48 protein-coding genes (2 of these 48 running past the window's edge) are annotated in these 57,671 nt (G+C 68.9%); 20 read left to right on the top strand and 28 right to left on the bottom strand.

Annotated elements, in window-relative coordinates:
• From ACIBZJ_RS27605 to ACIBZJ_RS27575, 7 genes are all read right to left on the bottom strand, one after another.
• A protein-coding gene (locus tag ACIBZJ_RS27605) for an acyl-CoA dehydrogenase family protein (RefSeq protein WP_395934526.1) crosses the window boundary here: on the bottom strand, positions 1-832 show its 5' portion. Its footprint begins 308 nt before the window's first position; only the first 832 of its 1,140 coding nucleotides appear in the window; the start codon lies at positions 830-832; the stop codon falls past the left edge of the window.
• Entirely contained in the window at positions 813-2,084 is a 1,272-nt protein-coding gene (locus ACIBZJ_RS27600) for an acyl-CoA dehydrogenase family protein (RefSeq protein ID WP_395934524.1), read from the bottom strand. The genes ACIBZJ_RS27605 and ACIBZJ_RS27600 overlap by 20 nt, the downstream gene beginning before the upstream one ends.
• A gap of 88 nt (positions 2,085-2,172) precedes the next feature.
• On the bottom strand, positions 2,173-3,390 hold the full coding sequence (locus ACIBZJ_RS27595) for an amidohydrolase family protein (RefSeq protein ID WP_395934522.1): 1,218 nt from the start codon (positions 3,388-3,390) through the stop codon (positions 2,173-2,175).
• 135 nt (positions 3,391-3,525) lie between these two features.
• A complete protein-coding gene (locus tag ACIBZJ_RS27590) occupies positions 3,526-4,365 on the bottom strand; it encodes an SDR family NAD(P)-dependent oxidoreductase (protein ID WP_395934520.1) in 840 nt (279 codons plus the stop codon).
• Positions 4,366-4,410: 45 nt separating this feature from the next.
• Positions 4,411-4,851, bottom strand: a complete 441-nt coding sequence (locus ACIBZJ_RS27585; protein WP_395934518.1) for a hypothetical protein — start codon at positions 4,849-4,851, stop codon at positions 4,411-4,413.
• On the bottom strand, positions 4,844-6,199 hold the full coding sequence (locus ACIBZJ_RS27580) for an amidohydrolase family protein (protein WP_395934516.1): 1,356 nt from the start codon (positions 6,197-6,199) through the stop codon (positions 4,844-4,846). Before ACIBZJ_RS27580 ends, ACIBZJ_RS27585 begins: the two co-directional genes overlap by 8 nt.
• Before the next feature lie 37 nt (positions 6,200-6,236).
• Positions 6,237-6,695 (bottom strand): cupin domain-containing protein, encoded by a 459-nt coding sequence (locus ACIBZJ_RS27575; protein ID WP_395934514.1) that lies wholly within the window; start codon positions 6,693-6,695, stop codon positions 6,237-6,239.
• Positions 6,696-6,978: 283 nt separating this feature from the next.
• Between ACIBZJ_RS27575 and ACIBZJ_RS27570 the strand changes: the two genes are divergently transcribed.
• On the top strand, positions 6,979-7,953 hold the full coding sequence (locus ACIBZJ_RS27570; RefSeq protein WP_395934512.1) for an alpha/beta fold hydrolase: 975 nt from the start codon (positions 6,979-6,981) through the stop codon (positions 7,951-7,953).
• 40 nt (positions 7,954-7,993) lie between these two features.
• Positions 7,994-8,911, top strand: coding sequence for an SDR family NAD(P)-dependent oxidoreductase (locus ACIBZJ_RS27565; RefSeq protein ID WP_395934510.1), 918 nt, complete (start codon positions 7,994-7,996; stop codon positions 8,909-8,911).
• Between the two features lie 49 nt (positions 8,912-8,960).
• Here the strand turns inward: ACIBZJ_RS27565 and ACIBZJ_RS27560 are convergent, their stop codons facing one another.
• The 7 genes from ACIBZJ_RS27560 to ACIBZJ_RS27530 form a co-directional block, all read right to left on the bottom strand.
• A complete protein-coding gene (locus tag ACIBZJ_RS27560) occupies positions 8,961-10,130 on the bottom strand; it encodes an LLM class flavin-dependent oxidoreductase (RefSeq protein WP_395934508.1) in 1,170 nt (389 codons plus the stop codon).
• 31 nt (positions 10,131-10,161) lie between these two features.
• Positions 10,162-11,049: an SDR family NAD(P)-dependent oxidoreductase gene (locus ACIBZJ_RS27555; RefSeq protein WP_395934506.1), complete on the bottom strand. Its 888-nt coding sequence runs from the start codon at positions 11,047-11,049 to the stop codon at positions 10,162-10,164.
• A gap of 10 nt (positions 11,050-11,059) precedes the next feature.
• Positions 11,060-11,887: an alpha/beta hydrolase gene (locus tag ACIBZJ_RS27550; RefSeq protein WP_395934504.1), complete on the bottom strand. Its 828-nt coding sequence runs from the start codon at positions 11,885-11,887 to the stop codon at positions 11,060-11,062.
• A gap of 91 nt (positions 11,888-11,978) precedes the next feature.
• On the bottom strand, positions 11,979-12,827 hold the full coding sequence (locus tag ACIBZJ_RS27545) for a MaoC/PaaZ C-terminal domain-containing protein (protein ID WP_395934502.1): 849 nt from the start codon (positions 12,825-12,827) through the stop codon (positions 11,979-11,981).
• Positions 12,828-12,904: 77 nt separating this feature from the next.
• On the bottom strand, positions 12,905-13,807 hold the full coding sequence (locus tag ACIBZJ_RS27540) for an SDR family NAD(P)-dependent oxidoreductase (protein ID WP_395934500.1): 903 nt from the start codon (positions 13,805-13,807) through the stop codon (positions 12,905-12,907).
• Between the two features lie 42 nt (positions 13,808-13,849).
• Positions 13,850-14,995 (bottom strand): thiolase C-terminal domain-containing protein, encoded by a 1,146-nt coding sequence (locus ACIBZJ_RS27535; RefSeq protein WP_395934498.1) that lies wholly within the window; start codon positions 14,993-14,995, stop codon positions 13,850-13,852.
• Positions 14,992-15,402 carry a Zn-ribbon domain-containing OB-fold protein gene (locus tag ACIBZJ_RS27530; RefSeq protein WP_395934496.1) on the bottom strand — a complete coding sequence of 137 codons (411 nt, stop codon included), beginning with the start codon at positions 15,400-15,402 and terminating at the stop codon, positions 14,992-14,994. Before ACIBZJ_RS27530 ends, ACIBZJ_RS27535 begins: the two co-directional genes overlap by 4 nt.
• Positions 15,403-15,607: 205 nt before the next feature.
• Here ACIBZJ_RS27530 and ACIBZJ_RS27525 point away from each other — a divergent pair, with 205 nt between their 5' ends.
• Positions 15,608-17,158 carry an acyl-CoA synthetase gene (locus tag ACIBZJ_RS27525; RefSeq protein WP_395934494.1) on the top strand — a complete coding sequence of 517 codons (1,551 nt, stop codon included), beginning with the start codon at positions 15,608-15,610 and terminating at the stop codon, positions 17,156-17,158.
• Between the two features lie 63 nt (positions 17,159-17,221).
• Here the strand turns inward: ACIBZJ_RS27525 and ACIBZJ_RS27520 are convergent, their stop codons facing one another.
• The 6 genes from ACIBZJ_RS27520 to ACIBZJ_RS27495 all read right to left on the bottom strand — a co-directional run bounded on the left by ACIBZJ_RS27520 (position 17,222) and on the right by ACIBZJ_RS27495 (position 27,391).
• The gene (locus ACIBZJ_RS27520; protein WP_395934492.1) at positions 17,222-18,043 is read right to left on the bottom strand and encodes an enoyl-CoA hydratase/isomerase family protein; all 822 of its coding nucleotides are present in this window, start codon (positions 18,041-18,043) and stop codon (positions 17,222-17,224) included.
• The gene (locus ACIBZJ_RS27515; RefSeq protein ID WP_395934490.1) at positions 18,040-20,013 is read right to left on the bottom strand and encodes a flavin-containing monooxygenase; all 1,974 of its coding nucleotides are present in this window, start codon (positions 20,011-20,013) and stop codon (positions 18,040-18,042) included. The genes ACIBZJ_RS27520 and ACIBZJ_RS27515 overlap by 4 nt, the downstream gene beginning before the upstream one ends.
• Positions 20,010-21,209, bottom strand: a complete 1,200-nt coding sequence (locus ACIBZJ_RS27510; protein ID WP_395934488.1) for a CaiB/BaiF CoA transferase family protein — start codon at positions 21,207-21,209, stop codon at positions 20,010-20,012. Before ACIBZJ_RS27510 ends, ACIBZJ_RS27515 begins: the two co-directional genes overlap by 4 nt.
• 79 nt (positions 21,210-21,288) lie before the next feature.
• Entirely contained in the window at positions 21,289-23,985 is a 2,697-nt protein-coding gene (locus ACIBZJ_RS27505; protein WP_395934486.1) for an ATP-binding cassette domain-containing protein, read from the bottom strand.
• A gap of 19 nt (positions 23,986-24,004) precedes the next feature.
• Positions 24,005-25,261, bottom strand: a complete 1,257-nt coding sequence (locus ACIBZJ_RS27500) for an ABC transporter substrate-binding protein (protein WP_395934484.1) — start codon at positions 25,259-25,261, stop codon at positions 24,005-24,007.
• 174 nt (positions 25,262-25,435) lie between these two features.
• Positions 25,436-27,391 carry an acetoacetate--CoA ligase gene (locus ACIBZJ_RS27495; RefSeq protein ID WP_395934482.1) on the bottom strand — a complete coding sequence of 652 codons (1,956 nt, stop codon included), beginning with the start codon at positions 27,389-27,391 and terminating at the stop codon, positions 25,436-25,438.
• Between the two features lie 92 nt (positions 27,392-27,483).
• Between ACIBZJ_RS27495 and ACIBZJ_RS27490 the strand changes: the two genes are divergently transcribed.
• Positions 27,484-28,233, top strand: a complete 750-nt coding sequence (locus ACIBZJ_RS27490; RefSeq protein WP_395934480.1) for an ABC transporter ATP-binding protein — start codon at positions 27,484-27,486, stop codon at positions 28,231-28,233.
• Positions 28,220-29,020, top strand: a complete 801-nt coding sequence (locus tag ACIBZJ_RS27485) for an enoyl-CoA hydratase/isomerase family protein (RefSeq protein ID WP_395934478.1) — start codon at positions 28,220-28,222, stop codon at positions 29,018-29,020. The genes ACIBZJ_RS27490 and ACIBZJ_RS27485 overlap by 14 nt, the downstream gene beginning before the upstream one ends.
• 24 nt (positions 29,021-29,044) lie before the next feature.
• On the opposite strand, the gene ACIBZJ_RS27480 is transcribed toward ACIBZJ_RS27485, so the two are convergent.
• Both ACIBZJ_RS27480 and ACIBZJ_RS27475 read right to left on the bottom strand, forming a co-directional pair.
• Positions 29,045-29,824, bottom strand: coding sequence for a TetR/AcrR family transcriptional regulator (locus ACIBZJ_RS27480; protein ID WP_395934476.1), 780 nt, complete (start codon positions 29,822-29,824; stop codon positions 29,045-29,047).
• A 114-nt stretch (positions 29,825-29,938) separates the two neighbouring features.
• Complete coding sequence (locus ACIBZJ_RS27475) at positions 29,939-30,745, bottom strand: enoyl-CoA hydratase-related protein (RefSeq protein WP_395934474.1); 807 nt, start codon at positions 30,743-30,745, stop codon at positions 29,939-29,941.
• A 126-nt stretch (positions 30,746-30,871) separates the two neighbouring features.
• On the opposite strand from ACIBZJ_RS27475, the gene ACIBZJ_RS27470 reads away from it, so the two are divergent.
• The 3 genes from ACIBZJ_RS27470 (at position 30,872) to ACIBZJ_RS27460 (ending at position 35,650) form a co-directional block, all read left to right on the top strand.
• On the top strand, positions 30,872-32,875 hold the full coding sequence (locus tag ACIBZJ_RS27470) for a molybdopterin-dependent oxidoreductase (protein WP_395934472.1): 2,004 nt from the start codon (positions 30,872-30,874) through the stop codon (positions 32,873-32,875).
• 149 nt (positions 32,876-33,024) lie between these two features.
• A complete protein-coding gene (locus tag ACIBZJ_RS27465; RefSeq protein WP_395934470.1) occupies positions 33,025-33,624 on the top strand; it encodes a VanZ family protein in 600 nt (199 codons plus the stop codon).
• A gap of 46 nt (positions 33,625-33,670) precedes the next feature.
• Complete coding sequence (locus tag ACIBZJ_RS27460) at positions 33,671-35,650, top strand: right-handed parallel beta-helix repeat-containing protein (RefSeq protein WP_395934468.1); 1,980 nt, start codon at positions 33,671-33,673, stop codon at positions 35,648-35,650.
• 12 nt (positions 35,651-35,662) lie between these two features.
• Here ACIBZJ_RS27460 and ACIBZJ_RS27455 read toward each other — a convergent pair whose 3' ends face one another.
• Positions 35,663-36,151, bottom strand: a complete 489-nt coding sequence (locus ACIBZJ_RS27455; RefSeq protein ID WP_395934465.1) for a Tautomerase enzyme — start codon at positions 36,149-36,151, stop codon at positions 35,663-35,665.
• Between the two features lie 88 nt (positions 36,152-36,239).
• Here ACIBZJ_RS27455 and ACIBZJ_RS27450 point away from each other — a divergent pair, with 88 nt between their 5' ends.
• The 3 genes from ACIBZJ_RS27450 (at position 36,240) to ACIBZJ_RS27440 (ending at position 40,448) form a co-directional block, all read left to right on the top strand.
• Positions 36,240-36,713: a winged helix-turn-helix transcriptional regulator gene (locus tag ACIBZJ_RS27450; RefSeq protein WP_395934463.1), complete on the top strand. Its 474-nt coding sequence runs from the start codon at positions 36,240-36,242 to the stop codon at positions 36,711-36,713.
• Positions 36,714-37,575: 862 nt separating this feature from the next.
• Positions 37,576-38,523 carry a hypothetical protein gene (locus ACIBZJ_RS27445; RefSeq protein WP_395934461.1) on the top strand — a complete coding sequence of 316 codons (948 nt, stop codon included), beginning with the start codon at positions 37,576-37,578 and terminating at the stop codon, positions 38,521-38,523.
• The gene (locus ACIBZJ_RS27440; protein ID WP_395934459.1) at positions 38,520-40,448 is read left to right on the top strand and encodes a TIR domain-containing protein; all 1,929 of its coding nucleotides are present in this window, start codon (positions 38,520-38,522) and stop codon (positions 40,446-40,448) included. Before ACIBZJ_RS27445 ends, ACIBZJ_RS27440 begins: the two co-directional genes overlap by 4 nt.
• Before the next feature lie 81 nt (positions 40,449-40,529).
• Here the strand turns inward: ACIBZJ_RS27440 and ACIBZJ_RS27435 are convergent, their stop codons facing one another.
• Complete coding sequence (locus ACIBZJ_RS27435; RefSeq protein WP_395934457.1) at positions 40,530-41,492, bottom strand: sugar-binding transcriptional regulator; 963 nt, start codon at positions 41,490-41,492, stop codon at positions 40,530-40,532.
• A gap of 176 nt (positions 41,493-41,668) precedes the next feature.
• Here ACIBZJ_RS27435 and ACIBZJ_RS27430 point away from each other — a divergent pair, with 176 nt between their 5' ends.
• The 9 genes from ACIBZJ_RS27430 to ACIBZJ_RS27390 are packed head-to-tail and all read left to right on the top strand — an operon-like array spanning position 41,669 to position 51,839.
• Positions 41,669-42,754, top strand: coding sequence for an alcohol dehydrogenase catalytic domain-containing protein (locus tag ACIBZJ_RS27430; protein ID WP_395934455.1), 1,086 nt, complete (start codon positions 41,669-41,671; stop codon positions 42,752-42,754).
• 11 nt (positions 42,755-42,765) lie between these two features.
• On the top strand, positions 42,766-44,160 hold the full coding sequence (locus ACIBZJ_RS27425; protein ID WP_395934453.1) for an ABC transporter substrate-binding protein: 1,395 nt from the start codon (positions 42,766-42,768) through the stop codon (positions 44,158-44,160).
• Positions 44,157-45,092: a carbohydrate ABC transporter permease gene (locus ACIBZJ_RS27420; protein WP_395934452.1), complete on the top strand. Its 936-nt coding sequence runs from the start codon at positions 44,157-44,159 to the stop codon at positions 45,090-45,092. The genes ACIBZJ_RS27425 and ACIBZJ_RS27420 overlap by 4 nt, the downstream gene beginning before the upstream one ends.
• A gap of 1 nt (position 45,093) precedes the next feature.
• The gene (locus ACIBZJ_RS27415) at positions 45,094-45,942 is read left to right on the top strand and encodes a carbohydrate ABC transporter permease (protein ID WP_395934451.1); all 849 of its coding nucleotides are present in this window, start codon (positions 45,094-45,096) and stop codon (positions 45,940-45,942) included.
• Positions 45,942-47,024, top strand: coding sequence for an ABC transporter ATP-binding protein (locus ACIBZJ_RS27410; RefSeq protein WP_395934450.1), 1,083 nt, complete (start codon positions 45,942-45,944; stop codon positions 47,022-47,024). Before ACIBZJ_RS27415 ends, ACIBZJ_RS27410 begins: the two co-directional genes overlap by 1 nt.
• A complete protein-coding gene (locus tag ACIBZJ_RS27405) occupies positions 47,021-48,139 on the top strand; it encodes an ABC transporter ATP-binding protein (protein ID WP_395934449.1) in 1,119 nt (372 codons plus the stop codon). The genes ACIBZJ_RS27410 and ACIBZJ_RS27405 overlap by 4 nt, the downstream gene beginning before the upstream one ends.
• Complete coding sequence (locus ACIBZJ_RS27400) at positions 48,136-49,830, top strand: dihydroxyacetone kinase family protein (RefSeq protein ID WP_395934447.1); 1,695 nt, start codon at positions 48,136-48,138, stop codon at positions 49,828-49,830. The genes ACIBZJ_RS27405 and ACIBZJ_RS27400 overlap by 4 nt, the downstream gene beginning before the upstream one ends.
• Positions 49,827-50,291 (top strand): ribose-5-phosphate isomerase, encoded by a 465-nt coding sequence (locus ACIBZJ_RS27395; RefSeq protein ID WP_395934445.1) that lies wholly within the window; start codon positions 49,827-49,829, stop codon positions 50,289-50,291. Before ACIBZJ_RS27400 ends, ACIBZJ_RS27395 begins: the two co-directional genes overlap by 4 nt.
• A gap of 57 nt (positions 50,292-50,348) precedes the next feature.
• On the top strand, positions 50,349-51,839 hold the full coding sequence (locus ACIBZJ_RS27390) for an FGGY-family carbohydrate kinase (RefSeq protein ID WP_395934443.1): 1,491 nt from the start codon (positions 50,349-50,351) through the stop codon (positions 51,837-51,839).
• Between the two features lie 12 nt (positions 51,840-51,851).
• On the opposite strand, the gene ACIBZJ_RS27385 is transcribed toward ACIBZJ_RS27390, so the two are convergent.
• From ACIBZJ_RS27385 to ACIBZJ_RS27370, 4 genes are all read right to left on the bottom strand, one after another.
• The gene (locus tag ACIBZJ_RS27385) at positions 51,852-53,453 is read right to left on the bottom strand and encodes a methyl-accepting chemotaxis protein (RefSeq protein ID WP_395934441.1); all 1,602 of its coding nucleotides are present in this window, start codon (positions 53,451-53,453) and stop codon (positions 51,852-51,854) included.
• A gap of 171 nt (positions 53,454-53,624) precedes the next feature.
• Positions 53,625-54,344 (bottom strand): carbonic anhydrase, encoded by a 720-nt coding sequence (locus tag ACIBZJ_RS27380; protein ID WP_395934439.1) that lies wholly within the window; start codon positions 54,342-54,344, stop codon positions 53,625-53,627.
• Positions 54,345-54,362: 18 nt separating this feature from the next.
• Positions 54,363-54,680: a hypothetical protein gene (locus tag ACIBZJ_RS27375; protein ID WP_395934437.1), complete on the bottom strand. Its 318-nt coding sequence runs from the start codon at positions 54,678-54,680 to the stop codon at positions 54,363-54,365.
• 50 nt (positions 54,681-54,730) lie between these two features.
• Positions 54,731-57,671 carry the 3' portion of a PAS domain S-box protein gene (locus tag ACIBZJ_RS27370; protein ID WP_395934435.1) on the bottom strand. 86 nt of this gene lie beyond the right edge of the window, so 2,941 of the gene's 3,027 nt are visible here — the last part of the coding sequence; the start codon falls outside the window, past its right edge — the gene reads right to left on this strand; its stop codon occupies positions 54,731-54,733.

Genomic DNA, 57,671 nt, shown 5'->3' with positions numbered 1-57,671 from the left:
ACGACCCGATCGCGACACCGAACTGCCGCCGCTCGGTGGCGTAGGCCACCGTCCGGTCCAGCACGGCCTCGATCCCACCCAGGATCTCCATGGTGCGCAGGACGCGAACGCAATCGTCGACCCCGCGGTCGTCGGCCTCGAGCCCGGAGCCGGCGTCACCCGGCCCGAGCAGGGCGTCGTCCGGGACCACGACGCCGTCGAGGACGACCTCGTGGAGCGCGTCCTCCCCGAACGTCAGGTAGGGGTCGACGTGCACGCCGGCAGAGCCCCGCGGCACCGCCAGCAGGGCGAGCCGTGAGCCGGTCAGGTTGGCAGGCACCCGCGCCAGGACCAGCAGCACGTCTGCCCGTTCCGCGTTGGGGACGTACGCCTTGGTGCCGCTGATCGACCAACCCGAGGTGACCCGTCTCGCGGCGGTCCTGGTCAGGCCGAGGTTCTCGACGACACCGGGTTCGGCCAGCGCGACCGCGGCGACCAGCAGACCGTCGCACAGCGACGGGAGCCACCGGCGCTTCTGGACGGCGGTGCCGAGCCGGTCGAGGTAGAGCCCGGCAGCGACCGTGCTGGACAAGGTCGAGGGGACGAGTGCTCGGCCGGCCTCGCGGAAGGCAAGGCCCAGATCGAACACACTCGCTCCGGCCCCGCCCCATTCGGGATCGAACGGGATGCCCAGCCATCCGGCGCCCGCTACGGCCCGCCAGACCTCGTCCGAGTGGCCCGTGCCGTGCGGGGTCGACGCGGCCCGCACGACCTCGGTGGGGCAGACCCGCTCGAGCATGCGCCGGGACTCCGCGACGAAGGCCTTCCGTTCGTCATCCAGCGTGAGATCCACTGGAGGCCACCTCCTTGACGACCGGCCGGGGAGTGGGTGTGCCCGTCCCGGCGGACGGTGCCCGGCGCGCGGACCGCGGCAGCCCGAGCCCTCGCTGCGCCACGATGTCGCGCATCACCTCGTTCGTGCCGCCCGCGAACCGCAGCCGCGGCGTCCGCCGGTACAGGAACTCCCCGAGGCCCTTCATGGGCGCGCGGGCATCGCCGCGTCGGACGAGCCCGGCCAGGCCGTAGGTGCTCATCGCGAAGTCCGCGAGCCGGGCCCGGAGCTCGGACGACAGCACCTTCTGCGCCGTGGCGGAGACCGTCGGCGACTCCCCCCGGTCGAGCGACTCGGCGATCTCCCAGCTGAGGAGGTTCACCAGGTCGACCTCGACCATGAACTGCGCGAGCTGCCGGCGCACCTCCGGACGGTCGAGCAGGACCGTGCCGTCCACGGCCGTGCGCGCGCAGTACCGCCGAAGGTCCTCGACGAAGGTCACGAGGTGCTGGGAGAACCCGACCTTGATCCGGTGCAGGTCCAGGGCCGCAGTGAGGTACGTCCAGCCCTGGTTCACCTCACCGACGAGGTAGCTCCTCGGCACCCGCACGTCATCGAAGAACGTCTGGTTCGTCCGGATCTCGCCCCAGGTCCTCACCTCGCCGTAGGAGACACCCTCGGCGTCCATCGGCACGATCATCAACGACAGCCCGCCGTGCCGCGCTCGCTCGGACGAGGTCCGCACCAACATCCACTCGTGCGTCGCCAGGTGTGCCTCGGTGTTCCAGAGCTTGGTCCCGTTGATCACCCACTCGTCACCGTCGAGTTCCGCGCGGGTGGACAGGCTGGCGAGGTCCGTGCCGGCATCGGGCTCGGAGTAGCCGATGGCGAACTTGATCTCTCTCGACGCGATCCTGGGCAACCAGTGCTGCCGGTTGTCCTCGGTGCCGTGGTGGATGAGGATCGCCGCGATCTCGGTGACGTCCAGGTCGAGGTGCGGCGCACCCGCGCGGTCCAGCTCCTGCATGAAGATCAGTTCCTGGCGGGCGGTGAGCCCCATGCCGCCGTACTCGCGCGGCCAGGTGACCGTGAGCCAGCCCTGTTCCCCGAGCCGCCTGGTGAAGTCCGCCGCGACCGGATCGCCACCCACCTGGTCGCCGAGCGGGATCCCCTCGAAGATCCTGTCGTTGTGCGACCGGTCCCAGTGCTCCTCGAGGAAGGACCGGACCTTCTGCTGCCAGCGCTGCTCCTCGACGGAGAGATCGAAATCCATCTCTAATCCTCCCACTCGTCGCTGGCATCTCGACCGGTCGGGATGCCAGCCGAGGCAGTCCAAGTCCACGGATGTTCCAGCACCCGGCCTACTCGGCGAGCCCGATGTCCGCGAGCTTGAGCCCGTAGTAGCGCATGGCGTTCTTGTACAAGACGTTCTCGGTCTGCTCGGGGGTGAGGCCCGCGAGCTTCACCTCGAGCACCTCCCGGATGTCGTCGCCGACCAGACACGTCGGATGCGGGTAGTCGGTCTCGAACATCACGTTGTCGAGGAGGTCGCCCGCGACCTCGGCGAGCTGCTCGAACCAGACGTTGATGTACACCTGACGCCGGAACAGATCGCTCGGCAGCACGTCCGGGCTCATCTCCGGGTGCTGCTCCCAGGGCTTGTACCGCTTGTAGTGGACGTCGATCGCCTCCAAGGCGAAGGGCGCCCATCCCGCACCGGTCTCGATGATCCCGAAGTTGAGGTTCGGGTAGCGCGCAAGGATCCCTGAGGTGAGGAGGTCCACTGCACTGATGGTGTTCTGGAACAGCATGGAGACGGTCGAGTAGATCTGCATCGACGGAGTGCCGGTGATCCGCTGCCGGTTCTCGTTGTGGAAGTTCTCGAAACCGCCCGCACCGGCGTGGAAGCTGACGGAGAGCCCCGTGGCCTGCGCCGCGGCCCACATCCGGTCGTACTGCGGATCGGGCAGGATCGGACAGCCGTGGATGTCCGGCCGGCCGGACATGACGAGCCCCTTCATCCCCATCTCGGCGCAGCGCTCGATCTCCTTGACCGCGCCCTCGACGTCCCAGTACGGGATGCACGCCAGCGGGATGAAGCGGCCCGGTTGCTGCTGCGGCCAGGTCATGATCCAGTCGTTGTACGCAGAGACGACCTTCAGGCCGAAGTCGAGGTCCGCACTCGGGGACTCCCGGAAGATGTCCGGGCCCAGGATCGTGAGGTTGGGGAAGGTCGTCGCCGCCTGGATGCCGAACTGGTCCATGACCTTGACCCGCTCGTTGGGGTCGTACGACGACGGGTGGACCTCGGCCAGGGTGCGCGGCAGGTGCGCCCACTCGTCACCGTCGTTTCCCGTCGGTGCGTTCTCCCGGTTCTCCACCGGGTCGTCCTTGCCGCCCTTGATGACGCTGAAGACGGCGCCGTGGACCGCGGTGTCCCCGACGTACCACATCTCGCGACCGGTCGACGGGTCGACTTTCACGTGCGGCACGTTCTGCGCGTCCTTGGCCGGGAAGCGGCTCGTGAAGATGTCGGGCGTTTCCATGACATGGGCATCGGCGTCGATGATCGGTATCACGTCGTTCCTTCCGTTTCGATGAGTACTTGACTCCTGGCGTCGGGTCACCTGACACCTCCGACCGCGAGGCTAGCATTGGTACCGACCGGTCGGAATGCTGTGCGGGCAGGCGTCTAGGGAACGGCGAGACGGCGTTCAGGCCTTCGGGCCCGCGGTCAGCGTGCGGATCCCCTCAGCGACCCACTTCCAGTAGCCTCCGGCGGAGAGCCCCTGGTCCACCGTGACGGCGGAGCCGTTCATGTGACGCGAATCCTCGCCGGCGAGGTACTCGATCGTCGCGGCGAGGTACTCGCCCGTGATCCGGCCCGTGTCGCGCTCGTCGAAGGGTGCCGGTTCGTAGCCGTCCCCGAGCCGCTCCTTGCCCCGTTGGTCCTCGACGTGGTAAGCCGCGTCGCCCTCGGCCGCACCGAGCACGACCGCGTTGACCCGGATCCCCCGTTCGGCGTACTCCTGCGAGAGCGTCTTGGTGAGGGCGATGACCCCCGCCTTGGAGGCGACGTAGGCGGACATCCTCGGCGGCCCGTACCCCTGCCCGTGGGCCGACGCGATGTTGACGATGTTCCCCGACCGCTGCCCGACCATCGCCCTGAGCGCGTGGGCGGACATGTAGAACGTCCCCTTCAGGTTCGTGTCCATGACCTGGTCGTAGTTCTCCTCGACCAGGTCGTGGGTGTCGATGAAGGGCGGCCAGGTCAGCGTCGCGGCGTTGTTGACCAGCAGGTCGACGCGCCCGTAGCTCCGGACCGTCGCCTCGACGATCTGCTCGCAGTCCTCCACCCTGCTCACGTCACCCTGGACGAACAAGACGTCCGCGCCCTCGCCCGTGAGGGCCTTTTCGAACTCGAGTCCACGGTCCTTGCGCCGGCCCGTGCCGACGACGCTCCAGCCCCGTAGCGCGAGTCCCCGCGCGATCCCGCGCCCGAACTTGCCCGTGACCCCCGTGACGACGGCCACCCTGCCGTTCTTCTCGATCATTGCTCTCCACTCCTCGGTGCCCGCGCCGGCGGCACGGGACGATCGTCAGTCCTGGTAGTCGATTTCCCCGAAGAAGAGGGAGGTGTTGGCGAACGGGCCGACGGCTTGCTCCCGCAGGCGGGTGATCCGCTTCCACAGCTGGTCGGTCGCCGGCGCGCCGGCGACCCGGTCACCGACGGGCCAGCCGAGCTCCTTCGCGCGGGCCGCGGCCACCTCCAGATCCGGCACGCGGTGCACGACGGCGAAGATGCCCTCGCCCTTCCGGGCCAGGAACCCACGCACGGCGTCACCAGCCGGACCCTCGCCGTTGCCGGGTGCGGCCACCTCGAAACCGCTGTCCCAGGAGACGAACACACGGAGCCCGGGCACACCGGTGAACTCCTCGAACTCCGTGTCGAGCAGCTGCGCGAGACGCTCCGCGTAGCCGGTCAGGTTGTCGGGCTCGACCGCCCAGACGACGTGGTCGATCCGATTGTGGTCACGCATTGCTCGTCGCCGCCAGGTCGTCGACGAAGAGGGAGGACACCTCGTCGGAATCGATCTTCTCGTAGGATTTGCGGTAGCCCGCGCGCTTCGCGAAGTGATCGACGATCCGCGGGTCCACGTCGGACTCCAGCTTCAGGTCCTGCGACCGCGGACCGATCCGGTCGGCCACCTTCTGCAGCGCCTCGCGATCCAAGCCGTAGCACCGGATCGCGTTGTCGCCCACGATGGCGCGGACCTCGTCGACCGGGAGCCCGGTGAATGCTTCACGGAACCAGTCGAAGGTGTTCGGCCAGGTCGACTCCGGATGCGGGTAGTCCCGCCCGAACATGATCCGGTCCACACCGATCTCGTGCCGCAGCCGAACCTCGGAGGCCTTGATCGAGGACGCACCGGCCCAGCAATGGCCGTGCCAGTACTCGCTCGGGCTCTTCTTCAGCGGGGTGTCGCCCCGGCGGTACCGCTCGTCGAGCAGGGCCATCATCGCCGGCACCCAGTCGGAACGGCACTCGGTCAACGCGAGCTGGAGGTTCGGGTACCGGTCGAAGACCCCGCCGAGCATGAGCGACCACGTGACCCGCGCCGGGATGTAGTCGAGGTCGAGCGGGCCACCCTTGGTGTTGAGGAGGGCCTGCAGCATCTCGCGGCCGTCCTTCTCGTCGTCCGCGCCGAAGATCTGCTCGAGGAAGCCGAACCACTTGCCCTGCGGATGACCGTGGCCGGCGTGCACGGAGAGAACCAGGCCGAGGTCGGCGCACGTCTCCCAGAACGAGTCGTAGTGCTCGTCCCAGAGCGGGGGAAGGTCGTCGTCGAGAATGACGCCGGGGACGGCGACCGACCGGAAGCCGTGCTCGGCGGCCCACCGCAGCTCGCGTACCGACTCCTCGATGTCGTGAGCCGGCCCGGGGTTGGCTACCCCGATCAATCGGCCTCCGGACTTCGCCAGGACGTCGCCGAACCACCGGTGGTAAGCGCGGGCACCGGCCGCGCGCACGTCGGCCGGGTAGGGCCGGTTGGTCGCGCCGAAGAACGGGGTGGTGGCGGTCTGCGCGCCCACGAGTACCAACTCGGCCGCGATGCCCTCCCGGTCCATCTCCGTGAGCCGGCGCTCCAGGACGAAGTTCTCGTCCACACCGCCCGACCTGATCGCCCCCTCGGTGTCGATCAGGTCCAGCTCCTCCTCCGGGAAGGCACCGAGCTTCCCGGTCCAACCGAGGAACTGCTCGTTCTCGCTTTCCAGCTCGTCCAGCCGGTCCAGGTACTCCTTCTCCAGGTAGGGACGGAAGGACGCCGGAGGTGGAGCCACGTGGCTGTCCGCCGAGACCAACAGGAAACGCTCCGCTTGTGTCATGACTTTTCCTTCGCTCGTCGGTACCCGCACCGTGCGTCTACGGCTCGTGGACGAGTCGCGCCGGGTTGCGCTCGGTCACATCGGTCGTCACGGTCCGCACACTCCCCTCTCGGAATTCGACGTACCGGCAGCCCTCGGGCCCGGCGACGAAGCCGTACGCCGTCCCGGCCGGCGTGAAGTAGCCGTCCCCGGGGTTCAGGACGTGGCTCCCCTGCCGCATGCTGCCCTCGACGATCAAGATGAGCTGGCCCGTGTTGTGCTTGTGCGCCAGCACGTGAGTGCCCGGCGCGACGTCGGACTCGACCAGTGAGACACCCTCGTCGCCCTGGTCGAAGAGGATCCTGTTGCGGAGCCGACCTTTGAGGAACTCGCGGTAGGTGTCCTCGGCGATCGAGTCGGGCATCTTCATCTGGCCCGTCATCTGGCTGTCCCCGAACACCACGACCTCGTTGTCGGTGTGGTGGAAGAACACGGTCTTGGACTTGGCCGCCGTCATACCTTCGATCCCCTCAGCGTTGATGGGCGTCTTCTCCAGCTCGATCGTCCGAGCAATCCGACTGGTCGGTATGCTAGCGCCGTGTGACTCACATCGCAACGAGTTCCGGATCATCGGGTCCGCATTCCCGCGCTCCAGTGACGTTCCTCTTGACGACACCCCACGGCGCAACGAAGCTGAGCAAACCGACCGGTCAGTACTTTGGCGCGGTCGGACGTCACCGCCGACGAGGGAAGGACTGATTCCGATCAGCGCGAACAATCCCGCCGGGATCCACACCGAGATGATCCCCACCAACGGGCTGCACCTGCACGCGGCACACGAAGGCGAGGGCGAGCTCGTCGTCCTGATCCACGGCTTCCCCCAGTCGTGGTACGTGTGGCGGCACCAGGTCCGCCCGCTGGTCGGAGCGGGCTACCGGGTCATCGCCCCCGACCAGCGGGGCTACGGCTTCAGCGACTGCCCGCCAGGCGTCGAGGACTACGACATCCTGAAGGTCTCGGCCGACATCGTCGGTCTCGCCGACGAGGTCGGTGCCGACACGTTCACCGTCATCGGCCAGGACTGGGGCAGCATCACGGCCTGGCACGTGGCGCTGCTGTACCCGAACCGCGTCCGTGGGGTGCTGGGCTTCTCGGCCCCCTACGTCCCGAAGATCCTGCGCAACTGGGCAGCACCCTCCCAGTACGCCGACTCGTTCTGGTACACCCGCTATTTTCTGCAGCCGGGTGTCGCGGAGGCCGAGCTGGACGCCAACCTCGAGCGCTACCTCATGTGGATGTGGCACGCCGCCAGCGCGGACAACGACGTGAACGTCCTGGACATCATCTGTGGCGGCCCGAAGGACCGGAAGCTGCTGGACGGTCTCGGCCCGACCCCGACGACGATCTCCGGGCACAGCCCGGCCGACGTCGAGTACTGCCTCGACCTGTATCGCGCCTCCGGTATGCGGGGATCGCTGAACTACTACCGCAACATGCCGCGGATGCGCGAGCTCACGCCGTGGCTCGAGGAAGCACGCATCCTGGTCCCCGCGATGTTCGCCTACGGGAGCGCGGAGCCGGTGGCCCATCGCAGTGCGGAGTTCGACTCCAGCCTCACCAAGGCGCCGCTCGACCAGCAGGACGAGTACTTCGCGCAGCTGCTGGACAAGGTGTGCATCCCCGACGCGGGCCACTGGCCGATGGTCGAGCAGCCCGAGGCCGTGAACAAGGTCGTCCTCGACTTCCTCTCCCGGGTCGCCCCGACGGGGACCTGACGAGAACCGGCATCCGTAACCGATCGAAGGAGCACGACCAGTGAGCCAGCAGCTCGACTTCACGGGCAGAGTCGCGATCGTCACCGGCGCCGGCCGTGGCATCGGCCGCGACACGGCACTCGGCCTCGCCCGGCGCGGCGCGAAAGTCCTCGTCAACGACTACGGCGGCGGCCCGGACACCCTGCGAGCCGGGTCGATCGACGTGGCCCAGTCCGTCGTCGACGAGATCCGGACGGCCGGAGGCATCGCCGCCGCGGACGGTACCAGCGTCGGGCCGGGCGAAAGCGCCGCCACCATCGTCGACCACGCTCTCGCCGAGTTCGGCCGGGTGGACATCGTCGTGAACAACGCCGGCGGGGGTGCGGACGGCCGGGTCCCCGACCTGTCCGACGCCGAGGTCGAGGGCCAGATCGGCTCGCTGCTGCTCGGGCCGTTCATGCTCATGCGCAGGGCCTGGCCGCACCTGCTCGAGCAGCGCTACGGACGCATCGTCAACGTCATGTCCGCCGCCCTGCTCGGCGTCGAGCTCCACGCCGCCTACTGCGCGGCGAAGGCCGGCCTCATCGGGCTCACGAACTCCGCCGCCGCCGAGGGCGCCGCGCACGGAATCGCGGTCAACGGGGTCTGGCCGGTCGCCGGCACGCGCCTGAACGATGACCTCAAGAACAAGGACCAGGACATGTACGACCGGATGATGCAGTTCCGGCCCACTCAGGTCGCCGAGTCCATGATCTTCCTCGCCTCCGAGGCGTCCGAGGTGAACGGCGAGATGTTCAGCGTCGGCGGCGGCCGGGTCGCGCGGATCGGCTTCTCCAGTGGCGGAGGGTACGTGGATCGCGACGTGACGGCGGAGGACCTCGCCGCGAACATCGACGTCGCGCGCGCCATGACCGATGCCGTCCTCGTGACCAGCGCCAAGCAGGAGGTCAACCGCTTCCCGGTCGCGCTGCCGGGCTGATCCGTCACCACGAGGTCCACCGCCTCCGCGGAGGCGGTGAACCTCCCGCTCAGGGCGCTACCGGGCTCCAGCTGCCCTGCTTCAGGGCTCGGTAGATGTCCATCCGCCAGCGGATCGAGTCCGACTCGAAGGGGTCCCCGTAGGTCCGGTCCCCCAGCCCGACCATGTCCACCGGCTGCACCAGCGTGGCCCCGGCGTCGACGAAGGCGTGGATCCGCGCCGTGACCTCCTCGGGCGAGCCCGTGAGGAACGATCCGGCCACGACCTCGTCCGAGATTCCCGCCATGGCCGTGGAGAACTGCTCGTCGGTCATCGTGCGCGCGTCCCACTTGATCGAGTACTCCCAGCCGTCCGGGAAGGGCGGCTCGATCCCCTCCTCGAACCAGCGCCCCTGCGGGGTCCGCCCCCACAGGCCGGCCAGCAGCCGGATCATCGGGTTCTGCAGCGTGGCCCGGATGACGTCGGGGTCCTCGTGGATGAGGCAGTTGGGGATGATCGCGAAACCGAAGGCTTCGGGATCGCGGCCGGCGCGTTCGACGGCCTCCTTGACGGCGAGGACGCGCTTCGCGTAAGCGTCCGGGTTCGGTTCCGCCATCGGCAGGCAGGTGACCCAGCCGTCCGCGTACTTGGCGGCGATCTCGGTCAGCCGGGGACCGCCTCCCATCGCCCAGAACTCGGGCCGGTGCGACCGTTCCGCCCCGAGGTACGCCCCCTCGAACTTCCAGACGTTGCCCTCGAAGTCGAAGGGCGTGTCGCGCTCCCACAGCAGCTGGTAGAGCCGGAAGTGGTCCTCGAGGCGCGCCAGGCCCTGGGATCGCTGGTAGCCGAACGGCTTTACGTTGTAGAGCTCACCCACCGACACCCAGACTTGTGCCCGGCCCTGGGTCAGGCTCGCGAGGGTGAGCCCCGCACGGAAGAGCTCCGCGGGCCCGTTGCGGATGGCGTTGATTCCACCGTGGATGACGCCGAGCCCGGGGTGGGCGACCGCGGCCACGGCCAGGGACACGGCCGGGTCGTACCAGGAGCTGTTGTCGGAGACGCTGGTCCGCAGCCGCTCGATCTGCGGCGGGATGAAGCCCGACAACGCCAGGACGTCCGGGGCCGAGACGAAGTCGACCGTGCCGGCCTCCTCGAAGATCCGTCCCATCTGCGGGTCCATGCCCACGGGGGTCCACCGCGCGGGACGCAGCGGGAACGCGGTGCGAACCGATCTCGCCATCGAAATCGTGCTCCTTCCGGAAAGGTGTCGGTCAGCCCGACACGGGCGGGGTCCATCTCGTGACCGACTCGGCGGCCAGGGCGTCGTCCAGGTGCTCGGCCACCGCGTCGAGGTCGAGCTCCCGGCTCCCCCAGCCGCCGGTGACGTCCAGCGTGACCCGCGCGAACCGCCCCGCAGAGGTGGCGAACACCTCGCCGTTGAGCGTGCACGACTCGTGCGCGAGGTAGGCCACCACCGGGGAGACCAGCGACGGCGGCATCCCCGCCGCGAACCGCTCCAGCACGGCTTGCGGCAGGTCCCCTGCGGTCTCCGTGACCATGCGCGTCGCGGCCCCCGGAGCGATCGCGTTGACGCCGATGCCGCTCGCCGATCCCTCCGTGGCGAGGCCCAGGGTCAGGCCGAGCACGGCGCCTTTCGCCGCGCCGTAACCCGCCCAGGTCGGGACTCCGAGCATCGCCGCCGACACCGTGTTCACGATGCGGCCGTAGCCGGCGGCGGCCAGCGGGCCCCAGGCGGCCTGGCAGACGTGGAAGGTCCCGAAGAAGTGCACCCGCAACAACGACTCGACGTCCGCCTGGCCGAGCTCCGGGAACGGGCGGGTGATCACGTTGCCCGCGTTGTTGACGACGATGTCCAGGCGCCCGAACCGCTCCAGGGCGGTGCCGACGATCGCCCCCGCGCCCTCGGCGTCGGCGACCGAGTCGTGGTTCGCGACCGCGACGCCGCCCGCCGCCTCGATCTCTTTCACCACCTGGTCGGCGACGTCGACCGCCTCGCCGGAGCCGTCCGTCGCGGTACCGAGATCGTTCACGACCACCGCGGCACCGTGTGACGCCAGTTCCAGGGCGTGGGCCCGGCCGAGGCCCCGCCCCGCGCCGGTCACGACTGCGACCCTGCCGTCGAAACGCAATGCTGTCACGGCCTCTCCTCTACTCTGACGGCTCGGCCGGCTGCCAGCGCCGACCGAGCCAGGAACCGAGGTGCCCGAGCGCGTCCACGGCCTCCGGGAGCACCGGGCCGAGGGCGTGCCAGACGTGGAACATGTCCTGCCAGACCTCGCAGGTGACGTCGACACCCTGCGCTTCCGCCCTAGCGAGCAGCCGCCGCCCGTCGTCGAGCAGCATCTCGGCGCTGCCGACCTGGATCAGCAGCGGCGGCAGCCCCCGCAGGTCCGCGTGCAGCGGCGAGGCGAGCGGAGTGTCCGCGTCGGCCGGACCGAGGTAGGCCCCGGCCATGGCGGACAACAGCGCTCTCGACGACTGGGGATCGGTCGCCTCGTTGCCCGCGACGGAGTCCCCGGTGAGCGCGAGGTCGCACCAGGGCGACAGCAGTGCCACCGCGCAGGGTGACGGCGCTCCCGCGTCGCGCAGGGCGATCGCGGTCGCCAGCGCCAGCCCTCCGCCGGCCGAGTCCCCCACGAGCGCCAGTGCGGCCCCCGGACGGTGAGCACGCACGTGCGACACCGTGGCGAGCGCGTCGTCGAGCGCGGCGGGGAACCGGTGCTCGGGTGCCTTGCGGTACTCGACGAGCAGGACCTCGGCGTCGGCCGCCAGCGCCACCCGGGCGGCGAGCGCCCGGTGGGTCACCAGCGAGCCGAGGGTGTAGCCACCACCGTGCAGGTAAAGCACGACCCGGCCCGGCTCGGCCGCGGCGGGGCGGATCCATTCCGCGGCGAGCCCCCCGACGGCGGTCGGCGTCGTCACGGCGCCCTCGGGCAGCGGGATCCTGCCGGCGACGGCCTCGAACTCGGTCCGCATCTGCGGCCACGTCTGTCCCGGGTCGGGGGCGAGCTGCGCTAGCCGGTCCTTGAGCGGCTGCAGCTCGCGCGACCTCGGGCTCGCCTCCGGACTACTCCGCAACCCGGATCAGTCCCTGGTCCAGGACGAGGCGGTCGTCCACGCTGGTGGTGAACAGGACGTCCGCACCCCGCTGCCACGCGCGGACGGTCAGGGCCTCACCCGGGAGCACCGGCGAGGAGAATCGCCCCTCGATGTGCTGGAAGCGGGACACGTCGCCCTTTCCGAACCGGGCCAGCAACGCGCGTGCCGTGAACCCATAGGTGCAGAGCCCGTGCAGGATCGGCCGGTCGAATCCGGCCTCCACCGCGAAGACCGGGTCGCTGTGCAGCGGGTTCCGGTCGCCGTTGAGGCGGTAGAGGTAGGCCTGGTCCTCCGACGTGGGCAGCACCGTCTCGAAGTCCGGCGCCGTCGTGGGCGGGACGTTCTTCGGGCCGGACGGCCCTCGCTCGCCTCCGAAGCCGCCCGCGTCGCGGATGAACGTCGAGGTCGTCAGGCTCCAGAGCGGCTCGCCGGACTCGAGCGTGGCCGCGGTCTCCGTCACGACGACGGCGGCCCGGCCCTTGTCGTGCATGGCGACGACGCGCTCGACCGCCGACGCCCGGCCCTCCGGCGGGATCGGCTGGTGCAGCGTCACCGCCTGCGAGCCGTGCACCACCTTCGCGTGGTCGAAGGAGCCGATCTGGGCCATGACGCTGGTCGCCGGTTCGTCGTTCACCAGGAACACGACCGGGAACGTCGGCAGGACCGCCTGGTCGATCCCGATCGAGTTCTCGGTGGAGAAGGCGAGATCGTCCCTGCCCGCGCCGAGACTGACCGCGTAGAGCAGCGCCTCCTTCGAGGTCCAGCTGAGCGATCGGGGCTCGGCGGTGAGGCCGGCGGCGTCGGGGTTGAGTGCCACGGTGTCTCCCGTTCGTACGATCCGCGGGCAGCGCGACGGCTGCCCGCAGTGTTGAAGATGAATGGTGCGTGCTCGCGCTACAGACCAGGCTGCGACGGCGGGCCGACCGGCCAGCCCTTGGTCTCGGCCGCCAGGTCCTCGATGGTCCAGAAACGCTCGGCCTCGATCGCGTGCTCGACCGTGGGGCCCCCGAAGAGGCCGACCCGGCCGCCGAGCACCTCGAAGACCTGCCCGGTGAAGGGGCTCTCGTCGGTGGCCAGGAACATCGCGACGGACGAGTTGTGCCCGGGGTGGTACCGGTCGTAGGCATCCGGGTCTTCCGGCGCGGCGAGCGCGTCCTCGAAGCCCTGCGTTCCGGTCGTCATCCGCGTGCGGCCGAGCGGCGCGATCACATTGGCCCGCACGTGGTAGCGCTCGAGCTCGCGCGCGGCGACGACGGTGAGCCCGACGATGCCCATCTTCGCGCTGGCGTAGTTCACCTGTCCCGGATTCCCGTAGAGGCCGGAGTGCGAGGTCGTGTTGACGAGCCGGCGAGACGCGGTGGAGCCCGCCTTGGCCTGGTCGCGCCAGTACGCCGCGGCCCAGTGGGTCACCGCGAAAGTTCCCTTGAGGTGCACGGCGACGACGGAGTCGAAGTCCTCCTCCGACATGCCGACGATCGTCTTGTCCCGCACGAACCCGGCGTTGTTCACCACGACGTGCAGGTCGCCGAACGCCTCGACGGCGTCGGTCACGATCGACCGGGCGCCCTCCCAGGAGGAGACGCTCGACGTGTTCGCCACCGCCGTCCCGCCCGCGGCGACGATCTCGTCGACGACGGTCTGCGCGGCCGACCCGTCCGCCCCTGCACCGTTCCTGGTGCTGCCCAGGTCGTTGACGACGACCTGGGCCCCTTCCGCGGCGAAGCGCAGTGCGTGCTCGCGCCCGATGCCTCCGCCCGCGCCGGTGACCGCGACGACGCGACCGTCGAACTTTCCCATGATGGTTCCTTCCGTAGCGTGGCCCAGCGGTCCGGGCCGGGATCAGGCGCGGGCGAGGACGAGCGTCGCGGCGGCCCAGAAGAACCCGCCGACGGCGTGGGCCACCGAGATCTCGATCCCGTCCTGTTGCGCCGCCGCGATCCCGCGGAGCTGGCGGATGCTCTCCTGGACGGCGAACATCCCGTACATGCCGGTGTGCGTGTAGGACAGCCCACCGCCGTTCGTGTTCATCGGCAGCTCCCCGCCCGGGGCGGTCCGGCCGGCCTCGATGAACGGCCCCGCTTCGCCGCGCGCGAGGAACCCGAGGTCCTCCAGGGCGTAGAGGGGCAGGAACGCGAACGCGTCGTAGAGCATCAGGTGATCCACGTCGGCCGGGGTGATGCCGGCCTCGCCGAATGCCCGGCGGCCGCAGTCGCGGAACGCCCGGGACGTCGTGAGGTCCTCCATCATCGAAACCATCGGGGTCTCGGGGGCCTCCGCGCCGCCGAGCACGGTGATCGCGCCCTGCGGCAGGTCGAGGTCGGCGGCGCGCTCCGCGGTGGTGATCACCAGTGCGCCGCCGCCGTCGGTCACCAGGCAGGTCTCGAGCCGGTGGATCGGGTAGGCGAGAATCGGCGACGCGAAGACGTCCTCGACCGTGATCGGATCGCGCTTGGCGGCCCGCGGGTTCAGTGCGGCCCACCGGCGCTGCATCACGGGAACGGACGCCAGTTGCTCGTGGGTCAGGCCGAACTCCTTCATGTAGCGGAGCAGGCCCATGCCGAAAGTGCCCGGCGCTCCGACCGGACCGTACGGGTACTCGAACTGCATCAGGTCCGAGTCCGGTGCCCAGCCGAGCTGGAGCCCCGACACCCGGGAGCGGCCGGACTCACCGTGCGTGACCAGTACCGTCGTGGCGCGGCCGGTCTCGATCGCGGCCAGGGCGTGCCGGACGTGGACGAGCGGGCTGCAACCGCCGACCATCGTCGAGTCGACGTACCCGGGCGCGATACCCAGTGCCTTCGCCACGTCGACCGGGTTCGATCCGGCGGAGGCGATCCCGTCGATCTCGCTCGCGTCGATCCCCGCGTCCGCGAGCGCGTTGCACGCCGCGTCGACGTTCAGGTCCAGGTTGGACATCGTGGGCAGCGTGCCCAGCCCGGTCGTCTCCGACGCGCCGACGATCAGCGGCGGGTTCGCCCGGCTCATGGCGCGGTCCCGGCGGGAGCGAAGACCGGCAGGTGGATGTCGTCGCGCTCCTCGAACCGCACCTGCAGCGCCATGTCCAGGACCAGGTCCTCCGGGGTATTGGGGATGTCGACGATGTTCGTCATCATTCGCGGCCCCTCCGCCAGCTCGACGACCGCGACGGCGTAGGGCCCGCGGTCCTCGAACCCCGGGGCCGGCCGGTGCTGGATCAGGTAGCTGTACAGCGTCGCCCGGCCGGACACCGGCGCCCACTCCAGGTCGGCGCCCCGGCATCGGGGGCAACGCGCCTGCGGTGGGAAGAACGGGGCCGCACAACTCGCGCAGTGCTGCAGGCGCAGCTCACCGTGAGCGCACCCGTCCCAATAGGGCCGGGTCAAAGGTGTGGGCACGGGGACGGGGAGGGCCACGTTGCTCCTTGGAAACCGATGACGGTCGAGAGGTAGTCGACACCAAGCCGACCGGTCGGTATCTTATGACCGACGGTAGGTTCCGTCAATCGAACAGGCCCGGCAGGCCGATGACCTTGAGTTCCGCGCATCGGCGTGAGAAGCTACCCGACCGGTTGGTACCGGTCGCCGGCCGAGCCGGACCACCCCGCAAAGGAGCGACGACGTGGACGTGCCCCAGTACTCCCTGGCGAGAACCGCGGACGAGTTCCCCGACCGGCCGGCAGTAGTGGACGCCGACACTGGGGACACGGTCACCTTCGCCGAGCTGGAGGACCGCTCCGACCGCATCGCAGGACTGCTCGCCGATCTGGGCCTCGAGAAGGGCGACCACGTCGCGGTCCTCATGGACAACGACGCGCGCACCTTCGAGATCATCTGGGCGACGCAGCGGTCCGGCCTGTACATCACCCCGATCAACTGGCACCTCAAAGCCGACGAGGCCCGCTACATCGTCGAGGACTGCGATGCGAAGGTGATCTTCGCCAACGCCGCCACCGCCTCGCTGGCCGAGACCATCCCGCTGGGGTCCGTGCTAGCTCACCGGATCGCGGTGGGTAGCGCGATCCCCGGTTACGACGATCTCGACACGCTCCTCGCCGCGCGCACCGGCGAGGTCGGTCCCTACTCGGACGCGGAGGGGATGATGATGTTGTACTCGTCGGGCACGACCGGGCGCCCCAAGGGAATCCTGCGGCCGCTGTCAGGCACCCGCTTCGGCGAGACGCCGGGGCAGTCGGCCGAGATGGAACGGGAGTGGCAGGGCGAGATCCGCCACCTCTGCACGGCACCGCTCTACCACGCTCTCGCCCTGTCGACCTCGATGTTCGCGCACAAGATGGGCGGGACGGTGGTCTCGACGCGCCGCTTCGAGCCGGAGAGGGCACTGCAGATCATCGAGCGGCACCGCGTGACCCATGCCGGCATGGTCCCCACCATGTTCGTCCGGCTGCTGAAGCTCCCGGCCGACGTGCGCCGCCGGTACGACGTGTCGAGCCTCCAGTTCGTGATCCACACCGGGGCCCCGTGCCCGATCCCCGTCAAGGAGCAGATGATCGCCTGGTGGGGCGAGGTCGTCTGGGAGATCTACGCCGGCAGCGAGGGCAACGGCTCCTGCCTGGTAGACGCCCACACCTGGTTGAGGCACAAGGGAACCGTGGGGCAGGCCCACTCCGGATCGGTGCACATCATCGACCAGGACGGCGAGGAGCTGGCCGTCGGTGAGGTCGGCATCGTGGCCTTCTCGGGCCTCGCCCCGTTCCAGTACTACAAGGACCCCGCCAAGACGGCCACCACGGTCATGAACGCGAAGGGCTGGTCCACGATCGGCGACCTCGGTCACGTCGACCAGGAAGGCTTCCTCTACCTCTCCGACCGCCGTACCGACTTGATCATCTCGGGAGGTGTGAACATCTACCCCCGCGAGGTCGAGAACGTCCTGACCATGCACCCCAAGGTGCTCGACGTCGCGGTGATCGGGATCCCCGATCCCGAGATGGGGCACCAGGTGAAGGCGGTCGTGCAGCTGGTCGACCCGGCGGACTCCGGCCCGGCCACCGAAGCCGAGCTCATCGCCTACTGCCGCGACCGGATCGCACACTTCAAGTGCCCGCGCACGGTCGACTTCGAGGCCGAACTGCCCCGCCTGCCGAGCGGGAAGCTGCTGAAGCGCGACATCATGGAGCGCTACCGGACCGCGGACTCCGCGAGCGCCTGAGCGGCGCGCTCGCGGGCGCCCAGGCGTCCGCGAGCGTCCCCCCGCGCCGTGAGCGGCAGGCGGTCAGATGCGCGCGATGCCGGGATCGAAACCCTGCTCCCGGGCGGCCAGTGCCGCCTTCAGGCCAGTGGAGCTCGCGTCCTTGTGCCACTGGAGGTTCTCGGGGGTGGGCGGGTGTCCGACGATCTTGTTCTGAACCGCCAGCATGTTGACCAGGCCCATCAGCTCGTACATGCGATGGATGCTCATCTTGGCGTTCTGGACGAAATCGCTCTCGATGAGGGTCAGCTGCTCGGCCCAGCGCCGCGTCTCCGCCTCGACCTCGTCCACCGGTACGACCCGCTGGACGATGTGCAGGTCCAGCGCCTGCTCCGCGTCGAACCAGCCGCCCATCATCATCAGCTTCTTCAGGACACGCATCGGGATCTGCAGGTGGAAGGGCTCGCCGCCCACCCCACGGGCGCCCTTGCGCGTGTGCTCGAAGCTGAACCGGGTGCCCTCGGCCGCGATGAGGAAGTCGAAGTTCCCCAGGATCATCGAGGCCCGCGGGCCCACGTAGCCGTGCACGCCGGCGATCAGCGGCTTGGTGAAGTACCAGGCCTGGCGCAGGTGCGGGGGCCCGGCGTCGTCCACGCCGACGAAGTTGCCCGTGTCGACGTAGGCCTCGGCGGCCTCCACGAGGTCGTGCCCCGCGCAGAACACCGGGCCGGCGCCGCGCAGCATGACGACCTTCACCCGGTCGTCGGCCATCGCCTCGACCAGGATCCGGTCGAGGTCGGCCTGCATCCGGTGGGTCAGCGCGTTCCGCTTCTCCGGGCGGTTCAGGACCACGTCGACGATGCCGTCCTCGACGGAAACGAGCAGGTTCTCGTACTCGGTCCTCATGAGCTCGCCGTCCCGCCGCCGAGCCCGTCGGCCACGCGAGCCTGCGGCTCTGGGTTACCGGTCGCCTGCGGCTCCGCGATGTACCGGCTCAGGTCGAAGCGGCGCGTTTCGTGGAACAGGTCCACGTTGCGGAACGGGTAGATGACGACCACACGGCCCTTCTCGTTGCGGTAGTAGCTCGAGACCCGGGGGTGCGTCCAGATCATCCGGTCGTGGGCCTCGTCGATCTTGCTCACGTACTCGTCGAAGACGTCACGCCGGCACTCGAGCGCACCGATTCCTCCCTGGACCATGGTCCGGATCGCGTCGGTCACGTAGTTCATCAGCATCTCCAGCAGTGCGACGACGCTGCCGCCGTGACCCGGCTGCGAGTTCGGCCCGTACAGGACGAAGAGGTTGGGGAAGTCCGGGACGGTGAGCCCGGCCAGGTAGGCCTTGGGATCGGTATCGCCCCACACTTCGCGCAGCAGTGCCCCGCCGCGGCCGCGCGTCTCGAAGCCGCTGAGGTAGCGCTGGACGTCGAAACCGGTGGCCAGCACGACGGCGTCGACCTCGAACTCCTCGCCGGCACCGGACACGACCCGGTCCACGCCGAGCCGGGCCGCCCCGTCGGTGACGAGACTGACCTTCGGGTCGCGCAGCATCCGGTACCAGCCGTTGTCCAGCAGCATGCGCTTGCCGAAGAGCGGGTAGTCGGGGACGACCTTGTCCAGGAGGTCCGTGCGGTCCCCGAGCTCGCTCTCGATGTACTTCTCGAAGATCTTCCGCTGCGCGGCGTTGTGCGCGTTGAGCGAGCGGTCCGGGTCGGTCCAGTCCGGGTCTTTCTGCAGGGTGGGGTGGATGCGGTCGTTGAACATCCAGGCCACACGGGCGCGGTACCAGCCGCGGTAGAGCGGGACCTCCCGCAGCAACAGCCGGACACCCGCCGGCAGCTCCCGCCGGAACTGCTCGAACGGGGCCGCCCACTGCGGAGACCGCTGGAACACCACGAGCTCGGCGACCCGCTCCCGGATCTCCGGGCCCACCTGCATGGCGCTGGCACCGCTGCCGATGAGCGCAACCCGCTTGCCGGTGAGGTCGAGCCCGTCCGGCCAGACCGCCGTGTGTACGACATCGCCGCGGAACTCGTCGAGCCCCTCGATGTCGGGATACTTCGGCGGGTTGAAGATGCCGACCGCGCTGATGACGACGTTCGGGTGCAGGACCTCGGTCGCACCACAGGGCCCCTCCACGGTGACGGCCCAGCGCTGGGCGTCCTCCCGGTAGTCCAGCGAGCGCACCTCGGTGCCGAACTGCACGTACCGCTCGAGGTCCAGCCGGTCGGCGACGTCGCTCAGGTACCGGTGGATCTCCTCGCGCAGCGCGAAGTACATCGACCAGTCGCCCGGGGCGAACGAGAAGCCGTAGAGATGGTTGGGGACGTCGACGCCGGCGCCGGGATAACGGTTCTCCCGCCAGGTGCCGCCGATCCCCGACGCTTTCTCGACGATCCGGAAGGGGATGCCCGCCTCGAGGAGCCGCTGGGCGGCGCAGATCCCCGCGACGCCCGCACCGATAACCAGCACCTCGAACGACTCCGGCACCCGAACCGGGGCGGGGCGCACGACGCCGCCCTCCAGCCCGACCTGCTCGGCGATCATGTCGCCGTACTCCGCCGGAATTTCCTCGCCCATCATCACCGACAGCATCCGGACGAGCAGCTCCGGCCGCGGGTTCGGGAGGGCGATCGGGCGGCCCTGCCGCCAGGCGAGGATCGCGGCCCGGGCCGCGGACCGGATCGCGTTCTGCACCTCGTCGGCGAGCCCTCCGGAGTCGTTCTCCCCGAAACCACGCTGCCGGCGCGGCCGGTAGGGCTCCTCCAGCCAGCCGAGTTCGCCGGTGAGCTGCACCAGCACCGCCAGCAGCGTCGGGATGTTGGCCTCTCCGACCGCTGCCGCGAGCCGCTCGTCGGGCACACCGGGCCCGGTCACCTGATGACCCCGTCCGCGCGCAGCTTCTCCAGGTCCTCGGCGGTGAGGCCGAGCTCGCCCGTCAGGACCTCCTCAGCGGCGCTGGAGTAGCCGGTGCCGAGGAAACGGATGGCGCCGGGCGTCTTGCTCATCCGGAACATGGGGGCCGTCTGGGCGACCCGCCCGACGTCGGGATCGTCGAACTGCACGATCATCTCCGTCTCGGTGATCTGCGGGTCGGCGAGGATGTCCTCCGCCGTGTAGATCGGTCCGACTGCCGCCCCGGCCCGGGAAAACGCGTCGACGACCTCGGCCTGGGTCCGTTGCTTGATCCAGTCCCCGACGTACGCGTCGACCTCGTCGACGTGGTCCCACCGCCCGGCGTTCGTGGCGAACCACGCCTCGTCGAGCACCTCGGGATGACCGACGAGGCGCATCACTCGCTCCGCGATGTTGTGCGCGGACGCCGAGAGCGCGACCCACTTCCCGTCCGCCGTCGGGTAGACGTTGCGAGGCGCGGTCCCGCCGTCGCCGAAGTTCCCGAGCCGCTTCTGGAGCTGCCCGGTCGCCTGGAAGATCGCCGGTCCGATTCCGGTGGCGCCCAGGATCGGCAGCAGGAGGGACTGGTCGATCTCCTGGCCGCCGCCGCCGTGGCGCTCCCGCTCGAACAGGGCCATGGCGACCGCACCCGCCCCCGAGATTCCCGCGAGGTAGTCCGCGAGCCCGAACGGAGGGAGCGTCGGCGGACCGTCGGGCTCTCCGGTGACGGCGGCGAAGCCACTCATCGCCTCCGTGACCGTGCCGAACGCCGCCCGGCCCGCGTAGGGACCGGTCTGGCCGAACCCCGACACCTTGAGCTGGATGACGTCCGGGTTCGCCTTCCGCACCTCGCTCCAGCCCAGGCCCCACTTCTCCAGCGTGCCCGGCCGGTAGTTGGTGACGAGCACGTCGGCCTCGGCCACGAGCCGGAGGAGCAGGTCCGCGCCGACGGGCTTCGAGAGGTTGATCGTGACGCTGCGCTTGTTGCGGGAGACCTGCTTCCACCAGAGGGAGTGCCCGTTGACGTGGACGCCGTGACCGCGCACGGCGTCCGGCCGGGTGGGGTGCTCCACCTTGATCACGTCGGCACCGAAGTCGCCGAGGATCTGGGCGGCTAGTGGAGCCGCGAGCATGGTCGACGCGTCGATCACACGCACGCCGGTGAGGGGGCCACTCATGCTGCACGAACCTCTCGTCGTTCACAATGGATACCGACTGGTCGGTATGCCCGACGGTACCTGACAGTCATACCTCGCGCTACGGTTCGACCCGCTCGACGGTCGCCGCCACCGGGGTCGCGGTGCCGAGATAGGCGTCGATGATTGCCGGATTGCCTGCGACCTCCTCGGGCGTCCCGGCGGCGAGCACCGCGCCGTTCTGGAGGACCGTCACCCGGTCGCTGATCGCCATGATCATGTCGACCTTGTGCTCCACGAGGAGGACGCCGATACCCCACAGGTCGGCGAGCTCGCGGATGAGCAGGGCCAGGTCTGCGGCCTCGCGGTCGTCGAGACCCGCCGCGGGCTCGTCCAGCAGCAGGACGGACGGCATCCGCGCGATGGAGCGCGCGATGGCGACGGCCTTGCGCTGGCCGAACGAGATCTCCGACGGCTTCCTGCCGATCAGCTGGTCGAGCTGGAGATGCCGCAGGGCGGCGGACGCCGCCGGTCCCAGCCGGACCTGCCCGGGACGGAAGAGATCCGTGACCCCGCGGAACCGCCTCGACGTGTCCTCGGCGACCGCCAGGTTCTCGGCGATGTCGAGATCCGTGAACAACTCCAGCGACTGGAACGAGCGGGCCAGTCCGGCTCTCGCCCGCGACCGGGGCGACCAGCCGGTGACGACCCGGCCCCCGAGCGTCACCTCGCCCTGCGAGCGGACGAAGCCCGTGACGGCGTCGATCAGGGTGGTCTTGCCGGCCCCGTTCGGACCGATCAGACCGTGCACCTCCCCCGGCCGGACCTCGAGCGAGACGTCCCGGACCGCCCGGACCCCGCCGAAGGAGACCGAGACGCCCGACACCTGCAGCGGCCACGGCTCGACCCGGATGGGTTCGCCCGTCTCCTCGCTGAGCGAGGCCACCCGGCCCGCGCCGCGGCGCACCGGCCGGGGCAGCTTCTCCGCGAGCAGCCTCCGGTTGAACTCGAAGAGCCCGTCCGGGCTCACGACCAGGTTGAGGACGAGGACGAGGCCACCGACCAGCGGGAGGTAGTCGTTGATCGCCGTCAGTCCCGAGAGCAGCTGGCTCACGACCCCGCCGGCGGTGAGGAGCGCCCCGATGTAGGCCCCCGGGATGTTGCCGACCCCGCCCACGACGGTGACCGCGACGACCAGCAGGCAGGTGAAGACGTCGAAGTCCCCGACCGTGACCGTCGGGAGCATGAAGGCGAGGAGGATGCCGCCGACCGCCGCGATGCCCGATGCCAGCACGAAGGCGTAGGTCTTCGTGTAGGCGACGTTGATCCCGAGAGACGCCGCCGCCCGCTCGTTGGAGCGCACCGCCAGCAACTGGCGTCCGGTCACCCCCCGGCGCAGGTTCGCGACAGCGAGGCTCAGGAGCAGCAGCACCAGCACCGCGAGGACGGCGTACCGCTCCGGATGGACGATCGGGTCGAGGTCGAGCCCGAAGACGTCGACCGACTCGATGACGAGCCCGCTGGCCGCGCTCGTGCTGCCGTTGAGAGCCGCGTTGTTCAACACCACCGCCGCCACGGCGCTCGCCAGGCCGAGCGACACCACCGCGAGGGTGACTCCGCGCGTCCTCAGAGCCGGCAACCCGACGATGCCGCCGAACACCGCCGTCACGACAGCGCCGACCCCGAGCGCTACGAGAAAGGGAACATGGGGGCTCACGTGGGCCGCGACCAGCGCCCCGATGCCGGCCAGCACGAACTGGGCCAGCGACAGCTGCCCGGCGTAGCCGGTGATGACCACGACCGACAGGCAAATGACGGCCATCGCCGCCGTGGTGGTGATGGCCGTGGCCCAGTCGGGATCGGCGAACAGGGAGACGAGGCACAGTGCCAGACCGAACAGCGCGACCCACAGCCACGGCGGACGTCCGTTCCCGACCGCCGGCAGCCGCTCCAGCACGAAGCTGCGCAACGGGAGGCTGCGGCCCCGGACGACGAGCACCGCGATCACCGCGAGGAAAGGGACCGCCGTCGCCCAGCCGGGGGCGCTGACGAACCGTTGTATCTCGGACTGGGCGACCCCCAGCACGAGGGCGGCGACCAGGGCGGCCGGGAACGACCGGAACTGTCCGAACAGCCCGGAGGCCATCGCGGGGATGACGAGCAGGACGAGTGCGACCGGCTCGAGCAGGATGAGCGGCGAGATGAGCACGCCGGCGAGTCCGGCGAGGGCCGAGCCGACCGCCCAGTTCGTGGAGGCGACGAGGTCGGGCGAGTGACCGAGGCTGGCTGCCGTCGTCTCGTGCTCGGCCACCGCCGCGGTGACCCGGCCGAAGGAGGTGAAGCGGTAGACCGCGGCGAGCCCACCGCTCACCACCAGGCAGACCAGAATGATGGAGAGCCGGTCCGCCCCGATGGACAGCCCGCCGAGCTCGACGGGGTCCACCGGGAACAGCGACGGCACCACGAGGCTGTTGTGCCCGAACAGTAAGAAGGCCGATGACTGGATTACGAGCACGAGGCCCAGGGTGGCGATGACGCGCGACAGCGCCGCGGCCCTTCGCAGGGGTCGCAGGACGACGACGTGGACGAGCGCACCGACCGCGCCGCAGAGGAGCACGGCAGCGACCGCGGCCACCACCGTGCTCCAGCCCTGGCCGACCGTCAGCTCGTAGTAGGTGTAGGCGCCGACCAGTGCCATCGCACCGTGGGCGAAGTTCAGGACACCGGATCCTCGGTAGATGACGACCAGGCCCTGGGAGAGCAGGCCGTAGATCGCGCCGGTGGCCAGGCCGAGTACGGCGAAGCGCAAGACGTCCATGGGCCGTTCTCCTCGTGGTTCAGCCGGGGAACGGGTTGGAGAAGCCGGGCGCGGCGGCGACGATCTTGCCGCCCCTCACGATCCCGTAGGCGATGTTGGGGTTCAGGACCCGTGGTGCTGCCGGCAGCACGGCGGGGCGCCCCTTGATCGCCCATGGACCGACCAGGCCGGTGTCCACCGGAGCGGCCAGGTTGTCGAGAGTCGACCGGAAGCTCGCCGCGTCGATGCCGCCCGGCACCGTCGCGGCGATCTTGGCGAAGAGCCGCACGGCGGCGTAGCCGCTGAGCGAGTTCAGGCTGACCTTGCCGTCCGGCTCGAACCTCCGCATGTCGGCAAGGAACTTGGCGACCTCGGGGTTGCCGCTGTCGGTGACGAACGCCGTCTGGCTGCTGACGTAGATCCCGTCGGCGATGGCGCCGACCGAGGCGAGACCGGCGTCCACCTGCGAGCTGAAGGAGCTCACCTTGCCCGTGAAGCCGGAGGCCTTGACGGCCTTCATCATGAGAGCGGGGTTCTCCGGCAGCATGATGATTCCGTCGACGCCACTGGCGGCGATCTTCGACGCCGACGCGGCCAGAGTCGGGTCGGACGCCGGATCCGCGAGCACGACGGCCGGCTCCGGGAAACCCAGGTCGGCCACCGCCTTCTTCACCTGCTTGACGCCGAAATTAACCGAGGCGGTGTTGTTTCCTCCGTAGATCCCGATCTTCCGGACCCCGTTGTCGCGAAGCACCTTCGCGGCGCCGTAGAACCAGCCCGGCGAACCGCTGGCCAGCAGATAGACCCCGTTTCCGGTCAGCTCGGCGACGGACACGCCGCTGCTGCCGAAGTACGGGATGCCGGCCTTGTCGAGCTGCTTGATCTCGACGCCCGACTGGTCCACCGCGATCGTCCCGGCGACGACCGCAGTCACCTTCTCGGAGATCATCTTGCGGGTGCAGGCCAGCTCCTGGTTGGCCTCCAGCCTGGTGTCGCAGTCGACCAGCTGGATTCGGTGGCCTTTCACACCGCCGGCGGCGTTGACGGACGCGATGGCGGCCCGGATGCCGGTGGCGATGTCGGGCAGAGACGTCACGGAGCTGGTCCGCGGCCCCAGGGTGCCGATGACGATCCGGTCCGAAGCGGACGATCCGTTCGACGTGGCGCCGGACCCGCAGGCTCCGAGGAGCGTCACGGCGGCCAACGACACGGCGAGGACGCCGGCCCGGGCGGAGATCGGTCGATGATTTCTCTCGCGGCGCTGAACGAAGGCGCCTCTGATGTTTCTTGCGCGCATGGCGGTGTCGGCTCCCTAAGACCACGTTGTCAGGTAGCTGTTCGCGAAGAGCTGCCGATCTCGGATCCGCCGGCGAGCTCCGTTCCGACTCGGGGCCGTGGATACCGACCGGTCGGAAGCTCGGTGAGTATCGCAGCGGGCTTCGCGCGCCGTCAAGGGCACCGAACCCGCCGGTCAGACCGATTCCTGCCGCTTCTTCGCCAGCTCGACGAAGGGGTCGAGGGTGCGGGGGTCGGAGAGCGCGCCGGCGATCCGTGACGCGGTGACGGTGCCCTTGAGCAGCCGCTTCACGGGTACCTCGAACCGCTTGCCCGCGATGGTCCGCGGGATCTCGGACACCTCGATGATCTCGTTGGGCACGTAGCGCGGGGACAACCGGCGCCGGAGGGCATCCCTGATCGCGGAGCGCACAGCCTCGTCGAGCGCCGCGCCGGGCGTCAGCGACACGAACATCAGGAGCTCACCCAGCCCTCCGTCCGGATCCTCGAGGTGAATGACCAGGCTGTCCGCCACCTCGTGCACTGCCTCCACGGCCGAGTAGAGCTCCTGCGTGCCCATCCGGACGCCACCCCGATTCAGGGTGGCGTCGGAACGCCCGCTGATGATCGCGGAGCCGTGTTCGGTGATCGTGATCCAGTCGCCGTGGTACCAGACCCCCGGATACCGGTCGTAGTACGCGCCCTGCAGCCGTGAGCCGTCGCTGTCTCCCCAGAGCTGCAGCGGCATCGACGGGATCGGCTTCGTCACGACCAGTTCGCCCTGCTCACCGACGATCGGCGTGCCGTCGTCGCCGTAGGCCTGCACCTCGGTCCCCAGGAAGCGGCAGGTGATCTCACCGGCGCGGACGGGCCGGAGCGGGTTGCCGCCCACGAAGGCCGCGCAGGTGTCCGTGCCACCGCTCACGGAGGCGAGCATCAGATCACTGCCGACGGCCTCGTACACCCAGTGGTAGAGGCTTTCGGACAGCGGCGAGCCGCCCGAGGACACCACCCGCAGCGCCGAAAGGTCGGCCTCGTGCGCCGGCACCACCCCCGCGGTGCGGGTCAACTGCAGCAGCGGCGGGGACACTCCGAGGTGGGTGACCCGCCGGTCGGCGACGAAGCGCCAGAAGGTCGGAAGGTCCGGCTCCGTCGGATCGCCGTCGAACAGAATCGTGCGCGCGCCGCACAGCAGGCTCGACACGACCGTGTTCCAGGTCATCCACGCGGTGGTGGTCGGCCAGAACGAGACGTCACCCGGCTTGAGGTCGGAGTGCACTGCGAGCCACTTGAGGTGTTCCACGGTGATGCCGCCGTGCGTGTGCACGATCGGCTTCGGCGTCCCGGTGCTGCCCGACGAGAACAGGATGTAGAGCGGATGGTCGAAGGGCAGCGGGTCGATCGTCGGGTCCGGCGCCCCTTGGAGCACCCACTCCCAGCTCACGGCATCCGGAATGGCGGCTGCCCGCTGCCTGTCCAGATAGGGAACCACAACGGTCGTCCGGACCGTGGGAAGGGCCGCCCTGATCGCCGCGACGTCGTCGACACGGTCGACGGTCTTGTCCCCGAACCGGTAGCCGTCCACGACGACGAGCACGGCGGGCTCGACCTGCGCCAACCGGTCGACGACGCTGCCGACGCCGAATTCCGGCGGGCAGGACAGGAAGATCGCACCGAGGCTGGCGCTGGCCAGCAGTACGACCATCGTCTCGCTGATGTTGGGCATGTACACGGCGACCCGATCGCCCGGCCGGACCCCGAGCTCGATCAGCCGCCCCCGGACACGGGCGACGTGGTCGCGCAGCTCGGCGCGGGTGAGCTCGACCGGCCCGCGGGTCTGGGACCACGACTCCACGACGACTTCGCCGGGCTCGCCGGCCAAGACGTGGTCGACGTAGTTGAGGGTGCTAGCGGGGAACCAGCGTGCTCCCGGCATGGAGTGGTCGGTCACCACCGTTTCCGGGGGCGCGGTGAACCGCACGCCGAGGTGGTCGACGAGGATCCCGTAGAACTCGTCGAGGTTCGCGACGGACCATTCCCACATCTCGTCGTAGTGTCCGAAAGTCCGGCCGGTCCGCTTCTCGATGTCGTCCCACAGACCTCCCATGACGGTGGTGGAGCGGGCGTCGGCCGCAGGTTCCCAGAGAATCACGTGTCATCCCCGCCTCGGATGGTTGAACAGCTGAGCTCGGGGCGGTACGGTAACATACCGACCGGTCGCGATGTACTCATCGAGGAGTGCCCGTGCGTTCGACGAGCCTTTCCCCTCCCACCCTGGAACTGCGCGGCATCACGGCCGGCTACGGCGATCTCGCCGCGATCCGCGGCATCTCGCTGGCCGTCCGTCCGAGCGAGGTGGTCGCCCTCTTCGGCCCGAACGGCGCCGGAAAGACCACCACGCTTTCCGCTGCGGTCGGCCGGCTCCCCCGGAGCGTCGGCACGGTCCGGTGGAACGGGGCGGCCGCACCCGGCAGCCTGCACCGGCTCGCCCGCCGCGGCCTGTCCTACGTCCCGGAGGAGCGCTCGGTCATCTCGAGCCTCTCGACACGGGACAACCTGCGACTGGGGAAGGGCGGGATCGAGGGGGCCCTTCGCTACTTCCCCGAGCTGGAGCCCCTCCTGGATCGCAAGGCGGGCCTCCTCTCCGGCGGTGAGCAGCAGATGCTCGTGCTCGCCCGGGCGCTCGCGACCGGCCCGCGCGCGCTGCTCGTCGACGAGTTGTCGCTCGGGCTCGCCCCTCTCGTCGTCGAGCGGCTGCTCGCCGCGATCCGGGCCGCGGCCGAGCGGGACGGGCTGGCGGTGCTGCTCGTGGAGCAGCAGGCCCGCCGCGCTCTGTCGGTCTCCGACCGCTGGTACCTACTCAAGAACGGCAGCATCGTCGCGGTCGGCGAGGACAACGACTCGGAGAAGTTCGAGGCCGCGTACCGCGCGATCATGCACGACCCGGTCGTGGCGCCACTCCCCCGGAAAGGCACCTCCCATGAACCCCAGTAGCTACGCCGCGCTGACCTTCGAGCGCCCGTCGGACGGCCTGCTGCTCGTCCGCTTCAACCGGCCCGAGAAGCTCAATGCGCTGAACAAGCAGGACCACGAGGACCTCGCCCGGCTCTGGCGCGAGGTCGACGCCGACGAGCAGACCCGGGCCGTGGTGCTCACCGGCACCGGGCGAGGGTTCTGTGCGGGCGGCTCGATCGAGACGGACCTGGAGAACTTCGGCGACATCACGCACTGGACCGAGACCCTTCAGGCCGCCCGGGACCTCGTGTACAACCTCCTGGACTGCCGCAAGCCGATCATCTCGGCCATCAACGGCCCCGCGGCCGGAGCCGGGCTCACCACGGCACTGCTCTCCGACATCAGCATCATCGCCGAGGACGTCCGTTTCACGGACGGGCACATCCGGCTCGGGGTCGCCGCCGGTGACCACGCGGCGATCCTGTGGCCCCTGCTCTGCGGCGTCGCGAAGGCGAAGTACTACCTGCTCACCGCGGACAGCATCGACGGCCGGGAGGCGGAACGGATCGGCCTGGTCAGCAAATGCGTGCCGGCGGACGAGCTCCTCGACACCGCACTGAAACTCGGGGAGCGGCTGGCAGGCGGTCCTCAGCAGGCTCTGCAGGACACCAAGCGCGCCATCAACCACTGGGTCCGGGCGGCGGCGCCGGTTTTCGAGTCGTCACTGGCGCACGAGATCCTGAACTTCTTCTCGGCCGACGCGAAGGAGGGCCTGACCGCGTTCACCGAGAGGCGCCGACCTGCGTTCCCCAGCGCAGCCGGATGACTGGGCGATCGTCGGCGGCCGGGTTCAGCCGCGGTCCCGGAAGAGCCCGGACAGGACGAGCTCCGAGAGGTCGGCGGCCACCGCGTCCGGGTCCTCGTCGACGTCGCCGGGGAACCAGTTGTACGCGGCCCAGGCCAGGGTTCCGATCACCGCGGCGGCCCTGACCGGCCGTACGTCACGGCGGAACTCGCCGCTGCGAACCCCGCGGTCGATGATCTCCACCAGGACGCTTTCCCACTCGTTGCGCTGGGCCTGCGCCTTGGGGAAGCGCTCGAGGTCGAGCCGGGTCTCGAAGAAACCGACAGTCATGTGGGACCGGCGGGTCTTCACGAGGAGTATGAGGTCGCGCACAATCAGCCTCAGTGCCTCGGCCGCGGATTCGTTCTCGTCGAGGATCTCGTGGCCGCGCCGGAGAAGGTCGCTGATGAACTCCTCCCTGATCGAGAGGAGCAGATTCTCCTTGCTCCGGAAGTAGTGATAAAGAGCGCCCTTGGTCACGCCGGCGCGCTCGACGATCTCCTGCACACCGGTTGCGTCGTAGCCCTGCTCGTGGAAGAGGTCGAGGGCGGCGTCGATGATCCTCGCGCGGACGTCCTTCTCGCCGGCGGGCGGTTCGGCCGTGGCGACGTCCGGCACCGCCGCCTCCGCCGCATGGCCGTTCGCGGACTCGGCCGTAGCAGCGGACTCCACGTCGGCCGCGGACCGCTCGAGGCTCGACACTCGCTCCGCGAGCGGACGCAAGGCGTCGTCCACGATCTTGACGAGAACGTCTCGAAGATCGTCCACGCCGATCGGCGTCGTCACGACCGGTGCCTCTGCCGCTGTATTGGATCGTTTCTTGGTCGCCACTCGAACTCTCGCGTCGCTGCGGTGCTGTCGCACACCCTCCGGGAATTGGGAGACTAGCATCCCGACCGGTCAGACATCAGTCGGACCGGTGGGGACTCGCCCGATGACCGGAGCTCGCCGCTCGGTGCGCGTGGCGAGCGAATCGCGCAGGTCGCGCCCCCGGAACGACCGCTCCTGCAGCCATCTCGAGCGGACCAGCGCGCCGTCGAGATCGGCCGTGGAGTCGGACAGCACCTGCCCCTTGATCGCCTCGAGCGAGAACGGCGAGCAGTGTGCCGCGATCTGCCGGGCGTAGGCGAGCGCGGCGGCGAAGACCTCGTCGGCCGGAAGCACGAACTCGGCCAGGCCCATCTCCCCCGCCTCGGCGCCGCTGATCGTCCGGCCACTCAGGAGCAGATCCATCGCCCGCCCCAGGCCGACCACCCTGGGCAACAGCCAGGACAAGCCGTACTCGGCCACCAGTCCGAGCCGCGCGAAGCTCGTGGTGATCTTCGCGTCGGCGGAGCAGAACCGCACGTCGGCTCCCAGCATGTACGCGAATCCGACACCGGCGGTGGGGCCGTTCACGGCCGCCACCACGGGCGTGGCCAGACGGAACCCCAGCGCGGGCATGTCCTCGATCGGAGGGACACACTCGCTCAGCTCGAGGAGGTCCTGGCCGAGCACGTCGAGGTCCGCTCCTGCGCAGAAGCCGCGTCCGTTGCCCGTGACCAGGATGACGCGGACGTTCGGGTCGCGGTCCAACTCCCGCATCACGCTCGCGTAGCGGAGCGACATTTCCCGGGTCATCGCGTTGAGCCTGTCGGGCCGGTTCAGCCGCACCACTCCGACCCCGTCCGACCGTTCGACGAGCACGGACTCCGTGTCGACGTCCATTCGACCTCCCGAGTGCGATCCACGATCCGGCAGGAACCAACGCGAGCCGACCGGTCGGTATGTTACGGTCGAACGCGCCATGCCGCAACATCGGCGGGCCGCGGCGAAGCCGGGAGAGGAAGCCACATGCCGGAGCCGACGACGCACCGGGTCGCCTGCCAGATGTGCTCGGCCTTCTGCGGGGTGGAGATCACGGTGTCGGGCAACCGGGTCGTTTCCGCGAAGGGCGACAAGAACCATCCCCTCTCCGGCGGCTACCTGTGCCCGAAGGGACATTCGTACCCGCACCAGCACCATCGCGAGGACCGTCTGTCCTTCCCGAGGATCGGGGGCAGAACCGTCTCTTGGACGGAGTGCCTGGACGACATCGCCGCGACCCTCCGGCGTCTCGTCGACCGGCGCGGTCCCGACCAGGTGGGCTCCTACCTCGGCACCGGCGGCATCATGGAGGGGCTGACCCGGACGTTCACGTCGAAGCTGCTGCGTGCGATCGGCTCCCGCCAGGTGTACTCGGCGCTCACCGTCGACCACGCCCCTCTCCTGCGAGCCGCCGAGCTCGTGACCGGCCACGCGATGGTACTTCCACAGTGGAATCCCGAGAGCCCGGACGAGCCCACCCTCGCCATCCTGATCGGGCACAACCCGGTCGTCTCCCACGGCTACCTCAACACCTCGATGTTCACGAACCCGACGCGGCGGATCCGGGCCTTCCGCGACCGCGGCGGCGAGGTCTGGGTGCTAGATCCCCGCCGGACCGAGACCGCGGGTCGAGCTGACCGGCACCTCGCGCTCCGCCCCGGGACGGACGCCGCTCTCCTGGCCTGGCTCGTCCGCGAGGTCCTCGCCGAGGGAGCGGACCCCCACGAGCTGGACACGGCCTGTACGGACGACGACCTGTGGCGACTACGGGAAGCGGTCGAACCGTTCGAGCTCGGCAGCGTCGCGGCCCTCACCGACGTCGCGGAGGCCGATTTGCTCGATCTTCTCCGTGCCGTCCGATCCCATCGCCGGCTGTCCGTCGCCAGCGGCACCGGCGTCTCCTTCGGCAGGCACAGCGTGGTGACGGAATGGCTGAAGTGGGTGCTGCTGATCATCACGGGATCGCTCGACACCCCGGGCGGCATGCGCTTCCTGCTCTCGATGCCGTTGTCCGGGTTGGGCTCCCCCGCGCCGGTCAACGGGTCCGTGCAGCCGGGTCCGGCGAGTCGGCCGGACCTCGACGCGGTGTTCGGGGAACAACCCGCCGTCGCGCTCGTTCACGAGATCGAGGCCGGCAATCTCGGGGGTCTGATCATCGCGGGCGGGCAGCCCCCGACCGCCTTCCCCGACCCGGCGCGGCTCCGGCGGGCCTTCGACCAGCTCGAGTTGTGCGTGGTCATCGACGCGTTCGAGAACGACCTGACCAGGCGGGCGACGCACGTCCTCCCGGCGACCTGGCACCTCGAGCGGCACGACCTCTTCTTTTACGGGCGCCGGATCAGCTCGCCCGCCGCGCTCGCACCGGAGGACGGGCGCAGGCCGACGTGGTGGATGTGCACGCAGATCGCCCGCCGCCTCGGGCACGATCTGCTCGGCGGAGCGTTGGACGCCGACGAGTGCACCGAGGAGGAGCTGTACCGGTACGTCTACGCCGGCCGCGACGATCTCGACGAGGTGCTCGCCGCCGGCTCGCACGGGGTGGAGACGCCGCGCCCGCCGGGCTGGGTCCACGACCATGTCCTCCCCGGCGGGCGTTGGCGCCTCGTCCCTCCGCTGATGGTGGAACGCCTTCCGGCGGTGTGGGAGCGCGACACGTCGTCGTGGCGGCTACTGCCTGCTCGTCGGCTGCGCAACAACAACTCCGTCGAGTACGGGGCAGCACCGTCGGGACCCCCGCCCGTCCTGATCAATCCCGAGGACGCCCGGCGTCTCGGACTCGACGACGGGCGCCGTGTGCGCGTCAGCACGGAACGGGGACACGTTGACGGTGTCGTCGAGGTCGACGGGCGCCTGCGCCGCGGCGTCGTCGTCGTCAGCCACGGCTATCTCGATCAGAACGTCGGAGTGCTCACCAACGGGACGGACGTCGACCCGTTGACCGGGCAGCCGGAACAGACCGACGTCCGGGTATCACTGACGCGACTGGACTAGGCCGTGGCACCGTGCCGGGTCCGTCGTTCGGCTGACCGCGCGGGTGTTCCGGATACCTCCTCCGCCAGATGCGGCGCGGCCGCGCTGCTTGGGACGGTGAGCCGGCCAACCGATCCAGCCGGAAGAGAGCAATGGATATCCAGTTCGATGTGCCCGCCGGTCCCGTCCTGGTCCCTCTGGCCGCGGTGCTCCTGGGGGCCTCGTGGTTCGCGCTGCGGCACCGTGGGGTGCTGACCGTTCCTCGTCTGGTCACCGCCTGGGCGACGGTGTTCTATTTGTGCGGGGTGCTGGCCGTCACCCTGCTCCCGCTCCAGGTGGTGGTGGGCCGGTACGCGAGCCAGGGGCCCTGGTACGAGCGGGCCAACTTCGTCCCGCTGCTGACCATCGACGTGACGACGTTCGTCCTCAACATCGCGCTGACCGTCCCGCTCGGGGTTCTCCTGCCGCTCCTCGGGCGGGCTCGCAGCACGAAGAGCCTGGTGTGGTGGGCGCTGTGTTTCAGCGGAGCGATCGAGCTCGTCCAGTTCGCGACGAACGTCTTCCTGAGCAGCGGTCGCACCGCCGACGTCAACGATCTGTTCGCGAACGTGCTGGGGGCGGTCGTGGGGTTCGTCGTCGTGCGCCGGCTCGCCGGCGACGGCCCGGCCGGGCGGCTGCTCTCCCGGATGGCGGTGCCGGGCCGGGCCGGGGACGACGCGGCCCGGAATTGGGATCCACCGGCCCGCCCGGACGGTCGTGTAGCACTCTGATCGGAGCAAACCGCACGTTCGTCGAGTGCTGAGGGACGCCCCGCTCATGCCATCTGCCTTACATGTCGCGACCACCGGTTCCGATTCCTCGGAGGGGTCGCCGGACCGGCCGTTACGCACGATCAACCGGGCGGCCGAGCTGGCGCGAGCCGGCGACACCGTGACCGTCCACGAGGGCGTGTACCGGGAATGGGTCCGCCCTCGGCGGGGCGGCCTGAGCGATCGGCGGCGGATCACCTACCAGGCCGCGCCGGGTGAGCACGTGGTCATCACCGGCTCGGAGCCGGTCTCCGAATGGGAGCCGGTCGACGGCACGGTGTGGACGACGTCCGTTCCCAACGCGCTGTTCGGGTCGTTCAATCCGTTCGCCGAACCGATCGACGGCGACTGGGTCGTGCACTCCGCCCCGGACGCGCCCCGCAAGCACCTCGGCGACGTCTACCTCAACGGCGTGAGTTTCTACGAGGTGCTCACCCGGGCCGAGGTGTCGGACCCACCCCGGCGCACCGAGGCGCTCGACCGGTGGACCGAACTGCCCGACCGCGTGCGCGACCCGGAGCGGACGCGCTACGTCTGGTACGCCGAGGTCGGCGCGGACGCGACGACGATCTGGGCGAACTTCCGGGGCGCGGATCCGCGTGCCGAGCTGGTCGAGATCAACGTGCGGCGGTCGGTGTTCTACCCGGCCGAGCACCACCTGAACTACATCACGGTGCGCGGCTTCGAGCTCGCGCAGGCCGCCTGCCCCTGGGTCCCGCCCACGGCCGACCAGCCCGGCCTGATCGGACCGAACTGGGCCAAGGGCTGGATCATCGAGGACAACGACATCCACGACGCCAAGTGCTCGGCGATCTCGCTCGGCAAAGAGGCCTCGACCGGGCACAACTTCGCGACGGCCCGGGGCGACAAGCCCGGCTACCAGTACCAGCTGGAGTCGGTTTTCTCGGCCAGGCAGATCGGCTGGGACGCCGAGCACATCGGCTCGCACGTGATCCGCCGCAATACGATCCACGACTGCGGCCAGAACGGGATCGTGGGTCATCTCGGCTGCGTGTTCTCCACGATCGAGGACAACCACATCTACGACATCGCCCTCAAGCGGGAGTTCTACGGCTACGAGATCGGCGGCATCAAGCTCCACGCGCCTCTCGACGTGGTGATCCGCCACAACCGGATCCACGACTGCACGCTCGGCACCTGGCTGGACTGGCAGGCGCAGGGGGTGCGTGTCACGCGCAACGTGTTCTACAACAACAACCGGGACCTGTTCGTCGAGGTCAGCCACGGGCCCTACCTGGTCGACCACAATGTTCTCGCCTCGGCGGTGTCGTTCGAATCGTTCAGCCAGGGCGGGGCGTTCGTCAACAACCTGTTCTGCGGCACCCTGCAATGGCGGCCCGTCATGGACCGGCCCACCCCTTACCACGTCCCGCACAGCACCCAGGTCGCCGGTTACGCGCAGATCTACGGCGCAGACGACCGGTACGTCGGGAACGTCTTCCTCGGTGGCGACGTCGACCACGCTTACGCCCCGGGCGCGAGGTTCCGCGGCGAGCCGGGCCACGGCCTGGAGATCTACCAGGGACACCCGGCGACGTTCGCCGAGTACCTCGGGCGGATCGAGGAGCAGTCGAACGATCACGGCGAGCACGAGCGCTTCCCGGGCGTCAAGCAGCCGCTCTACGCGCGCGACAACGTCTACCTGGCCGGGGCGGGGCCGTCCGACCGCGAGGCCGACGCCACCGTGCTCGACGGCGAAGCGTCCGTCGAGGTCGTCGACGACGGCGACGAGGTCTACCTGCAGGCCCGGCTACCGGAGGGCTTCGAGAGCGCTCGCGTCGGGGTGGTCACCGGGCTGGACCTGGAGCGGGTGCGGTTCGTCGATGCGGAGTTCGAGGAGCGGGACGGCCGCCCGGCGGTGATCGACGTCGATCTGGCCGGGGTTCGGAAAGAGGAGGGGAAGGACTACCCGGCCGGGCCGCTCACGGCGCTGCGGCCCGGCGCGACTCGGGTGCGGGTGTGGTGAGCGGCGCCGCGTTCACGTACGGGCGGCCCGGCTGGCGGCGATCCGCGCGGTGGCGAGGGACCGTGCCCGCTCGGTGTCTCCGCCCGTGAGGCGGGCCAGGATCGTGGCGAGCGGCGTGATCCGCCCTCGTCCACCCCAGTGACCTTCGGGGACGTCAGTCGGAAACACCCAGATCCGGCCGGTGTCGCGGGGCCAGGCACCGTTCTCGGCGTCGAGGACGGCTTCGGTGATCTCGGCGACGACACCGGCGCGCCCGGCCGCATCGAGTTGCCCTTCCGGCACGGACGGCACGATCTTGTAGCGGGGTGCTTCCGCGAGCGACCCGCCGACGTAAACGGCGGCGGGCCGGTGCAGGAAGAGCCACGACACGGACCGTGTCGCCGGGTCGCCGGGGTCGAATCCCTCGTAGCGAATCAGGATCTCGGTGATCCGGCCGGCCAGCGATTGTTCCGCTTCCGGGGTCAGCGCCCCCGCCGGCACGTACAGGTCGAGCATCGGCATCGCGGTCTCCTGAGTCTCGTATTTAAACCCAGTCGCGACGGTACGGAGGCTGAGTAGAAAAAGTCAACTCAAGTGGTAGGGTGTGGTGATGGAAGGACGGCGGATCGATCCGGCGAATTGCTCGGTCGCCCGGGCACTGTCCGTGGTCGGCGAGCGTTGGTCTCTGCTCATCGTCCGCGAGGCCTTCGACGGCGCGCGCCGCTTCGCCGAGTTCCAGTCCCGCCTCGGCCTAGCCCGCAACCTGCTCTCCACGCGGCTGGACACGCTGACGGCGGCCGGCGTGCTGCGACGCGTGCCCTACCGGGAGCCGGGCGATCGCCAGCGCCACGAGTACCACCTCACCGAGCAGGGCCAGGCGTTGCGGCCCACGCTGATCGCGCTGCTGCAGTGGGCCGACGACTATCTTCCGGCCCCCGAGGGCCCGTCCGTCGTCGTCCGGCACCACCCGGGCTGCGACGAGCCGGTCACCGTGGTCCTCGAGTGCGCCGGCGGGCACACCCACGTCGATCCCCAGGACGTCTACCGGGCACCCGGGCCGGGCGCCCGGCTCCTGCCCGCCTGAGAGGGTCGGGCGCGGAGACTTTTCGGTGTACTGAGGATTGGCGTCCAGGCCGAGGGCGAGGTTCTGCTGGTAGGGCTCGCTGCGATCGTCGAGCGCCGGCCGCGGGTTTGCTCTGCTCGGCGTCAGTGGCCGTGGCGGTCTGCCGGGCGGTGATCAGGTCCGGTGTTCACACGGTCAGGCGCCGCTCCAGGGTCGGGGCGCCGGTGCCGGTGCCGGTCAGTCGGGGGCGGCGCGGGATCGCCGCAGTGCGGCGATCCATCCGTCCACCACGGCGAACGTGAGCGTACGGTCCGTCGCGATCAACCCGGCCCTCCCGCCGAACGACGCTGCCGCATCTCACGCTTCGGCCGGAAAATCTCGAACCACCAATCGGCCGATTCTCGATGCGGACAGTTGAGCTATTCCGGATACCGAGACATGTCCACTATCGGAGCCTGAAACGCGGGAAAGACGCCTTCGATTGCGTCAATACCCGGAGCCGGACGTAAAGGCAGCATTCATCCGCCGGACCGGAGTAGGGCCTGGTTCGCGTGTCTGACGCTCGCGGACTCGGTGTACCCTCGCATTTAGATGCTCCACATTGCCCTGACCGGGAGCTACCACTTCATCGACGAGGCCATCGATCATGTTTCGGCGCTCGACTGACGCTGTACCCATCGGCGAGGCACGCCATGCAACACATCGCCCGATCGGGATAGTCACCGCATTCATTCGATGGCGATTAGGTGTCGCGGCAGCGGTAGCCCTGGCCGTTCTGGTATCCGGCTGTAGTGCGTCTAGCAACGGTTCCGCTCCGGAACCGGGCGATCGCCCGTTCACAGAAGCGACGACGTCCACACCTACAACGCCGGCCACCTATACGGTGAAAGACAGCGACGTACCCGACGGACTCGTCGGGATCGCCGAGCGTGAATGCCAGAATCGGGACGCGGCGAATTCGCTCTTTCAAGCGAATCACGATCGGCCACAAAAGGGTGGCGGAAGCATTCGGAGCCTCGGCGGCCCGGTGAAAACCGGATGGATGCTGATCCTGGACTGTTCAGGTGTTGTCACCGACCCTGCTCCCACGGTAGCCACGGCGGAATACGGCCGGAGGATCCTTCCGGCATTCGATTCGCCCGCAGGGCAGCGGAATTCCGACCATCTCATCACGCTGAAGCAGCCGACGCGTGCGGCGGTGGCGAAAGCGGAAGAGTGCGGGAACCTGCAGTCAACCATGACCCCGAAGGTCTATCTCCCGACAGTGGCGCCCGGAAGCAAGGCAGCCTCGGAGGTCGTGGTCTTCCAAGGGTCGATTCAGCACTTCAGGGCACAGGGGTTCGCGTCCGCTCCGACGGCGGAACTGGTCAGCGCATCCCGTCCAGGGCGCCGGGTGGCGTTGAGTAACATCGATGCACTCTCCGAGTTGGAACTCTATGCCGACCCGCGTCTACCAGCCGGTCACTACCAGCTCACGGCGTCCGACGGAGAGCACGTCGGCTACCGGAACGTCGAGATCCGTCCGGCCGAACATTTGGACCTCGTGCGACCCCCGACGGGCGCTGCCAACCGCTATGACATCGTCGGTGGCGCCGATTCGGTCGACGTGGCGATCTACTGGCGGACGTCGGATGCCTGTGAATTCCAGTTCCTTCAGCGCTCTGACGGGCTGGGTCTCACCAACGGCGTCGGCAGCCTCACGATCAACCGGGGACGAGCGACTCCGGGGGGTTACTGCATCAGATTCCGGAACAGGGAGGGCTCCGCGCCGCGAGGGTGGTTGGCCGCTGACACCGATTGTGAAGCGACTGATCAGTTTCTTCTCCTGTGATCCGGCGGTACCGACGGCGCTCCCAACCACCATCACTTTTCATCTGCTACCGACACGAAGAGGCTGGTCATGCGTCGGCGTTCGCTGACGCGGCCGTGCGTCGCTACGGACAGCGCCGGGTGTTTCGAGACCGCGACGCTCTCGAGGTCGGAGAAAATTGGCCCGCGCGCTTGGACGAAGAACTGGAGCGGGCCGCCGTCGTCGTCGCAATCATCGGACCGGACTGGACACGCGGTTCGGGCTCCGGCTCCCACATCCGCGATGACAACGACATCGTGCGCTACGAGCTGCGCACCGTAGAAGCCAGAAAGAACCCGGAAGTTCGCATCCTTCCACTCACCGTGAGACGAGCGACGCTCCCGACGGTTGACGACCTGCCACCCGACCTCCACTGGCTGCCGGACCGTCAGGCGACCGAGGTGCAGGAGGGCAACGAGCGCCGAAGCTACTCCGATGCGCTGAAATCAGCGGACCGGGACCTCGGGCGGTGGGCACGGCAGTCTTACCGGCTCGGAGCGCTTCTGGTGGTGCTGCTGCTCCTGATCTGTGCCGTCCTCACGGTCGTGCGCTGGCCGAGTCCGCAACCGCCGAAGCTCGTGGCGTTCGCCGACTCCGAGGCCTCGATACTGATAGTGCCTCCGATGGTGAGATCGCCGGACCTCCGGTCTGCCGGCGACATCGCCAGGACCTTCGCTGACAACCTCACGTCGGCGCTCGGTAAGAGCGTCACCCGCTCCCTGAGCGAGATCCCGAAGTCCAAGGTCTCGATCGGCAAACTCGCCATCGAGGTCGCTGACGAGTACTACGCGATCCGGCAGTCCGGGTCCAGCCGCGACGACGCGATCCGCTACCTGCTCAACCGATCCCATGCCCAAATCATGATCACGGGCACGCTCGATGTGTCGCGCAACAATGCCGCCTTCGCGCCCGAGGCATTCTTCGGGAGCTATGTGAGGGATGCCGAGGAGCTGGCCGCTGAGCGGATAGATGCCGCCGCTGAACCGATCAGCGTCAGCTACGACATTCATGGAACCGCCGATGGGTCAGGTCCACTCGCCGAGCAAGCGGGTAGCGCTCTGTCCTGGACGGGAATTCTCCTGAGCGCGCTCACCGCGTACCAGAGGCGGCAGTTGGAGGATGCCGCCGGGCTACTAGGCACTCTGCTCGACGCGAAGGCTCTTGCCGGAGGCAGCCTGCCCGTGCTGCACCACCTGCGCGGCAACGCATGGGCCGGCATCGACCGGTTCGACAATGCCGAGAAGGAGTACAGGGCCGCGTTGGAAGCAGACCCCGGCTACGAGCGAAGTACCCTGGGGCTCGCCGATCTTGACCTGCTACGCAATGGCGACAGATGCGGGCCGACGAGCGCCGACCTCGGACTGCTCGATAAGGCGCAACAACTCGACGACCTCGTCCGTCGCGAGACGATGAATCCCCGAATTCGTCTCATGGCCGCGATCGGATCGGCCCGCGTGGATCTCTGCCGGGTCAGGGCCCTCTCAGGTCCCGCCGCTGACCACATCGCCTATCGCGCGCAGCGGGCTCTCGACGACGTCCTGTCCGGTAAACCCCTGGATACGGTGCGAGAACCACTGGCTACCGCTCGGCTGACCCGCGCTCGGCTCGCCATGACCCGGCTGAGCTTGGGTGCACCGGAGACACCCGGCGGCGCGGAATCCGACGACAAGACCGCCAGGACCGCGGCCGAGGACCTCAACTCGGTGCCTGAACTAACCAACCGGCCCTGGCTCAAGGCCGACGCCCAGCACTATCTGGCCCTGTTACGGGAAAGATATCCCGCCTTGGGCTCCGCTCTCGACGCCCGGCATCAGGAGTGCGCTGACTTGGCCGAAACACTCAGGTTGCATCCCGGAACCTACATCACGACACTGACCACGAACCGCATGAATCGCGCCGGTTGCTGAACCGCGTGGGAAACCCCCTCTTCGGCAGGGACCAGATCGGGCTTCGTTCTCAAATCCGACCGCGTCCCTCCGGCGTCGTGGCTAGGTGCGGGCCGCGGCCAGGGCGGCGAGGGCGGTCGGCGGGTCGGTGGCCAGGTGGTTGAAGTAGCCGGCGCGAGCACCCGCGATGATGCCGGGCACCTTCTCTCCCCCCACCGCCACGGCCATCGCCACCGGAATCGCCTTCAGCACGTCCAGCGGCGTCGCGACCAGCCGGTCGGCGCCGGGGAAGTCCACGCTCGCGCCGTCCCGGTCGTAGAAGCGCGTGGCCACGTCACCGGCCGCGTCGCCCACCGCGCCGGCGTCGACGAAAGACGGCAGCGAGCCGCGTAGCGGCGGCGGAGCACCGACGCCCAACAGGGCGCACTTCGCCCGGGTCCACAACTCGGTGACCCGCCGGATCGACGGATCGTCCAGCAGCCGCTCGTGCAGTTCGGGGCCGGGCAGCGCGGGCGCGTACAGGAACACCGGAGAGCCGCCGATCCCGGCCGCGACCAGCCGGGTGAGCTCGTTGGTCTGGTACCAGGGCTCCGGCTCGTCCTGCCCGCCGACGGTCGGCGCCACCAGCACCCCCGGCAGTTCCGGCAACCCCCCGGCCACCTGCGCGACTTCGTAGATCGTGCGCCCGGACGACACCAGCAGCACGTCTCCCGGCACCAGTCCGACCTGCTGCAGTGCGCGGCTGACCGCCGGCGCCAGCGCGGTACCCAGGGCCCCACCGGCGGGGAACGCCGACAGGTGGACCGCGTCCAGGCCCAGCGCGGCGGCGGTGCGCTCGGCGAGCCCGGTCACGTCGGCCACGCCGGGCTCGACCACCTCGATCCGGACGATACCCAGGCGGCGGGCCTCCGACAGCAGGCGGCTGACCGTCGCCCGGCTGGTTCCGAGCTGGTCGGCGATCTCGGCCTGGGTCGAATCCTGCAGGTAGTAGAGCTTGGCCGCCGCGTACATCAGTTGCAGGGAGAAACGGGCGCCCTCGGCCGGCGCAACCGGGCGGTCGCTCATAGGACCAGGTTAACCATCGACCGGCCTCCTCCCACGACGCAGGGACCTGCAGCTTAAGGCCCGGAACATCCGTTCAGCACATCTTCTCGATTTTTGCACGCATGTTCTGGACAGGTGATCAGGCCCCTGCCACAGTGAGCTGCGTTACACCCATTCACCGCAGTGGGAGGGCATCGATGACCGATCTACCCGACACCATGCAGGCGGTTGTTTGCCACGGGCCGGAGGACTATCGGCTGGCGGAACTGCCCGTTCCGCGTCCTGGCCCGGGTGAGGCTCTCGTCCGCGTGGAGGCCGTGGGCATCTGTGCGAGCGACCTGAAGTGCTACCACGGCGCGGCGAAATTCTGGGGCGACGCGAACCGGCCGGCCTGGGCCGAAACCCAGGTGATCCCCGGGCACGAGTTCGTCGGCGAGGTCGTCGAACTCGACGAGGCCGCGGCGCAACGCTGGGGCATCGAAGCCGGCGACCGCGTCGTGGCCGAGCAGATCGTGCCCTGCGGGGAGTGCCGCTACTGCCGGCGCGGCCAGTACTGGATGTGCGCGCCGCACGGCATGTTCGGATTCAAGCGACGCACGCCCGGTGCGATGGCGTCCTACATGGTGTATCCGGTCGAAGCCCTCGTGCACCGCATCTCGAAGGATCTCCCGGCGCACCACGCGGCCTTCGCCGAGCCGCTGTCCTGCGCGTTGCACGCCGTCGAGCGGGCCACGATCAGTTTCGACGACGTCGTGGTGGTCGCCGGCTGCGGGCCGATCGGGCTGGGCATGATCGCCGGCGCGGTCGCCAAGTCACCGGCCCGGGTCATCGCGCTCGACGTCGCCGAGTCCAAGCTGGAACTCGCGAAAGCGTGCGGCGCGCACGACGTCGTCAACATCTCCGAGCAGGATCCGGTGGCGTTCGTGAAGGGCCTCACCGAGGGCTACGGGGCCGACGTCTACCTCGAAGGCACCGGCCACCCGTCGGCGGTCCCCCAGGGTCTGAACTTGCTCCGCAAGCTCGGCACCTACGTCGAGTACAGCGTCTTCGGCTCGGACGTCACCGTCGACTGGAGCATCATCAGCGACGACAAGGAGCTCGACGTCCGCGGCGCCCACCTCGGGCCGCACTGCTGGCCGGCCGCCATCCGGATGCTCGAGCGCGGCACGTTGCCGATGGATCGCATCTGCTCGCACCAGCTGCCGCTGTCCCGATTCCAGGACGGCCTCGACCTGGTCGCGGCCGGTACCGAGTCGGTCAAAGTCTCGCTCATTCCCGCTTAGAAGGAGTCCCCATGTCCGGATTAAGCAGGCGCTCGCTCCTCAGAGGCGCGGCGGCACTGGGCGTCGCCACACCGTTGCTCGCGGCCTGCGGCGTGGGCGGAGGGTCCTCCGCCGAGACCGCGAACGGCGCCAACGACGTCAGCGGCGGGTTCAGCTGGACCAAGGCCAAGGGCGAAAGCATCAAGATCCTGCAGACGCCGCACCCCTACCAGCAGAGCTTCCAGCCGCTGCTCAAAGAGTTCACCGCGCTGACCGGCATCGACGTGCACGTCGACCTGGTCGCGGAGGCCGACTACTTCACCAAGCTCAACACCGAACTGGCCGGCAAGTCCGGTGCTCACGACGTCTTCATGACCGGCGCCTACTTCATCTGGCAGTACGGACCGCCCGGATGGATGGAGAACCTCACGCCCTGGATCGAAAACGACGCGGCGACGAGCGGCGAGTACGACTTCGAAGACATCTACGAGGGCCTGCGCACCTCGACGCGTTGGGACTTCAAGACCGGCAGCGCGCTGGGCACCGGTGGTCAGTGGGCCATCCCGTGGGGTTTCGAGACGAACGTCATCTGTTACAACAAGGCGGCGTTCGACCAGAAGGGCATCAAGCCCGCGGAGACGCTGGACGACCTGATCCAGCTGGCCGTCGACCTCACCGACCGGAAGAAGAACCAGTACGGCATCGCGTTCCGCGGATCGAAGTCGTGGGCGACCGTCCACCCCGGATTCATGACGCAGTTCAGCCGGCAGGGTGGCAAGGACTATTCGTCGGCCGACGGCAAGTACAAGGCCGAGATGAACTCGTCGACGGCCGTCGACTTCACCAAGAAGTGGATCCAGCTGGCCAAACAGGCCGGTCCGACGTCGTGGACGACCTACGAGTACCCCGACTGCACCCGTGACCTGGGCAACGGCAACGCGCTGATGGTGTACGACGCCGACAGCGCCACGTACCCGAAGAACAAGCCCGGCTCGAGCAAGGAAGCCGGCCACCTCGCCTGGCACCCGGGCCCGGCCGGCCCGGGCGGGAACTACGCGACGAACCTGTGGACCTGGTCGCTGGCGATGAACTCCGCCTCGAAGAAGAAACTGGCCGCCTGGCTGTTCATCCAGTGGGCGACCGGTAAGGAGGCGATGAGCAGCGCCACGAAGGCCGCCTTCGCCGACCCCACGCGCAAGTCGGTGTTCGACGGCGCGTTCAAGCAGACCCTCGGCGCGTTCCCCGGCTACCTGGAGACGTTCGAGAAGGTCATCGACCAGACGAAGATCCAGTTCACACCGCAGACCCACTTCTTCGAGACCACCGAGGACTGGGCCGTCGCGCTGCAAGACATCTACTCGGGCCAGGACGCCCAGAAGCGGCTCGATGCCCTCGCGAAGGACGCCGAGGACAAGGTCAACGGATGACGTCGACCCTCCAACGGCCGGCCGATCAGAAAGCGGGTGCACCGCCGCCGACGATTCCCCGCTGGCGTCGGCGGCTCCGGCCGTATCTGCTCTCGGTTCCGGCGGTGCTGATCGTCGTCGGAATCCTGTATCCGTTCTTCATCGGCGTCTATTACACGATCCTCAATTACGCGGCCGTCAATCCGAACCCGTCGCTGGTGGGGTTCGACAACTTCACCAGCGTCCTCGGCAGCAGCGACTTCTGGCACAGCGTGCGGGTGACGCTCACGTACGCGGTCGTCGCCACCGGGGCGGAAACGGTGCTGGGCATCGGCATCGCGCTGCTGCTCAACCGCTCGAGTTTCGTCGGCCGGATCTTCGAAAAGGTGTTGATCCTGCCGCTGATGATCGCGCCGGTCATCGCCGCGGTGATCTGGAAACTGATGTTCAACCCGCAGTTCGGCGTGCTCAACCACGTGCTCGGGCTGGGGTCGACGTTCGACTGGCTGAGCCGCGGGCGGGCGCTCTGGTCGTCGATTCTCGTCGACGTGTGGATCTACACGCCGTTCGTCGCGATCCTGGTGCTGGCCGGGATCCGGTCACTGCCGCGGGAGCCGTTCGAAGCCTCCGAGGTCGACGGCGCGAGCTGGCTCTACATGTTCCGCCGGCTGATGCTGCCGATGATGTGGCCGTACATCCTGGTCGCGGTCATCTTCCGCCTGATGGACTGCCTCAAGATTTTCGACGTCATCTACGTGCTCACCGCGGGCGGACCCGGCAACACGACCACGACGCTGCAGGTCGGCGCCTACGAAGACTCGATCATCAACCTCAACTATTCGCGCGGCAGCACGTACATGTTCCTGCTCTGGATCATCGTGTTCGCGGTCGCGCGCTACCTGGTCAGCGTGTTGGGCAAGGCCCAGCGGCGGGCGGCCGGGGCGGGAGTCTGAGATGCGTCGTCAACGGTTCACCCCGGCGTCGGTCGGCGCCGACCTGCTCCTGCTCGTCTGGTTCGTGTTCTCGCTGTTCCCGATCCTGTGGATGGTGCTGCTCGCGTTGAAGTCCGACGCGGATCAGACCACGACGTACTTCGACTTCAGTCCGACGCTGTCCAACTTCAGCACCGTGATGAGCTCGCGCGGCACCGAGCTGACGTCGGTCGACTTCAAGAGCGCGATGTTCTCGAGCATCGTGAATTGCGGTGGAGCGGTGCTCGTCTCGCTGGTGATCGGCATTCCGGCCGCCTACGCCGCCGGGCGCTGGAAGTACCGCGGATCCGAGGACCTGATGTTCCAGATGCTCTCGTTCCGCTTCGCGCCGGAGCTGATGGTCGTCGTGCCGCTGTTCGTGATCTACAACCAGGTCGGGCTGTTCGACACGACGGTCGGCATGATCTGGGTGCTGCAACTGGTCACGATGCCGCTGGTGGTCTGGATCCTGCGCTCGTACTTCCAGGACCTGGCTCCGGAACTCGAGCAGGCGGCGCTGCTCGACGGCTACACCCGCCGGCGGGCGTTCCTCATGGTGGCGTTACCGCTGGTAAGGCCCGGGATCGCGGCCTCCGCACTGCTGGCGTTCATTTTCGCCTGGAACAGCTACGTGTTCCCGTTGATCCTCACCGACTCGCAGGCGACGACCGCCACGGTGGCCGTCACGAAGTTCCTCGGCGGTGGCGGGCAGGCGTACTACAACCTCACCGCGGCCGCCGCACTGATCGGCGCGCTGCCACCGCTGATCCTGGCGCTGACGATCCAGCGCTACCTCGTCCGCGGCCTGTCGTTCGGGGCGGTGAAAGCCTGATGGCGACGCTGGCTCTCTCCGGGCTGACGGCCAGGTACGGCAAGGTCACCGCGATCGATTCGCTGGATCTGACCGTCGGCGACGGCGAGTTCTTCGTGATCCTCGGGCCGTCGGGCGCGGGCAAGACGACCACGTTGAAGAGCGTGGCCGGGCTGGTCGAGCTCGACGCGGGTTCCGTGAGCATCGGCGGCCGGTCGATGGACGGCGTCGAGCCGTACCACCGCAACGTCGCGATGGCGTTCGAGTCGTACGCGCTGTACCCGCAGAAGACGGTGTTCGCCAATCTGGCGTCGCCGTTGAAGTCGGGGCGGACCGGTCGCTACTCCCCGGCCGACATCGCGCAGCGCATCGAGCTGGTGACCACGACGCTCGGCATCGCGCCGCTGCGGGATCGGTTCCCGCGCGAGCTGTCCAACGGACAGCGGCAGCGCGTTGCGCTGGGGCGGGTGCTGGTACGGCCGGCGGACGTCTACCTGCTCGACGAACCACTGTCCCATCTGGATGCCAAACTGCGCGCCGCCATGCGCGCGGAGCTGAAGAACCTCGGCGCGATGTCCCACACGACCACGCTCTACGTCACCCACGACTACCAGGAAGCGCTGGCGCTCGGCGATCGGCTGGCGGTGCTGCGCGAGGGCATGCTGGTGCAGGTCGGGACCCCGGAACAGCTCTGGCGGGCGCCCGCCGACACGTTCGTGGCGAAGGCCCTCGGGCAGCCCGAGATCAATCTGGTCGAGGGCACGGTGTCGGACGGGGAGCTGCGTGTTCTGGGGGTTTCCGTGGAGTGCCCCGAGGTGGCCCCCGGTCCGGTACGGGTCGGGATCCGGCCCCGCGATCTGGCGGTCGGCGCCGGGGCGCTGGAGTTCACCGGCCGCGTCGGGCTCGCGGAGCGGCTGGGCCGACTCGTGGAACTCACCGTCGACGTGGCCGGCACGCCGCTGATCGTCGTCACCGATCGTGCGGTGTCCGAGGGCTCGTCGATCACGCTGCACGTCGCACCCGCGGACGTGCACATTTTCGCCGCCGGATCGGCCGACACCGCGAGGCTGGGCGGCCTCGCCGTCCGCGAGGGGGTCTCATGACCGCGCAACCGCTGGAGCTCACCGGGCTGCGCAAGACCTACACCGCCCGCGGCCGTGAGCCGTTCGAAGCGGTGAAGGGCCTGGACCTGCACGTCGCGCCGGGTGAGCTGATCGCGCTGCTCGGGCCGTCGGGCTGCGGCAAGACCACCACGCTGCGGATGATCGCCGGGCTGGAGACGACGACGGCGGGCACGATCCGGATCGGCGATCGCGACGTGCAGGACCTGCCGCCCGGCAAGCGCAACGTGGGCGTCGGATTCGAGAGCTACGCGCTCTACCCGCCGCTCAGCGTGGAGGAGAACCTCGGCTACGGGCTGCGGGCCCGCCGGGCCAAGGACGTGCGTGACCGGGTACGCACGCTGGCCGAACGACTGGAGATGACCGACCTGCTGCCGTTACGGCCCGCCGGGCTGTCCAGCGGACAGAAACAGCGCGTCGCGCTGGCCCGCGCGCTGATCCGCAACCCTCCGGTGCTGCTGCTCGACGAACCGCTGTCGCACTTGGACGCCGCGCAGCGCCAGCGCGTCCGGCGCGAGCTGAAGGTGCTGCAGCGCGAGTTCGGCTACACGACGATCGTCGTCACCCACGACCAGCTCGAGGCGCTCAGCCTGGCCGACCGGATGGCCGTGATGGACGGCGGGACGATCCGCCAGTTCGGGACGCCCGACGAGGTGTTCGACGACCCGGCGAACGTGTTCACCGCGGACTTCGTCGGCGAGCCGAAGATCAACCTGGTCGAAGGGGTGCTGGCGCGGCGCCCCTCCGCATCCGGCGACGGCGTGACCGGTGTCTCGATCGGTCGGGACGGCTGGTTGCCCCTCGCCGCGGACGGCGGATTCGTCGACGGCCGCTCGGTCACGGTCGGGCTGCGTCCCCAGGATTGCGTGCTCGCCGGCGAGGGCGGCGTCCCGGCGCGCGTGGTCGTGTTCGAGAACCTGCTGGAGTCAGGTGTGGCCACGCTCGAGATCGAGGGCCTGGACGGCACGGTCGTGGCCCAGACCCCTGCGGACGCCGCCCTGCGCCGCGACGACATCGTCCGGATCACCACCCAGCCCGAGCGCGTCTACCTCTTCGACCCGGCCTCCGGCGACCGCATTCGTGGGGAGTCCCGATGACCTACGTCTTCAACCGCGAGCGCACGTTCAAGGACGAGATGATCGACGGTCTCGTCACCGCCTACAGCCGCTACCAGCGGCGGATCCCCGCCACGTCGGGCGTGGTCTCGGTTTCCGCGCCGGTGCCCGGCCGGGTGTCGACGATCGTCGGCGGCGGTTCCGGGCACTACCCGTCGTTCGCCGGGCTGGTCGGGCCCGGGTTCGCCGACGCCGCGGTGTGCGGCGACATCTTCACCAGCCCGTCGGCCGAGCAGGTGTACCGCACGATTCGGGCCGTCGACGGCGGCGCCGGGGTGCTGATGCTGTTCGGCAACTACGCCGGAGACGTGATGCACTTCGGGCTCGCGGCCGATCAAGCCCGCGCGTCGGATCGGATCGACGCCCGAATCGTGCTGGTCACCGACGACATCGCGTCGGCACCCCCGGAGCGCGAGCACGCCCGGCGCGGCATCGCCGGCGACTTCTTCGTGTTCCGGGTGGCCGCGGCGGCGGCCCACCGCGGCGACGATCTGGACGGGGTCGAGCTGCTGGCTCGCCGGGCCAACACCGTGACGCGGACTCTCGGCGTCGCGTTCGACGGGTGCACGGTGCCGGGGCGGACCGATCCGCTGTTCACCGTGCCGGACGGCACGATGTCGATCGGGCTGGGCATCCACGGCGAGCCGGGGATCCTGTCGGTGCCGCGAACCGATGCCGATTCGCTGGCCCGGACGCTGGTCGAGAGGTTGCTGGCGGAGCGCCCGGCGGGCGCCGATCGGGCGCGGATCCTGCTCAACGGGCTCGGCCGCGTGAAGTACGAGGAACTCTTCGTGCTCTACCGGTCTCTGGCGCGGCTGCTGCACGAGGCCGGCGTCGGGCTGACCGAGCCCGAAGTGGGGGAATTCGTCACGTCGCTGGACATGGCGGGGTGCTCGGTGACGCTGGTGTGGACCGACGACGAGCTCGAGGAGCTGCTGTCGGCGCCGTGCGCGTCTCCGGGCTACTCACGGCCCGGGGTGGTGCCGGGGCTGGATTCGCCGGTGCGACCGCTGGGGTTCGACGCCACCGTCCTGCTGGCAACTCCCCCGACCGTCGCGGAGGTCACCGCGGGTGGCGCACTGGCCCGGTCGGCGTTGGCCGCCGTCGCCGATCGGCTGCACGAGCTCGAATCGCGGCTGGGTGACCTCGACGCGGTGGCGGCCGACGGTGACCACGGGACGACGATGACCCGGGGAATCGACGCGGCGGTGCACGCCGCCGACCGCGCGGGCCCCTCGGCGTCGGCGGTACTCAGCGCGGCCGGAATGGCATTCGCCGACGCGGCCGGCGGAGCGTCCGGAGCGCTCTGGGGCAGCGGGCTGACCACGCTGGCCGGTTTCCTCGACGGGGAGGTCAGCACGGCGCGCCTCGCCGAGGCGTGGGCCGCCGTGGAGGCGGCGGTGACCCGCCTGGGCGGAGCGTCCCCGGGGGAGAAGACTCTGGTCGACGCGTTGCACCCGTTCGTGGCGGCGCTTCGGGAGTCGGACCTCTCCCCCGCCGCGGCCTGGGCGTCCGCCGCCGCCGTGGCCCAGGAAGCCGCGGCCGGTACCGCGTCGCTGACCGCGCGGCGCGGGCGGGCCTCCTGGCTGGCCGATCGCAGCGTCGGCACCGAGGACCCGGGGGCGGTCTCGCTCGCCGAATCGCTCGCGGCGGTGGCCGGGGTGCTCCCGTGACGGGCTGGCGGATCGTGGTCGGCGCCGACGAAGCCGGCGTCGCCCTGAAGGATCTCCTCGCCGAGCAACTCCGCGGGGACCCCCGGGTGTCCGGAGTGGTGGACCTGGGCGTCCACGACACCGCGGACCACACCCCCTACCCCGACGTCGGTCTCGCCGGCGCCCAGGCGGTCGCCGCCGGAACCGCCGACCGGGCGTTGCTGGTCTGCGGAACCGGCATCGGAATGGCGATCGCCGCGAACAAAGTTCCCGGCGTGCGGGCCACCGTCGCCCACGACTCGTACTCCGTCCAACGCTCGGTTCTCTCCAACAACTGCCAGGTGCTGACGCTGGGCGCGCGCGTCGTCGGGCCGGAACTGGCGCGGGTGCTCGTGACCGAGTGGCTCGGTCTGCGCTTCGACGCGTCGTCCCCGTCGGCGGACAAGGTCGCAGTAATCACCCGTTACGAAACGGACCGCTGAGCCTGATCCGGTCCATAGACTCGCCGCAGGAGTGTTGTCTCACCAACGGCGGTCACCGTGGACGGCTACCTGCTGGGCATCGACATCGGTACGGCGAGCACCAAGGCCGTTCTGGCCACTCCGGACGGACGAATCGTCGCGCAAGCGCACCGCGCCCACGGGATGGACCTCCCGCGTCCGGGCTGGGTCGAGGTCGACGCCGAGCAGGTGTGGTGGGGCGACGTCGTGTCGCTGGCACGCGAGCTGACGGGGCGGGCGCCGGGACCGATCGCCGGGGTGTGCGTGAGCGGCGTCGGGCCGTGTCTGCTGCTCTGCGACGAGAAGCTGCAGCCGGTGCGTCCGGCGATCTTGTACGGCATCGACAGCCGGGCGTCGGCGGAGATCGCCGAGCTGAACGCTCGCCACGGCCCCGAACGACTGCTCGAACACTGCGGGAAAGCACTGTCGTCGCAGGCCGTGGGACCCAAGCTGCTGTGGGCGCGGCGGCACGAGCCCGTGGCCTGGGAACGCGCCGCCGGTTGGTACAGCTCGCACTCGTTCGCGGTGGCGCGGCTGACCGGCGAGTACGTGCTCGACCACCACACCGCCAGCCAGTGCGACCCGCTGTACGACCTGCGCGCGAACGACTGGTCGGCTGATTTTCTGGCCGAGTTGACCCCGGACCTGCCCGCCCCGCGGCTGGCCTGGCCGGGCGAGGTCGTCGGGCAGGTGCACGCCGCCGCCGCCGAGGAGACCGGGTTGCCGGTGGGCACACCGGTCTGCGCCGGGACGATCGACGCCTGGGCCGAAGCGTTCAGCGCGGGTGTCCGTCGTCCCGGCGACCTGATGCTGATGTACGGCTCGACGATGTTCTTCGTCCAGGTGCTGGAGTCGTACCGGGCCCACCCGACGCTCTGGACGACGGCGGGTACCGAGGCCGGCCGATACACGCTGGCCGCCGGCATGGCGACGTCCGGGAGCCTGACCGCGTGGGTGCGGGACCTGACCGGCGGAGCGCCGTTCGAGACACTCGTGGCGGAAGCGGCCGAGGTGCCGCCGGGGTCGGACGGGCTGCTGGTGCTGCCGTACTTCGCCGGGGAACGGTCGCCGTTGCTGGACCCGCAGGCTCGGGGTCTCATCGCCGGACTCACGCTCCGGCACGGACGGGGTCACCTGTACCGGGCCGTCTACGAGGGAATCGCGTACGGCATCCGGCAGATCCTCGAATTGCTCGACGCCGGCGGCGGCCCGGCCAGCCGGATCGTCGCGGTAGGCGGCGGAACCCGGGGTGGGTTGTGGCCGCAGATCGTCAGCGACGTGACCGGCCGGACCCAGCTGCTGCCCGCCGAGACGATCGGCGCCTCGTACGGAGGTGCGCTGCTGGCCGCCGTGGGTACCGGGCTCGTGCCGCCGGACACCGACTGGGCGACGGGCCACGTCGAGCTGACCCCCCGGCCGGCGAACGGGCCCCGGTACGAGCCGCTCTACCGCACCTATACCGAGCTGTATCCGGCCGTCAAGCGACAGATGCACACGCTCGCCCACTACCAGGAGACCTACGCGCGGTAGTGCGGCGCCGGGCTAGAAGGTGAAACGCGCCACGAGCCCCTGCAGCTCGCCGGACATCGTGGCGAGCTCGTCAGCGGCCCGGCGCGTGTCGCTGACCGTGTCGGTCGTCCGTCTCGCGGCATCGGAAACCCCGGCAATGGTGGTCGCGATGTTGCTCGCCCCGTCCGCGGCGTCGGTCAACGTGCGGTTCATCTCCTGAGTGGTCGCGGTCTGTTCCTCCACCGCGGAGGAGATGGTGAGCTGGATGTCGTTGATCCGCTCGATGATCGAGCTGATTTGGTCGATGGCTTCGACCGCCCCGGTCGTATCCGCCTGGATCGCCTGGACGCGTTGCGCGATGTCCTCGGTCGCCTTCGCGGTCTCCTGCGCCAAGTCCTTGACCTCGTTGGCCACCACCGCGAAGCCCTTGCCGGCTTCGCCCGCCCGGGCTGCCTCGATGGTTGCGTTGAGTGCGAGCAGGTTGGTCTGCTCGGCGATCGAGGTGATGACCTTGACGACGGTCGCGATCTCGGTCGACGAGTCACCCAGGCGAGCCACCGTCGCGTTGGTCGCCGCTGCCACCTGTACCGCCTGCGCAGCAACCTCAGTCGCTTCCGCTGTCGACGAACTGATCCCGCGGATCGCCGCCCCCATTTCCTGCGATCCGGCCGAAACCATCTGCAGGTTGTTGGAGACCACATCCGCCGCGGACGCCACGGTGTCGGCCTGTACGGACGCGTCTCCCGCCGCCGACCCGACCGCGCCGGACACCGACGTGAGTCGTTGGGCTGCGTCCTGCAGCGTCGTCGCGTTGCTGGCCAGCGAGACGATGTCCTCGCGCAACCGGGCAATTCCCCGATCAAGTGAGGAGGCCATCTGACCGACCTCGTCCTGAACGGTCACGCCCGACGTTCTCGTCAGATCACCCTCTGCCAGGCCCTGTGCGACGTCAGCGACGCCGGCCACGGCTTTGCGTACCCGGCTGGCGACTCTCATGCCCAAGTACAGGCTGACGACGATGCCGGCTACCAGCAGGATGAGGATCGCTCGGGTCGCTTGCGACGCGTTGTGCTCGGCTTCACTGACCGCGGTCTTCGCCTGAGAAGTCGCTTCTTTCTGAACCAATGCCTGGTCGGCGATCAGAGCACCATAGAGCTCGTTGTATTTGGCCGCTCCGGCCGCCACCTCCGCCGGCGTCGGCGTACCCCCGGAAAGCACGGTTGTCATGAACCCGGTGAACGCCGTCCAATCCGTCCGCGCCTTCTCGACGAGCTTCGCGCCCGCAGAGTCGGTCAGGTTCGCCTTCAGCGTCGCCAGGGCCGTGGTGACCGCCTCCTCGTTGGCCGTCATGCCCGCTTTGATCTGCGACGCCAGCGTGGGATAGAGCTTCAGGGCCGACACGTTCCCACCGAAGGACTCGACGTTCTTCGCGAACTGGCCCGACGCCGTGAGTACGGCGATACTGCGATTCTGCGCTGCGGAAGCGTCAGTATTGAGGGTATTGACCGTGTTGATGGCCAGTCCACCGACCACCGCGCCGATCACTGTCGCGACCAGGACCGCCGCGGCGATCTTGGTCCGCAACGAGCGGTTGTCGAAAAACGCGAACAGACCGCTTCGACCGGTCACATCCATCCCCCTACGGTTCGCCCGCGGACTACTTCGGCCCCCGAAGAGCGCACGTGAGGGTTTCCGTACCGGCCCGTCACGCGATCTCGACCACGACGCTCGTCGAGGCTCTGGACCGGGGTGCCCGGATCCGGGCACCGGTCGCGGTGGCGTGCCGGGAGGCTCCGTGGATCCGGATCACGAGGCCGGCCAGTGCCGACGGCCTCCTCGTAGGCCGTGTTCAACGACACGTTCGAAACCCGCCAAGGCCTGATGATAATGCAGGTCGCCGGGCGTCTTGTCGCGTTCGATCAACGGGTGGGCCTCGGACACCTTCCCGCTGGACAGCGAGTACAGCGCGGCGACGACACTGCCTCCGCGCCGGACCATCGCATTGACCACGGGAGATCGTGCGGCCAACAGCTCAGCCGTGTAGTGGGAATGCTGGCTGCAGACGTCGGCATTGGTCGATGCGCCCGCGACCCGCGCTCGCACTATGTGGGGCGCGATCCATTCCGCGACATCGCGGATATGACCAGGAGGGATATGGCCCCCGTCGAGGAAGTCGGTTGCCGTTGCGACGGCCCCGCATTCATCGTGGCCCAGTACCACGATCAGCTCAGTTCCCAAGAACTCCACAGCATATTCGATCGACCCGAGTGCGGCGGCGTCCACGACATGACCCGCCGTTCGTATGACGAACAGGTCGCCGAGACCCTGATCAAACAGAATCTCGGCCGGAACACGCGAGTCGGAGCATCCCAGTACCACTGCGAACGGAGCCTGCGCCGCTCTGGTCTCACTGCGCCGTGCCGCGCCACGGTGACTGTCGGCCGTGCTGCGCCCTTCCGTCCAACGGACGTTGCCGTCCCTCAGCATCGCCCAGAGCAACCCCGCACGGGATATCTCGCTACGCATAGAACATCTCCGCGTTTCTCAGTCGGCCAGCTCCGGCGGTCGGCTAAATGAAACGGCCACTGGCGAGTCTTCCTCTACGAGGAGGCTCTTGGCGGCGAGGTGGCAGGCGTCCATGTCGTTTGCGTTGTCGGTCGCATTCCGATGACCGCTGAACCTCGACCGAGTCGATTCGGTTATCGATGTCACCGGCCCTACCCTGTGAGATATGCGGTCCATTTCGGATGCGGAGGTCGAAAGTCTGGCGCGGCCCGGGAGCCGGAGCGCCACGTAGCTGTCGTTGTTCCCTCGCCAGCGATCGGCAGACTCGTGTGGAGCGTCGCCGATCGGCTGCTTCATCGGAGCCACCTCCGTCTGGTATGTGGCGGCGAGGCCCACGAATGTGCAGGTCAGTCGCTGGACGCGTCGGCTGCCGACACCTGCGCGATGAGTGCGCTGACCTTTTGCGACATGTCCAACTGATCTTTGGTGAAGGCCATGATCTTGTCGATGGCCTCCCTGCTTTCCTGAACACTTTCACGAATCTGTTGAAACGCCATTTCGACCTCCCGCGACACCGAGCCGCCTTTCCCGATGCGTTCGGCGGACTCTTCGACGAGCGTCATGATTTCGTTGGCCGCGGCCGACGAGCGCTCGGCGAGCTTGCGCACCTCCTCGGCGACGACGGAGAACCCGACTCCGTACTCGCCGGCACGGGCTGCCTCGATGGACGCGTTGAACGCCAGTAGATTGGTCTGGCTGGCGATCTCACCCAGTATCGCGGCGGTCTTCGCGATCGCCTCGGAGGACTTCTGCACCAAATCGATGGCCTCGGTGGACTGCTGCGCGTTGTGGGTCCCGGACGCCGCCGCCTTCTGGTTGCGCTCGGCGAGCATGCTGGCCGACTCGACGGTCGTGGTCACGTTACCCAGGGAATTGGTGAGGGCGCCGACGATGTCGGCCATTTCGACGATCTTGGTCGCCAGCAGGGCCTGCAACTGCACTCGATCAGTGATGTCGTACGCGTATTTGACGATCTTCGTCGGTTTACCGTGCACGTCGAGCACCGGGTTGTAGGCGGCCTCGATCCACACGTCCCGGTTGAACTTCCCGATCCGGTGAAAGGTGCCGGAGATCTTCTCTCCTCGCCGGAGCCGCAGCCAGAAGTCGCGGTACTCGTCCGAGGTGAGATATTCCGGCGGACAGAGGATGCTGTGGTGTTGACCGACGATGTCCCGAGCGGAGTAGCCCAGCACCCGGAGGAAGTTGTCATTGGCGCGCAGGACGGTTCCGTCGAGATCGAATTCCACGACGGCCTGCGATCTTTCGATCGCGTCGACCTTCCCCTGGTATTCGGTGTGGCGGAGCTTCTCGGCGGTGACGTCCACGGCGAACTTGACGACCTTGAAAGGCCGGCCGTCCGCGTCGAGAACCGGATTGTAGGTAGCGTGGAGCCAGACTTCTTTCCCGTTCTTTCCGAGCCGCTGATATTCCCCGGCCTGGTACTCGCCACGGGCGAGGGATTCCCAGAACGCAGCGTACTCGACGGAGCCTGCTTCCTCGGCGGGCACGAACATCCGGTGGTGCTGTCCGACGACCTCCGACAGGGAGTACCCGGTGAGACCGAGAAAATTGTCATTGGCGGCAATAACAGTGCCGGTGAGGTCGAACTCGATGACGGCTTCGGACCGTTCGATCGCGGCGACCTTACCTTCGAAGTCGGCAGCCCTGGTCCGGTCCGCGGTGATGTCGGTGGCGTACTTCACGATTTTCACGGGCCGACCGTCATGGTCGAGGATCGGGTTGTAGGTCGCACGCAGCCACAGAGGGCGCGCGCCCTTGCCGAACCTCTTGTAGACGCCGCCCTCGAACTCGCCCTGGCGCAGCCGCTTCCAGAATGCCCGATAAGCGTCAGTGGTGGCGTAGGCCGGGTCGACGAACACCTGGTGGTGCTGGCCCACGATCTCGCCGAGCTCGTACCCGGTGGCCTCGAGAAAGAGCTTGTTGGCCGCGAGTACTCGCCCTTCCAAATCGAATTCGATCACCGCCTGAGACCGCTCGATTGCGTGCACTTTGCCTTCGTACTCCGCGTCGCGAAGCTTGTCGGCTGTGATGTCGGTGGCGAATTTGATTACCTTTGTCGGGTGACCGTGCAGGTCGAGGATCGGATTATAGGTGGCGCGCAGCCAAACCTCTTTGCCGTCCTTGCCGTAGCGCTTGTACACACCCGCGTCGAACTCTCCGCGACCCAGCTTCTGCCAGAAGGTGCGATAGGCATTACTCCGGGCGTATTCGTCATCGACGAACATCCGGTGGTGGCCACCGATCACCTCCCCGGACTTGTAGCCCATCGCGTCCAAGAAATTCTGATTCGCGGCAAGCACGGTTCCTTCGAGAGAGAATTCGATAACCGCCTGCGCCCGGCTGATTGCAGCCAGCTTGCTTTCGAATTCGGCGTTGACCAGCCGAGTGTCAGTGACGTCCACCGCGTGAAGGACTATCTTGTAGATAGTGCCCTGCTCGTCCACCAGCGGGTCGTAACGGCCACGCAGCCAGACCTCGGCGGCATCTCTGGTCAACAGTTTGTATTGGCCGGACTGGTTGTGACCGGCCCGGAGCTGCTCCCAGAACTTCTTGTACTCCTCGCTCTGGGCATAGGTCGGATCCGTCAGCATTTGATGGGTCTGGTTGACGACTTCCTCGGGCGAATACCTGAGTTGCTCCAGCGCGACACGGTTCGCCGCGAGCACGATGCCCTGCGGGTCGAACTCGATGACCGCCAATGATTCGTCGATAGCCGCGTACCGGTGGCGCAGCTCGCTGTGTTGCACCCGGTCTTCAGTGATGTCGTACGCGGTGACCAATACGGTATCGGCGTCCTGGGGCCGCGTCCGGTCGGCCGAGGCGAGCTGCCCGGTACCGGCCGACGACCGTCTTGCGCCGGCGCCGGCTTTCCCCCGGGCAGGCGTGGCCTCCCCTTTCGGAGGTGCCTGCTCTGATGCTGGTGTCCGCGGGCCGGGGTCCCCTGACGTCGGCGGGCCGCCGGCGCCAGGTGCCGTACTCCCGGGCTCCGGAGCCAGTTCGTCGCCGGCCTCGGGTTCCGGAGGAATCGGCGCGCAGTTCAGCCGCAGCCATCGCTGCGAACCGCCGCCGTCGACGACCGCGATGACTTCCTCGACGAAATGACCGCGCCGACCGCCGCTCAGGATCTTTTCGACCTGAACCGAGGTGATCGACCACACCGCATCCAGACGCTGACCGATGAGCGCTTCCACCGGCCGGTCGGCCATCGTCACCACCCGGTCATTGACCGTCAGCACGACGCCCGTCTTCGCCGCGACCGTCAATACC

This window comes from Cryptosporangium sp. NPDC051539 (genome assembly GCF_044454545.1).
In the GTDB taxonomy this organism is placed as follows: Bacteria; Actinomycetota; Actinomycetes; order Mycobacteriales; family Cryptosporangiaceae; genus Cryptosporangium.
The sequence above is the reverse complement of the archived record's forward strand: the minus strand, read 5'-3'. Positions and strand labels throughout refer to the sequence as shown.

What these genes read in the sequence shown, in the direction of transcription:
- ACIBZJ_RS27550 (WP_395934504.1), bottom strand. Translation starts at nt 11,887, where the DNA reads ATGCGGACCGAGTTCGAGGCCGTCGCCGGCAGGATCCCGCTGCCCGAG.
- ACIBZJ_RS27520 (WP_395934492.1), bottom strand. Translation starts at nt 18,043, where the DNA reads ATGAGGACCGAGTACGAGAACCTGCTCGTTTCCGTCGAGGACGGCATC.
- ACIBZJ_RS27435 (WP_395934457.1), bottom strand. Translation starts at nt 41,492, where the DNA reads ATGAGCGACCGCCCGGTTGCGCCGGCCGAGGGCGCCCGTTTCTCCCTG.
- ACIBZJ_RS27385 (WP_395934441.1), bottom strand. Translation starts at nt 53,453, where the DNA reads ATGGATGTGACCGGTCGAAGCGGTCTGTTCGCGTTTTTCGACAACCGC.
- ACIBZJ_RS27580 (WP_395934516.1), bottom strand. Translation starts at nt 6,199, where the DNA reads ATGACACAAGCGGAGCGTTTCCTGTTGGTCTCGGCGGACAGCCACGTG.
- ACIBZJ_RS27405 (WP_395934449.1), top strand. Translation starts at nt 47,021, where the DNA reads ATGACCGCGCAACCGCTGGAGCTCACCGGGCTGCGCAAGACCTACACC.
- ACIBZJ_RS27375 (WP_395934437.1), bottom strand. Translation starts at nt 54,680, where the DNA reads ATGAAGCAGCCGATCGGCGACGCTCCACACGAGTCTGCCGATCGCTGG.
- ACIBZJ_RS27560 (WP_395934508.1), bottom strand. Translation starts at nt 10,130, where the DNA reads ATGGCGAGATCGGTTCGCACCGCGTTCCCGCTGCGTCCCGCGCGGTGG.
- ACIBZJ_RS27575 (WP_395934514.1), bottom strand. Translation starts at nt 6,695, where the DNA reads ATGACGGCGGCCAAGTCCAAGACCGTGTTCTTCCACCACACCGACAAC.
- ACIBZJ_RS27400 (WP_395934447.1), top strand. Translation starts at nt 48,136, where the DNA reads ATGACCTACGTCTTCAACCGCGAGCGCACGTTCAAGGACGAGATGATC.
- ACIBZJ_RS27410 (WP_395934450.1), top strand. Translation starts at nt 45,942, where the DNA reads ATGGCGACGCTGGCTCTCTCCGGGCTGACGGCCAGGTACGGCAAGGTC.
- ACIBZJ_RS27415 (WP_395934451.1), top strand. Translation starts at nt 45,094, where the DNA reads ATGCGTCGTCAACGGTTCACCCCGGCGTCGGTCGGCGCCGACCTGCTC.
- ACIBZJ_RS27505 (WP_395934486.1), bottom strand. Translation starts at nt 23,985, where the DNA reads ATGGACGTCTTGCGCTTCGCCGTACTCGGCCTGGCCACCGGCGCGATC.
- ACIBZJ_RS27425 (WP_395934453.1), top strand. Translation starts at nt 42,766, where the DNA reads ATGTCCGGATTAAGCAGGCGCTCGCTCCTCAGAGGCGCGGCGGCACTG.
- ACIBZJ_RS27585 (WP_395934518.1), bottom strand. Translation starts at nt 4,851, where the DNA reads ATGCGTGACCACAATCGGATCGACCACGTCGTCTGGGCGGTCGAGCCC.
- ACIBZJ_RS27510 (WP_395934488.1), bottom strand. Translation starts at nt 21,209, where the DNA reads ATGAGTGGCCCCCTCACCGGCGTGCGTGTGATCGACGCGTCGACCATG.
- ACIBZJ_RS27430 (WP_395934455.1), top strand. Translation starts at nt 41,669, where the DNA reads ATGACCGATCTACCCGACACCATGCAGGCGGTTGTTTGCCACGGGCCG.
- ACIBZJ_RS27470 (WP_395934472.1), top strand. Translation starts at nt 30,872, where the DNA reads ATGCCGGAGCCGACGACGCACCGGGTCGCCTGCCAGATGTGCTCGGCC.
- ACIBZJ_RS27475 (WP_395934474.1), bottom strand. Translation starts at nt 30,745, where the DNA reads ATGGACGTCGACACGGAGTCCGTGCTCGTCGAACGGTCGGACGGGGTC.
- ACIBZJ_RS27460 (WP_395934468.1), top strand. Translation starts at nt 33,671, where the DNA reads ATGCCATCTGCCTTACATGTCGCGACCACCGGTTCCGATTCCTCGGAG.
- ACIBZJ_RS27485 (WP_395934478.1), top strand. Translation starts at nt 28,220, where the DNA reads ATGAACCCCAGTAGCTACGCCGCGCTGACCTTCGAGCGCCCGTCGGAC.
- ACIBZJ_RS27535 (WP_395934498.1), bottom strand. Translation starts at nt 14,995, where the DNA reads ATGAGCCGGGCGAACCCGCCGCTGATCGTCGGCGCGTCGGAGACGACC.
- ACIBZJ_RS27540 (WP_395934500.1), bottom strand. Translation starts at nt 13,807, where the DNA reads ATGGGAAAGTTCGACGGTCGCGTCGTCGCGGTCACCGGCGCGGGCGGA.
- ACIBZJ_RS27600 (WP_395934524.1), bottom strand. Translation starts at nt 2,084, where the DNA reads ATGGATTTCGATCTCTCCGTCGAGGAGCAGCGCTGGCAGCAGAAGGTC.
- ACIBZJ_RS27590 (WP_395934520.1), bottom strand. Translation starts at nt 4,365, where the DNA reads ATGATCGAGAAGAACGGCAGGGTGGCCGTCGTCACGGGGGTCACGGGC.
- ACIBZJ_RS27420 (WP_395934452.1), top strand. Translation starts at nt 44,157, where the DNA reads ATGACGTCGACCCTCCAACGGCCGGCCGATCAGAAAGCGGGTGCACCG.
- ACIBZJ_RS27455 (WP_395934465.1), bottom strand. Translation starts at nt 36,151, where the DNA reads ATGCCGATGCTCGACCTGTACGTGCCGGCGGGGGCGCTGACCCCGGAA.
- ACIBZJ_RS27450 (WP_395934463.1), top strand. Translation starts at nt 36,240, where the DNA reads ATGGAAGGACGGCGGATCGATCCGGCGAATTGCTCGGTCGCCCGGGCA.
- ACIBZJ_RS27570 (WP_395934512.1), top strand. Translation starts at nt 6,979, where the DNA reads ATGATCCCCACCAACGGGCTGCACCTGCACGCGGCACACGAAGGCGAG.
- ACIBZJ_RS27380 (WP_395934439.1), bottom strand. Translation starts at nt 54,344, where the DNA reads ATGCGTAGCGAGATATCCCGTGCGGGGTTGCTCTGGGCGATGCTGAGG.
- ACIBZJ_RS27500 (WP_395934484.1), bottom strand. Translation starts at nt 25,261, where the DNA reads ATGCGCGCAAGAAACATCAGAGGCGCCTTCGTTCAGCGCCGCGAGAGA.